Annotated in this window: 62 protein-coding genes and 4 pseudogenes (2 of these 66 only partly in view); 36 read left to right on the top strand and 30 right to left on the bottom strand. The window is 48.5% G+C overall.

Annotation, left to right across the window (positions count from 1 at the left end; all coding sequences use genetic code 11):
- Both uvrC and uvrY read right to left on the bottom strand, forming a co-directional pair.
- On the bottom strand, nt 1-62 hold the beginning of the coding sequence (gene uvrC / locus FQZ95_RS19765) for an excinuclease ABC subunit UvrC (protein ID WP_001283421.1). The gene continues 1,771 nt to the left of window position 1, outside the view; only the first 62 of its 1,833 coding nucleotides appear in the window; it begins with the start codon at nt 60-62; its stop codon lies off the left edge, out of view.
- Entirely contained in the window at nt 59-715 is a 657-nt protein-coding gene (uvrY, locus tag FQZ95_RS19760) for a UvrY/SirA/GacA family response regulator transcription factor (RefSeq protein WP_000611328.1), read from the bottom strand. The genes uvrC and uvrY overlap by 4 nt, the downstream gene beginning before the upstream one ends.
- Nucleotides 716-1,010: 295 nt before the next feature.
- On the opposite strand from uvrY, the gene yecU reads away from it, so the two are divergent.
- Together yecU and yecF are read left to right on the top strand one after the other, a co-directional pair.
- Complete coding sequence (gene yecU / locus FQZ95_RS19755) at nt 1,011-1,187, top strand: protein YecU (protein ID WP_000590347.1); 177 nt, start codon at nt 1,011-1,013, stop codon at nt 1,185-1,187.
- Complete coding sequence (gene yecF, locus FQZ95_RS19750) at nt 1,174-1,398, top strand: DUF2594 family protein YecF (protein ID WP_000106474.1); 225 nt, start codon at nt 1,174-1,176, stop codon at nt 1,396-1,398. The genes yecU and yecF overlap by 14 nt, the downstream gene beginning before the upstream one ends.
- Nucleotides 1,399-1,464: 66 nt before the next feature.
- On the opposite strand, the gene sdiA is transcribed toward yecF, so the two are convergent.
- The 8 genes from sdiA to FQZ95_RS19710 form a co-directional block, all read right to left on the bottom strand.
- Complete coding sequence (gene sdiA / locus FQZ95_RS19745) at nt 1,465-2,187, bottom strand: transcriptional regulator SdiA (protein ID WP_001154267.1); 723 nt, start codon at nt 2,185-2,187, stop codon at nt 1,465-1,467.
- Nucleotides 2,188-2,416: 229 nt separating this feature from the next.
- Complete coding sequence (gene tcyN / locus FQZ95_RS19740) at nt 2,417-3,169, bottom strand: L-cystine ABC transporter ATP-binding protein TcyN (protein ID WP_001272993.1); 753 nt, start codon at nt 3,167-3,169, stop codon at nt 2,417-2,419.
- On the bottom strand, nt 3,166-3,834 hold the full coding sequence (tcyL, locus tag FQZ95_RS19735; protein WP_001158220.1) for a cystine ABC transporter permease: 669 nt from the start codon (nt 3,832-3,834) through the stop codon (nt 3,166-3,168). The genes tcyN and tcyL overlap by 4 nt, the downstream gene beginning before the upstream one ends.
- 14 nt (nt 3,835-3,848) lie before the next feature.
- Complete coding sequence (gene dcyD / locus FQZ95_RS19730) at nt 3,849-4,835, bottom strand: D-cysteine desulfhydrase (protein WP_001128215.1); 987 nt, start codon at nt 4,833-4,835, stop codon at nt 3,849-3,851.
- A 104-nt stretch (nt 4,836-4,939) separates the two neighbouring features.
- Nucleotides 4,940-5,740 (bottom strand): cystine ABC transporter substrate-binding protein, encoded by an 801-nt coding sequence (tcyJ, locus tag FQZ95_RS19725; protein ID WP_001353139.1) that lies wholly within the window; start codon nt 5,738-5,740, stop codon nt 4,940-4,942.
- An 87-nt stretch (nt 5,741-5,827) separates the two neighbouring features.
- Nucleotides 5,828-6,379, bottom strand: coding sequence for a flagella biosynthesis regulatory protein FliZ (gene fliZ, locus FQZ95_RS19720; protein ID WP_001354737.1), 552 nt, complete (start codon nt 6,377-6,379; stop codon nt 5,828-5,830).
- Nucleotides 6,380-6,424: 45 nt separating this feature from the next.
- Nucleotides 6,425-7,144 (bottom strand): RNA polymerase sigma factor FliA, encoded by a 720-nt coding sequence (gene fliA, locus FQZ95_RS19715; protein WP_001087467.1) that lies wholly within the window; start codon nt 7,142-7,144, stop codon nt 6,425-6,427.
- Nucleotides 7,145-7,462: 318 nt separating this feature from the next.
- Nucleotides 7,463-9,250 carry a FliC/FljB family flagellin gene (locus FQZ95_RS19710; protein WP_160530564.1) on the bottom strand — a complete coding sequence of 596 codons (1,788 nt, stop codon included), beginning with the start codon at nt 9,248-9,250 and terminating at the stop codon, nt 7,463-7,465.
- Nucleotides 9,251-9,515: 265 nt separating this feature from the next.
- Between FQZ95_RS19710 and fliD the strand changes: the two genes are divergently transcribed.
- From fliD to amyA, 4 genes are all read left to right on the top strand, one after another.
- Nucleotides 9,516-10,922, top strand: a complete 1,407-nt coding sequence (fliD, locus tag FQZ95_RS19705) for a flagellar filament capping protein FliD (RefSeq protein ID WP_000146781.1) — start codon at nt 9,516-9,518, stop codon at nt 10,920-10,922.
- A 24-nt stretch (nt 10,923-10,946) separates the two neighbouring features.
- Nucleotides 10,947-11,357, top strand: coding sequence for a flagellar export chaperone FliS (fliS, locus tag FQZ95_RS19700; RefSeq protein WP_160530563.1), 411 nt, complete (start codon nt 10,947-10,949; stop codon nt 11,355-11,357).
- A complete protein-coding gene (gene fliT, locus FQZ95_RS19695; protein WP_001755085.1) occupies nt 11,357-11,722 on the top strand; it encodes a flagella biosynthesis regulatory protein FliT in 366 nt (121 codons plus the stop codon). The genes fliS and fliT overlap by 1 nt, the downstream gene beginning before the upstream one ends.
- Before the next feature lie 77 nt (nt 11,723-11,799).
- The gene (gene amyA / locus FQZ95_RS19690; RefSeq protein WP_160530562.1) at nt 11,800-13,287 is read left to right on the top strand and encodes an alpha-amylase; all 1,488 of its coding nucleotides are present in this window, start codon (nt 11,800-11,802) and stop codon (nt 13,285-13,287) included.
- 33 nt (nt 13,288-13,320) lie between these two features.
- Here the strand turns inward: amyA and yedD are convergent, their stop codons facing one another.
- Entirely contained in the window at nt 13,321-13,734 is a 414-nt protein-coding gene (yedD, locus tag FQZ95_RS19685; protein WP_001353137.1) for a lipoprotein YedD, read from the bottom strand.
- Between the two features lie 186 nt (nt 13,735-13,920).
- Here yedD and yedE point away from each other — a divergent pair, with 186 nt between their 5' ends.
- The 3 genes from yedE (at nt 13,921) to FQZ95_RS19670 (ending at nt 16,136) form a co-directional block, all read left to right on the top strand.
- Nucleotides 13,921-15,126: a selenium metabolism membrane protein YedE/FdhT gene (gene yedE, locus FQZ95_RS19680; protein WP_160530561.1), complete on the top strand. Its 1,206-nt coding sequence runs from the start codon at nt 13,921-13,923 to the stop codon at nt 15,124-15,126.
- Nucleotides 15,123-15,356 (top strand): sulfurtransferase-like selenium metabolism protein YedF, encoded by a 234-nt coding sequence (yedF, locus tag FQZ95_RS19675; RefSeq protein WP_000790504.1) that lies wholly within the window; start codon nt 15,123-15,125, stop codon nt 15,354-15,356. The genes yedE and yedF overlap by 4 nt, the downstream gene beginning before the upstream one ends.
- Nucleotides 15,357-15,464: 108 nt before the next feature.
- Nucleotides 15,465-16,136 (top strand): SOS response-associated peptidase, encoded by a 672-nt coding sequence (locus FQZ95_RS19670; protein WP_160530560.1) that lies wholly within the window; start codon nt 15,465-15,467, stop codon nt 16,134-16,136.
- A 39-nt stretch (nt 16,137-16,175) separates the two neighbouring features.
- On the opposite strand, the gene FQZ95_RS19665 is transcribed toward FQZ95_RS19670, so the two are convergent.
- The gene (locus FQZ95_RS19665) at nt 16,176-17,384 is read right to left on the bottom strand and encodes an RNA-guided endonuclease TnpB family protein (protein WP_160530559.1); all 1,209 of its coding nucleotides are present in this window, start codon (nt 17,382-17,384) and stop codon (nt 16,176-16,178) included.
- A gap of 7 nt (nt 17,385-17,391) precedes the next feature.
- On the opposite strand from FQZ95_RS19665, the pseudogene tnpA reads away from it, so the two are divergent.
- Together tnpA and ompC (FQZ95_RS19655) are read left to right on the top strand one after the other, a co-directional pair.
- Nucleotides 17,392-17,817 (top strand): annotated as a pseudogene (tnpA, locus tag FQZ95_RS26530) (IS200/IS605 family transposase); the annotation flags it as partial.
- Nucleotides 17,818-18,393: 576 nt separating this feature from the next.
- Complete coding sequence (gene ompC, locus FQZ95_RS19655) at nt 18,394-19,476, top strand: porin OmpC (protein WP_000737290.1); 1,083 nt, start codon at nt 18,394-18,396, stop codon at nt 19,474-19,476.
- Between the two features lie 501 nt (nt 19,477-19,977).
- On the opposite strand, the gene FQZ95_RS19650 is transcribed toward ompC (FQZ95_RS19655), so the two are convergent.
- The 4 genes from FQZ95_RS19650 to fliE all read right to left on the bottom strand — a co-directional run bounded on the left by FQZ95_RS19650 (nt 19,978) and on the right by fliE (nt 22,485).
- Entirely contained in the window at nt 19,978-20,775 is a 798-nt protein-coding gene (locus FQZ95_RS19650) for a helix-turn-helix transcriptional regulator (protein ID WP_160530557.1), read from the bottom strand.
- Nucleotides 20,776-20,784: 9 nt separating this feature from the next.
- Entirely contained in the window at nt 20,785-21,336 is a 552-nt protein-coding gene (ybcL, locus tag FQZ95_RS19645) for a Raf kinase inhibitor-like protein YbcL (protein ID WP_001353134.1), read from the bottom strand.
- Between the two features lie 168 nt (nt 21,337-21,504).
- Nucleotides 21,505-21,837, bottom strand: a complete 333-nt coding sequence (gene emrE / locus FQZ95_RS19640; RefSeq protein WP_001070440.1) for a multidrug efflux SMR transporter EmrE — start codon at nt 21,835-21,837, stop codon at nt 21,505-21,507.
- Between the two features lie 333 nt (nt 21,838-22,170).
- Complete coding sequence (gene fliE, locus FQZ95_RS19635; protein ID WP_001274299.1) at nt 22,171-22,485, bottom strand: flagellar hook-basal body complex protein FliE; 315 nt, start codon at nt 22,483-22,485, stop codon at nt 22,171-22,173.
- A gap of 214 nt (nt 22,486-22,699) precedes the next feature.
- Between fliE and fliF the strand changes: the two genes are divergently transcribed.
- The 14 genes from fliF (at nt 22,700) to rcsA (ending at nt 34,063) form a co-directional block, all read left to right on the top strand.
- On the top strand, nt 22,700-24,358 hold the full coding sequence (gene fliF / locus FQZ95_RS19630) for a flagellar basal-body MS-ring/collar protein FliF (protein ID WP_072645582.1): 1,659 nt from the start codon (nt 22,700-22,702) through the stop codon (nt 24,356-24,358).
- Nucleotides 24,351-25,346 (top strand): flagellar motor switch protein FliG, encoded by a 996-nt coding sequence (gene fliG / locus FQZ95_RS19625; protein WP_000067950.1) that lies wholly within the window; start codon nt 24,351-24,353, stop codon nt 25,344-25,346. Before fliF ends, fliG begins: the two co-directional genes overlap by 8 nt.
- The gene (fliH, locus tag FQZ95_RS19620) at nt 25,339-26,025 is read left to right on the top strand and encodes a flagellar assembly protein FliH (protein WP_001282688.1); all 687 of its coding nucleotides are present in this window, start codon (nt 25,339-25,341) and stop codon (nt 26,023-26,025) included. The genes fliG and fliH overlap by 8 nt, the downstream gene beginning before the upstream one ends.
- On the top strand, nt 26,025-27,395 hold the full coding sequence (fliI, locus tag FQZ95_RS19615; protein ID WP_160530556.1) for a flagellar protein export ATPase FliI: 1,371 nt from the start codon (nt 26,025-26,027) through the stop codon (nt 27,393-27,395). The genes fliH and fliI overlap by 1 nt, the downstream gene beginning before the upstream one ends.
- Nucleotides 27,396-27,416: 21 nt before the next feature.
- On the top strand, nt 27,417-27,860 hold the full coding sequence (gene fliJ / locus FQZ95_RS19610; RefSeq protein ID WP_000807585.1) for a flagellar export protein FliJ: 444 nt from the start codon (nt 27,417-27,419) through the stop codon (nt 27,858-27,860).
- Nucleotides 27,857-28,984 (top strand): flagellar hook-length control protein FliK, encoded by a 1,128-nt coding sequence (locus FQZ95_RS19605; RefSeq protein WP_160530555.1) that lies wholly within the window; start codon nt 27,857-27,859, stop codon nt 28,982-28,984. Before fliJ ends, FQZ95_RS19605 begins: the two co-directional genes overlap by 4 nt.
- Nucleotides 28,985-29,088: 104 nt before the next feature.
- Complete coding sequence (gene fliL / locus FQZ95_RS19600; RefSeq protein WP_000133109.1) at nt 29,089-29,553, top strand: flagellar basal body-associated protein FliL; 465 nt, start codon at nt 29,089-29,091, stop codon at nt 29,551-29,553.
- Between the two features lie 4 nt (nt 29,554-29,557).
- Nucleotides 29,558-30,562: a flagellar motor switch protein FliM gene (fliM, locus tag FQZ95_RS19595; RefSeq protein ID WP_001353133.1), complete on the top strand. Its 1,005-nt coding sequence runs from the start codon at nt 29,558-29,560 to the stop codon at nt 30,560-30,562.
- A complete protein-coding gene (gene fliN, locus FQZ95_RS19590) occupies nt 30,559-30,972 on the top strand; it encodes a flagellar motor switch protein FliN (protein ID WP_001281692.1) in 414 nt (137 codons plus the stop codon). The genes fliM and fliN overlap by 4 nt, the downstream gene beginning before the upstream one ends.
- 2 nt (nt 30,973-30,974) lie before the next feature.
- Nucleotides 30,975-31,340 (top strand): flagellar biosynthetic protein FliO, encoded by a 366-nt coding sequence (gene fliO / locus FQZ95_RS19585; RefSeq protein WP_001059107.1) that lies wholly within the window; start codon nt 30,975-30,977, stop codon nt 31,338-31,340.
- Entirely contained in the window at nt 31,340-32,077 is a 738-nt protein-coding gene (gene fliP / locus FQZ95_RS19580; protein ID WP_001253450.1) for a flagellar type III secretion system pore protein FliP, read from the top strand. Before fliO ends, fliP begins: the two co-directional genes overlap by 1 nt.
- Before the next feature lie 9 nt (nt 32,078-32,086).
- Nucleotides 32,087-32,356 carry a flagellar biosynthesis protein FliQ gene (fliQ, locus tag FQZ95_RS19575; RefSeq protein WP_000187358.1) on the top strand — a complete coding sequence of 90 codons (270 nt, stop codon included), beginning with the start codon at nt 32,087-32,089 and terminating at the stop codon, nt 32,354-32,356.
- Nucleotides 32,357-32,364: 8 nt separating this feature from the next.
- Entirely contained in the window at nt 32,365-33,150 is a 786-nt protein-coding gene (fliR, locus tag FQZ95_RS19570; RefSeq protein WP_000942317.1) for a flagellar biosynthetic protein FliR, read from the top strand.
- 289 nt (nt 33,151-33,439) lie between these two features.
- The gene (rcsA, locus tag FQZ95_RS19565; protein WP_000104001.1) at nt 33,440-34,063 is read left to right on the top strand and encodes a transcriptional regulator RcsA; all 624 of its coding nucleotides are present in this window, start codon (nt 33,440-33,442) and stop codon (nt 34,061-34,063) included.
- A 43-nt stretch (nt 34,064-34,106) separates the two neighbouring features.
- Here the strand turns inward: rcsA and dsrB are convergent, their stop codons facing one another.
- Complete coding sequence (gene dsrB, locus FQZ95_RS19560) at nt 34,107-34,295, bottom strand: protein DsrB (RefSeq protein ID WP_000867217.1); 189 nt, start codon at nt 34,293-34,295, stop codon at nt 34,107-34,109.
- 161 nt (nt 34,296-34,456) lie between these two features.
- Between dsrB and yodD the strand changes: the two genes are divergently transcribed.
- Together yodD and FQZ95_RS19550 are read left to right on the top strand one after the other, a co-directional pair.
- The gene (gene yodD, locus FQZ95_RS19555) at nt 34,457-34,684 is read left to right on the top strand and encodes a peroxide/acid resistance protein YodD (protein ID WP_001353131.1); all 228 of its coding nucleotides are present in this window, start codon (nt 34,457-34,459) and stop codon (nt 34,682-34,684) included.
- 297 nt (nt 34,685-34,981) lie between these two features.
- On the top strand, nt 34,982-35,797 hold the full coding sequence (locus FQZ95_RS19550) for a mannosyl-3-phosphoglycerate phosphatase-related protein (RefSeq protein ID WP_160530554.1): 816 nt from the start codon (nt 34,982-34,984) through the stop codon (nt 35,795-35,797).
- Here FQZ95_RS19550 and dgcQ read toward each other — a convergent pair.
- The 3 genes from dgcQ to FQZ95_RS19535 all read right to left on the bottom strand — a co-directional run bounded on the left by dgcQ (nt 35,794) and on the right by FQZ95_RS19535 (nt 38,837).
- Entirely contained in the window at nt 35,794-37,488 is a 1,695-nt protein-coding gene (dgcQ, locus tag FQZ95_RS19545) for a cellulose biosynthesis regulator diguanylate cyclase DgcQ (protein WP_160530553.1), read from the bottom strand. The genes FQZ95_RS19550 and dgcQ overlap by 4 nt on opposite strands.
- A gap of 170 nt (nt 37,489-37,658) precedes the next feature.
- Nucleotides 37,659-37,841 carry a YodC family protein gene (locus FQZ95_RS19540; RefSeq protein WP_000009244.1) on the bottom strand — a complete coding sequence of 61 codons (183 nt, stop codon included), beginning with the start codon at nt 37,839-37,841 and terminating at the stop codon, nt 37,659-37,661.
- Between the two features lie 78 nt (nt 37,842-37,919).
- Nucleotides 37,920-38,837, bottom strand: a complete 918-nt coding sequence (locus FQZ95_RS19535; protein ID WP_000922683.1) for a DUF808 domain-containing protein — start codon at nt 38,835-38,837, stop codon at nt 37,920-37,922.
- Between the two features lie 172 nt (nt 38,838-39,009).
- Between FQZ95_RS19535 and yedA the strand changes: the two genes are divergently transcribed.
- Entirely contained in the window at nt 39,010-39,930 is a 921-nt protein-coding gene (gene yedA / locus FQZ95_RS19530; RefSeq protein ID WP_160530552.1) for a drug/metabolite exporter YedA, read from the top strand.
- Here yedA and vsr read toward each other — a convergent pair.
- The 4 genes and pseudogenes from vsr to drpB form a co-directional block, all read right to left on the bottom strand.
- On the bottom strand, nt 39,919-40,389 hold the full coding sequence (gene vsr, locus FQZ95_RS19525; protein WP_000785992.1) for a VSPR family DNA mismatch endonuclease: 471 nt from the start codon (nt 40,387-40,389) through the stop codon (nt 39,919-39,921). The genes yedA and vsr overlap by 12 nt on opposite strands.
- A complete protein-coding gene (gene dcm, locus FQZ95_RS19520; protein ID WP_160530551.1) occupies nt 40,370-41,788 on the bottom strand; it encodes a DNA-cytosine methyltransferase in 1,419 nt (472 codons plus the stop codon). The genes vsr and dcm overlap by 20 nt, the downstream gene beginning before the upstream one ends.
- 74 nt (nt 41,789-41,862) lie before the next feature.
- Nucleotides 41,863-42,549: pseudogene (locus FQZ95_RS19515) on the bottom strand (phosphohydrolase); the annotation flags it as partial.
- A gap of 39 nt (nt 42,550-42,588) precedes the next feature.
- Nucleotides 42,589-42,870: a cell division protein DrpB gene (gene drpB, locus FQZ95_RS19510; protein WP_243040254.1), complete on the bottom strand. Its 282-nt coding sequence runs from the start codon at nt 42,868-42,870 to the stop codon at nt 42,589-42,591.
- Nucleotides 42,871-43,518: 648 nt separating this feature from the next.
- Here drpB and ompC (FQZ95_RS19505) point away from each other — a divergent pair.
- A complete protein-coding gene (ompC, locus tag FQZ95_RS19505) occupies nt 43,519-44,712 on the top strand; it encodes a porin OmpC (protein ID WP_160530550.1) in 1,194 nt (397 codons plus the stop codon).
- A 54-nt stretch (nt 44,713-44,766) separates the two neighbouring features.
- Here ompC (FQZ95_RS19505) and FQZ95_RS19500 read toward each other — a convergent pair.
- Nucleotides 44,767-45,610 (bottom strand): annotated as a pseudogene (locus FQZ95_RS19500) (IS5 family transposase).
- Between the two features lie 13 nt (nt 45,611-45,623).
- On the opposite strand from FQZ95_RS19500, the gene FQZ95_RS19495 reads away from it, so the two are divergent.
- Nucleotides 45,624-45,935, top strand: coding sequence for a hypothetical protein (locus FQZ95_RS19495; protein ID WP_157945120.1), 312 nt, complete (start codon nt 45,624-45,626; stop codon nt 45,933-45,935).
- A gap of 686 nt (nt 45,936-46,621) precedes the next feature.
- Entirely contained in the window at nt 46,622-46,900 is a 279-nt protein-coding gene (locus tag FQZ95_RS27060; RefSeq protein WP_105268767.1) for an IS4 family transposase, read from the top strand.
- 184 nt (nt 46,901-47,084) lie between these two features.
- Here the strand turns inward: FQZ95_RS27060 and FQZ95_RS19485 are convergent, their stop codons facing one another.
- The 3 genes and pseudogenes from FQZ95_RS19485 to FQZ95_RS19475 all read right to left on the bottom strand — a co-directional run.
- Nucleotides 47,085-48,461, bottom strand: a complete 1,377-nt coding sequence (locus tag FQZ95_RS19485; protein ID WP_160530549.1) for a hypothetical protein — start codon at nt 48,459-48,461, stop codon at nt 47,085-47,087.
- Between the two features lie 286 nt (nt 48,462-48,747).
- On the bottom strand, nt 48,748-49,050 hold the full coding sequence (locus tag FQZ95_RS19480) for a hypothetical protein (RefSeq protein WP_170876768.1): 303 nt from the start codon (nt 49,048-49,050) through the stop codon (nt 48,748-48,750).
- A gap of 77 nt (nt 49,051-49,127) precedes the next feature.
- Nucleotides 49,128-49,560: pseudogene (locus FQZ95_RS19475) on the bottom strand (transposase); the annotation flags it as partial.
- Between the two features lie 567 nt (nt 49,561-50,127).
- Between FQZ95_RS19475 and hchA the strand changes: the two are divergent.
- Nucleotides 50,128-50,979 carry a glyoxalase III HchA gene (gene hchA / locus FQZ95_RS19470; RefSeq protein ID WP_160530547.1) on the top strand — a complete coding sequence of 284 codons (852 nt, stop codon included), beginning with the start codon at nt 50,128-50,130 and terminating at the stop codon, nt 50,977-50,979.
- A 107-nt stretch (nt 50,980-51,086) separates the two neighbouring features.
- On the opposite strand, the gene hprS is transcribed toward hchA, so the two are convergent.
- Complete coding sequence (gene hprS, locus FQZ95_RS19465) at nt 51,087-52,445, bottom strand: two-component system sensor histidine kinase HprS (RefSeq protein ID WP_160530546.1); 1,359 nt, start codon at nt 52,443-52,445, stop codon at nt 51,087-51,089.
- Nucleotides 52,445-53,116 (bottom strand): response regulator transcription factor HprR, encoded by a 672-nt coding sequence (gene hprR, locus FQZ95_RS19460; protein ID WP_032303405.1) that lies wholly within the window; start codon nt 53,114-53,116, stop codon nt 52,445-52,447. Before hprR ends, hprS begins: the two co-directional genes overlap by 1 nt.
- 132 nt (nt 53,117-53,248) lie before the next feature.
- On the opposite strand from hprR, the gene hiuH reads away from it, so the two are divergent.
- From hiuH to zinT, 4 genes are all read left to right on the top strand, one after another.
- Nucleotides 53,249-53,662, top strand: a complete 414-nt coding sequence (hiuH, locus tag FQZ95_RS19455) for a hydroxyisourate hydrolase (RefSeq protein WP_000920116.1) — start codon at nt 53,249-53,251, stop codon at nt 53,660-53,662.
- Between the two features lie 102 nt (nt 53,663-53,764).
- Complete coding sequence (msrP, locus tag FQZ95_RS19450) at nt 53,765-54,769, top strand: protein-methionine-sulfoxide reductase catalytic subunit MsrP (protein WP_160530545.1); 1,005 nt, start codon at nt 53,765-53,767, stop codon at nt 54,767-54,769.
- Entirely contained in the window at nt 54,770-55,405 is a 636-nt protein-coding gene (msrQ, locus tag FQZ95_RS19445; RefSeq protein WP_160530544.1) for a protein-methionine-sulfoxide reductase heme-binding subunit MsrQ, read from the top strand.
- 255 nt (nt 55,406-55,660) lie between these two features.
- Nucleotides 55,661-55,861: the beginning of a metal-binding protein ZinT gene (zinT, locus tag FQZ95_RS19440; protein WP_160530543.1), read on the top strand. Its footprint extends 450 nt past the window's final position; only the first 201 of its 651 coding nucleotides appear in the window; the start codon lies at nt 55,661-55,663; its stop codon lies off the right edge, out of view.

Genomic DNA, 55,861 nt, shown 5'->3' with positions numbered 1-55,861 from the left:
TAAACGCCTGGCTGGCTGGTTACGGTTTTTAAAAACGCTTTTGCGTCAAACTGATCACTCACTGACTTGATAATGTCTCCGCATTACACAGACCATGGCGAATTGCCAGGTGAGTCAGCTCAACATCGCCATGAATGTTTAGTTTACTGAACATTCGATAGCGGTAGCTGTTCACCGTTTTCGGACTGAGATTGAGCTGTTCTGAGATCTCATTGACCTTCTGGCCCTTGGTGATCATCAGCATAATCTGCAATTCACGTTCAGACAAACTGGCAAATGGGCTTTCTGTTTTTTCTGGTTCGATCTGGCTTAACGCCATTTGTTGAGCGATGTCAGAAGCAATGTAACGCTGCCCTGAATAGACAGAACGGATCGCACTCACGACTTCCTGCGGAGCCGCGCCTTTGCTGAGGTAGCCCGCAGCACCGGCCTGCATGACTTTCGCTGGTAAAGGGTTTTCTGTATGGACAGTAAGCATGATGATTTTGACATCAGCTGTGGAACGCGCGATTTTACGCGTCGCCTCAAGACCGCCAATGCCCGGCATACTCATGTCCATTAGCACCACGTCAACGGCATTTGCCCGGCACCACTTAACGGCGTCTTCACCGCACGATGCCTCACCGACGACTTTTATACCCTTTATATCTTCCAGAATGCGTCGTATCCCTGCGCGCACCAGTTCGTGGTCATCAACAAGTAGAACGTTGATCAAAGGAATATCTCCAGAAATAGGGATAACGCTACTGATAGTTAGTCATTCGTATATTAGCGGTTTTTATTGCAACTTTGAAACGTTAAAAATGGTGGGTATTCGATTTTTCTCTCGTTTTTGTAAATTCGATTGTCCACAGTTATGGTCACGCCCGTCACCAACGGCTTCCGGGATCGTTTCACAGTAAGCCCTGCGATGAAATGTGACAAAAATTGACTTTATTCAGCAAAAATGAAAATCAGCCCGCTGAATATGTAACATTAATTAACCCGAACAATACGGGCAAAAAACATTCATGATAAAAATATTTATTGGTCATTATATTAACGTATTTTATAGCACTGCCGATATCACGCTCAAAAAACAACCACTGCTATTTTTAGCAAAGCTTATGGTATACTCCGCCGCCTTAACATTTTTCACCGCAAATTTTCATTGCAACATGACGAGGAAAATAAATGAGTACGCCTGATTTTTCTACTGCCGAGAATAATCAAGAACTGGCAAATGAAGTCTCCTGCCTGAAAGCGATGCTGACGCTGATGCTGCAGGCGATGGGACAAGCTGACGCGGGCCGCGTGATGTTAAAGATGGAAAAACAGCTTGCGCTGATCGAAGACGAAACCCAGGCTGCAGTATTTTCCAAAACGGTTAAGCAAATTAAACAAGCCTACCGTCAGTAATATAAAACCGGCTGAGAGCGTGCCTTTCAGCCGGTTTTTGCATCTGGCACGCAGAAAGAAAAGCGATCAAATTAAGCCTGTAGCGGCCGCGTAACAGGCCACCTGGGTCTTATTCGGTGCATTGATTTTTTTCTGCATGTTTTTCTGATGGAAATTGACCGTATTCTCAGAGATTGACAAAATCATCGCTATCTCTGCTGATGTCTTCCCTTCCGCCGTCCATTTCAGAATTTCTTTTTCGCGCTTGCTGAAATTCATCTCTGGCGTCATCACTATTTCATCATTTAAACGCATCAGAGCCATCAGACTTTCGCGCACCAGTAACTGCATTTTTAATTGCAGTTCATCACTAAGAATGGGTATTTCGCGCGCGCTGCAACGGGAAAAGGACAAAAAGCCCAGCGCCCGGTTTGGCAGCATTAAATACTGGGTGACACCACGGCGTAAACCATGTGCGCGCGCGGCTTCCCATAATGGCTGTGCTTCGCTGAATAAGTCATCATTCCACATTAAATGGCCCTGACTAAAGTTTTCAGGGTTCAGCACAGGATCAATTGCGAGAAAGTTTTTTGCCTGATAATAACTCACCCACGCCTCAGGGTAATTGGTGTAGAAAGCTACTTTAGGTCGCGTGAATGGTACCGGGTGGCGAACACATAACGAATAGTAATCGTACTCCAGCTGCTGAGCCTGAAGCTCTATTTCATGGTAGACCTCTTCTGCGGCCTCCATCCTCTGAAAACGCAACAGCATCGTGCGACGCCAGCTGAAAAAATCCGTATCCTGCATAGTAAACCGCAACGCCCCTGAGAGTGAGTATCATTTATAATGATAATTCAAACTATCACATAAATAAGATTTATATATAATTTATATTATTCAGGCAATGAATTACTTTTGCAAGCCATCGCATTCTCTTATGTTATTAATGAGTTATGCTGATTTGTTAAGCAGTTTTATCACGTTTGAAGTGGCGTCCCGCCCCGACTGGTAAATCGTCGGGGCTGATTTTTTCTTATTATTGCAGCAGAAACTTCTCGAGGAACTGGCGAGTGCGAGGCAGCTGAGGATCGGCAAATAACGCTTTTGCGGCCCCCTGCTCGACTATCCGCCCCTGGTCCATAAAGATCGCCCTGTCCGCAACATCCCGGGCAAAGCTCATTTCGTGCGTCACAATCACCATCGTGCGCTTTTCCTGCGCCAGCTGGCGGATGGTGTTCAGGACTTCGCCCACCAGCTCTGGATCCAGCGCTGACGTTGGCTCGTCAAACAAAATCACTTCAGGACGCATTGCCAGCGCACGCGCAATTGCGACACGCTGCTGTTGACCGCCAGACAAACGACGTGGATAGCTGGTTTCTTTGCCTGCCAGCCCAACTTTCGCCAACAGCTCGCGAGCGCGCGCCGTGGCCTCTTCTTTCGGTTCGCCTTTGACGATCACCGGCCCTTCAATAATGTTTTCCAGTACCGTGCGATGCGGAAACAAATTAAAGTTCTGGAAGACAAACCCGACGTGCTGACGCAACTGGCGAATCAGCGATTTTTGCTGACTTAATGAACGTGCAGTATCAATGGTGATATCGCCAACGGTAATGGTTCCCGCTTCCGGTTGCTCCAGCAGATTTATGCTGCGGAGCAACGTGGTTTTACCGGAACCGCTCGGACCGATAATCGCTACTACTTCGCCAGGCTTCACCTCAAGGTCGATACCGTGCAGCACCGTCTGACCGTGGAATTTTTTCACCAGGTTCTTAACTTCAATGGCACTCATTTTGGTTCTCTCTCCTGGCGATTAAGTTGATTCTCAAAATGGTTCTGCAACGTCGATAACACTGTCGCCATGATCCAGTAGATGAGCGAAGCCGCCAGATACATGGTGAACACCTCCAGCGTACGCGAGGTAATCAACTGCGCCTGACGGAACAGCTCCGGCACCTGGATTGTCGCGGCCAGCGACGTATCTTTTACCAGGCTGATAAAGCTGTTCGACAGCGGCGGCAACGCCACCCGCGCCGCCTGTGGCAAAATCGCGCGACGCATGGTCTGCCACGGCGTCATACCAATACTGGCAGCAGCTTCCCACTGACCTTTATCAATAGAAGAAATGGCGGCGCGCAGCGTTTCGGCAGCATAGGCGGCAGTGTTTAGCGACAGACCAATCATTGCTGACGGAATGGGATCTAGTTCGATGCCAAACTGCGGCAAGCCGTAATAGATCATAAACAGTTGTGCGATGAGTGGCGTACCACGAAAAATAGAGATATAAAAACGCGCCAGCCAGCGCACGGGCCAGATTGGCGAAAGGCGCATCAGCGCGAGAATAAACCCTAGCAGTAAGCCAAAAAACATGCCGCCGATACTGAGTTGCAGCGTATACCCAGCCCCTTTCAGCAGGAACGGCAAGGAATCAATAACCAGTTGTATACTTTCTTGCATGAGCGTTTCCGGAGCTAAACGTGGGGATGATAGGCGAACAGCGCAGGCGCGCCGCCGGTATGAATAAACAGAATCGGCCCTTCATCTTTGAAACGTTTCTGACTGATACCGTCAATCAGCCCCGCCATCGCTTTTCCGGTATACACAGGATCAAGCAGAATGCCTTCCAGCCGCGCAAGCAATTTCACTGCTTCCATGCCTTCGTCGTTCGGCACGCCATAGCCAGGTGCAAAATAGTCATCCCAGAGTAAAATTTCCGCTGATGCGGTCAGTTCCAGTTCTTTCGCAATCGCCTGTTGGAGGTTAACCACTTTCGGCAATTGATCGGCAACGGAACGCGACACGGTCACGCCAATCAGTTCGCTTTCAGGCATCAGGTGTTCCAGCCCAACAGCCAGTCCGGCGTGAGTTCCGGCACTGCCCGATGCGACCACCACCGACGAAATATTAACCGCCCCTTCACACTGTTGCGCGATCTCCAGCGCACTCTCCACATAACCCAGCGCACCCAAAGCATTAGAACCGCCAACCGGAATGACATACGGGCGAAAGCCTTGTGCTTCGACTCGCGTCGCCAGCTCTTCCAGTTGGGCATTGGGATCGGTCAGTGCGTCGCACATTTCAATCTGGGTATTGAACAGATCCAGCAACAAACGATTGCCGTTGGTTAAATAGTTTTCTGCGGTTGTGCCAATAGGATTTTCCAGCAGCGCCACGCAGTGCAGACCGAGTTTCGCAGCGACTGCGGCAGTCTGGCGCACATGGTTAGACTGGATCGCCCCGGCAGTAATCAGCGTATCGGCACCTTCACGCAGAGCATCTGCCGCGAGAAATTCCAGCTTACGTAATTTATTGCCGCCCATTGCCATGGGAGTGACGTCATCCCGTTTGATGAAAATTTCCCGTCCAAGATAATCAGAAAAGCGCGGCAGATATTCGAGCGGCGTTGGCGCGCCGATAAATTCCAGCCGTGGAAAACGGGTTAAATTATGCAGTGGCATAACAGCCTCCGATGTGTGTTGTTGTGATTTTCTTATTATGCACGCTGAAAACGCGTAAATAAAAAAGGCGCTAGTGAAAGCGCCCTTTTTTGTCATTATGCTGATTATTTGGTCACATCAGCACCAAACCATTTTTCGGAAAGGGCTTGCAGAGTGCCATCTTTTTGCATTTCCGCAATTGCATCATTCACCGCTTTCAGCAGGTCTTCATTTCCTTTACGCAGCGCCACACCAGACTCCTGACGGGAGAATGCTTCACCGGTTACTGCCAGCGTATCGTTGGTTTTCTTCACCAGATCCAGCGCAGCCAGACGGTCAACGAGGATCGCATCAATACGGCCTACGCGCAGATCCTGATATTTGGTCGGGTCATCATCATAGGTACGCACATCGACGCCCTGAACATTTTGGCGCAGCCACTCTTCATAGTTGGTGCCCAGACCGACACCCACTTTTTTGCCTTTCAGATCATCAGCCGTTTTAATGCTGCCTTCGTTACCTTTTTTCACCAGCGCCTGAATACCGGAAATGGTGTACGGGGTAGAGAAATCGTATTTTTTCTTGCGCTCGTCAGAAATGGTGACCTGGTTAATCACCACATCAATGCGTTTAGAGTCCAGCGACGCCAGCATACCGTCCCATTTGGTCGGTTTTAGTGACGCCTCAACGCCAAGATGTTTTGCCAGCTGTTGGGCGAATTCCACTTCAAAACCGGTTAATTTGCCGTCATCCCCCTGAAAACTGAACGGCGGATAAGTTCCTTCCAGCCCTACGAGCAGCGTACCGCGCTCTTTAACTTTATTAAGCAGACCTTCATCTGCAAAACTTTTAACGCTCATGCCCGCAACCAGCGCCACGGCCATCACACCCATCAATGCCTGACGTCCCAGATGTGCTAATTTCATATTCACCCCGAATGTTGTTATGTCTGTTTGCAGTGTAGAGCCATTGTTTGTAAACACAAAAACAACTCTGCTACATCTTATTCTTATTTAATATATATCAGAAGCAGGCAGACTGGTGGATTTCTGCACAAGTCCGGTACACGTTTGACGCTGATAGTGTTGATACTTCCGTAACGCGATGCGGTAATTGTTGGTGCTGGTAGTGGGCAGCCACGGGGCGAGGATTTCATCAAGGAAACCGTCCTGCAGCTGATCGAGGGAAATATTTTGCTCGTGAAGATGATTACCCAAACGGCGCAGACGAACGACATATTCACGCACCGTACCTGGGCTCATTTCAGTTTGCTCAAAAAGAAATTGCTTAAAGCCGATAATATCGAAAAAATCACTCTGCGTTTTGCAATGTAAATCACCGCAGAATCGGCACAATGCCGCCCATGATTTTTGTTCCACTTGCCAGCCATTTTCATCAAGCAGCGTGTCCAGGCGGGAAATCTCGATTTTATTCACTATTTTGCCGTCGCGAACGAGGGTAATGCGATCGAGTAATTTACGGCAATGCGCGCAATGGGTCTGGCTGTGTTTAAAGTCTTTAAGATAGCGGCTTAATGGCCGTCTTTTCAGGTGCTGCACCATCATTAAGAACTCCTGGTAGTCAAAATTAAAGTGCGGCATTTACTGACGTTATAACTTACCCAGTTTAGTGCGTAACCGTTTAATGGCCTGGCTGTGTAACTGACTGACCCGCGATTCCCCGACCTCCAGCACTGCACCAATCTCTTTGAGATTCAGCTCTTCCTGGTAATAGAGGGTTAATACCAGTTTTTCGCGCTCCGGCAACGTTTCGATAGCTTCCATCACCCGCTGGCGCAGATTACTGTCCAGCAGTTGTTGTAGCGGGTTTTCTCGCTGATGATCATCAGTAACCAGTTCAATGCTATCGCCGTGCTCTTCGCGCCACTCATCGTAGGAGAAGAGCTGGCTGTTATTGGTGTCGAGCAACATTTGACGATAGTCGGCAATATCGATCCCTAAACGTTCCGCTACCTCAGTTTCCGTGGCGTTGCGGCCAAGTTCCTGCTCCAGTTGCCCTATTGCCTGTGCCACTTCACGCGCGTTGCGTCGCACGCTGCGCGGCACCCAGTCACGGCTGCGAAGTTCATCCAGCATAGCGCCACGGATACGCTGCACTGCGTAAGTTGTAAATGCCGTTCCTTGTAGGGCGTCATAGCGTTCGACGGCATTAAGTAACCCAATGCCGCCCGCCTGTAGCAGATCGTCAAGTTCCACGCTCGCGGGCAGTCGAACCTGCAGGCGCAATGCTTCGTGACGCACCAGCGGGACATAACGCTGCCACAGCGAGTGTTTATCCATTACACCTTCAGCGGTATAGAGTGAATTCACGATAAACAGCCCTGCGTTATATGAGTTATCGGCATGATTATCCGTTTCTGCAGGGTTTTTAATCGGACGAGTAGTGGGTGAAATGAGGGGTTATTTGGGGGTTACCGGTAAATTGCGGACAGAAAAAACCCCGCCGGTGGCGGGGAAGCACGTTGCTGACAAATTGCGCTTTATGTTGCCGGATGCGGCGTAAACGCCTTATCCGGCCTACAAAAATGTGCAAATTCAATAAATTCCAATTCACCTTGTAGGCCTGATAAGCGCAGCGCATCAGGCAATTTGGCGTTGCCGTCAGTCTCAGTTAATCAGGTACGACGATTAACCCTGCAGCAGAGACAGAACCTGCTGCGGTACCTGGTTGGCTTTTGCCAGCACGGAGTTACCTGCCTGCTGGATGATCTGCGCTTTCGACATGTTGGACACTTCGGTCGCATAGTCGGCGTCCTGAATACGGGACTGCGCTTCAGACAGGTTGGTAGTGGTGTTGTTCAGGTTGGTGACCGCGGAATCCAGACGGTTCTGGATAGCACCCAGGGATGAACGGAATTTGTCGATGGAGCTGATAGCTTCATCCAGAGCTTTCAGTGGATCTTTTGTTACTGTGCCTTCGCTAGTTACATCTGTTGTTAAAGTACCATTAGCACTAACATATACTTCAGCCCCTACTTTCGGCGCATATTTACCCGTACCAGTTCCAGAATCAACAGTTACCTTGCCGTTGTTAGCATCGATTGAATACTTCGTGGTGTATGAACCAATTGTAGTCATTTCACCATCAGCATCTGTGTATGTTGCTGTTGCATTAGAAACGTCAGCATTATCGGCATATTTTGCGCTAGCAGTACCGTCACCTGCGGCAAATACCGCCTGATACGTCTGAACGCCAGATTTATAGGTAATTGTTGCGGATGTATCACCGTTAGCTGCAGCTGCTGTGCCTTGTTTAGCTGTAGCCACTTTATTTAAAACGGTTTCTTTGCTAGCTGTATCAGTGAACGATACCCCTGCGTTAGCAGTTGCAGCACCAGCATCAGCACCCGTTTTAAAGTTATAAGTTGTTCCCCCCATCGTGACTGATGCAGTCTTATTAAACCCGATTGATTGACCGTCACCAGCTTTCTTGAATAAACCATCAAGCGTAGCCGCAGTCGCACCACCAGCATCGTTTGTAGTTAAGTTACCATCACTAGTTAAATAGGCTTCCTGTCCTCCGATTGTGATTTTACCATTCGCATCAACATCAAAGTTCACTTCACCGCTTGCTGCTTTATAAACACCACTAGCAGTTTGCCCAGCCGGCGGGAGAAGGCTAGCTGCTACATCACCTGCTTTTGCTGAAGTATTATTCGATACATTACTGAATGAGAAGTTACCAGCTGATGCATTGTATGTATAAACCGTGGCAGTTTGAGCAGCATCTGCTTTGATAGTAACAGTGTCACCATCTTTCAGTTGATCAAGCGCCTTTGATGCAGTCAGCGCATTATTTGTTGTAGTTATAGTATTAGTTGCAGCATCCATTTTCGCTGCTGTCAGGTCGCTAATGGTCGCCGCTTTATTGGCTATCGTACCGGAACCATTCACGTTAAAACCATTCAAACCCAGCGTATCTGAGTCAATTTTCTTCAGATCAATAGTGATAGTCTGGCCGTCATTCGCACCAACCTGAATTTTCATCGAACCGTCTTTTGCCAGTACGTTCACGCCGTTGAACTGGGTCTGGCCGGATACGCGGTCAATTTCGTCGAGACGGGATTTGATTTCGTCCTGAATGGAGTCCAGATCCGAATCAGAGTTAGTCCCGGTAGAAGCCTGAACCGTCAGTTCACGAATACGCTGTAAGTTGTTGTTAATTTCGGACAGCGCACCTTCGGTGGTCTGTGCAACAGAAATACCGTCGTTGGCGTTACGTGCAGCCTGAGTCAGGCCTTTAATGTTAGAAGTAAAACGGTTAGCAATCGCCTGACCCGCTGCGTCATCCTTCGCGCTGTTAATACGCAAGCCAGAAGACAGACGCTCGATAGAACTCGACAGCGCAGACTGGTTCTTGTTGATATTATTTTGAGTGATCAGCGAGAGGCTGTTGGTATTAATGACTTGTGCCATGATTCGTTATCCTATATTGCAAGTCGTTGATTACGTATTGGGTTTCCACCCGTCGGCTCAATCGCCGTCAACCCTGTTATCGTCTGTCGTAAAACAACCTTTAGAATTTTTTTCACAAACAGCCATTTTTTGTTAGTCGCCGAAATACTCTTTTCTCTGCCCCTTATTCCCGCTATTAAAAAAAACAATTAAACGTAAACTTTGCGCAATTCAGGCCGATAACTCCGGTATTCGTTTTACGTGTCGAAAGATAAAAGGAAATCGCATGGCAAGTATTTCATCGCTGGGAGTCGGGTCAGGTCTGGATTTAAGTTCAATCCTCGATAGCCTCACCGCCGCGCAAAAAGCGACGTTAACCCCTATTTCAAATCAGCAATCGTCGTTTACCGCTAAACTTAGCGCCTACGGTACGCTGAAAAGCGCGTTGACGACTTTCCAGACCGCCAATACTGCATTGTCTAAAGCCGATCTTTTTTCCGCCACCAGCACTACCAGCAGCACCACCGCGTTCAGTGCCACCACCGCGGGTAACGCCATCGCCGGGAAATACACCATCAGCGTCACCCATCTGGCGCAGGCGCAAACCCTGACCACGCGCACCACCAGAGATGATACGAAAACGGCGATCGCCACCAGCGACAGCAAACTCACCATTCAACAAGGCGGCGACAAAGATCCGATTACCATTGATATCAGCGCGGCTAACTCATCGTTAAGCGGGATCCGTGATGCCATCAACAACGCAAAAGCGGGTGTTAGCGCTAGCATCATTAACGTGGGTAACGGTGAATATCGTCTGTCAGTCACATCAAATGACACCGGCCTTGACAATGCGATGACGCTCTCGGTTAGCGGTGATGATGCGCTACAAAGTTTTATGGGCTATGACGCCAGTGCCAGCAGCAACGGCATGGAGGTCTCGGTCGCCGCCCAGAATGCGCAGCTGACGGTCAACAACGTCGCCATTGAGAACAGCAGCAACACCATCAGCGACGCGCTGGAAAACATCACCCTGAACCTGAACGATGTCACCACGGGCAACCAGACGCTAACCATCACTCAGGACACCTCCAAAGCGCAAACGGCGATTAAAGACTGGGTGAATGCCTATAACTCGCTAATAGATACCTTCAGCAGCCTGACCAAATACACCGCCGTAGATGCGGGGGCTGATAGCCAGAGTTCTAGCAATGGCGCACTGCTCGGCGACTCCACGTTGCGGACGATTCAGACGCAGTTGAAATCGATGCTGAGTAATACCGTTAGTTCTTCCAACTATAAAACGTTGGCGCAGATTGGTATCACGACCGATCCCAGCGATGGCAAACTGGAACTGGATGCCGACAAACTCACCGCTGCACTGAAAAAAGATGCCAGCGGCGTAGGTGCATTGATTGTTGGCGATGGTAAAAAAACCGGCATCACGACCACCATCGGCAGCAACCTGACCAGTTGGCTTTCGACAACGGGCATTATTAAAGCCGCTACCGATGGCGTTAGTAAGACCCTGAATAAGTTAACTAAAGACTACAACGCCGCCAGCGATCGCATTGATGCGCAGGTCGCTCGCTACAAAGAACAATTTACCCAACTGGACGTTTTAATGACCTCGTTAAACAGCACCAGCAGCTACTTAACGCAGCAGTTCGAAAACAACAGTAATTCCAAGTAATCAATATTCATCGGGAGACAGGTCATGTACGCGGCAAAAGGCACCCAGGCCTATGCACAAATTGGCGTCGAAAGCGCCGTAATGAGCGCCAGCCAGCAGCAGCTGGTCACCATGCTATTTGATGGAGTGCTGAGCGCACTGGTTAGAGCGCGCCTGTTTATGCAGGACAACAATCAGCAAGGCAAAGGCGTCTCTTTGTCAAAAGCGATCAACATCATTGAGAACGGGCTGCGGGTGAGTCTTGATGAAGAGAGCAAAGACGAATTAACCCAAAACTTGATTGCTCTTTATAGCTATATGGTCAGGCGTTTGCTGCACGCCAATTTACGCAACGATATCTCCGCAGTCGAAGAAGTGGAAGCATTAATGCGTAACATTGCCGATGCCTGGAAAGAGTCGTTACTCTCCCCTTCTTTGATTCAGGACCCAGTCTGATGAACAATGCACCGCATTTGTATTTCGCCTGGCAACAACTCGTCGAAAAAAGCCAGCTCATGTTACGCCTGGCGACAGAAGAACAATGGGACGAACTCATCGCCAGCGAAATGGCGTATGTGAATGCGGTGCAGGAGATTGCACATCTGACTGAAGAGATTGATCCGTCCACCACGATGCAGGAGCAACTCCGCCCGATGCTGCGCCTGATTCTCGATAACGAAAGCAAGGTGAAGCAGTTATTACAGATTCGGATGGATGAACTGGCGAAACTGGTCGGTCAGTCATCGGTACAAAAATCGGTGTTAAGTGCCTATGGCGATCAGGGCGGCTTTGTGCTGGCTCCGCAGGATAACCTCTTTTGAATCTTAACGAGCTGATGGCTCGCGAATAATCCGATTACGGCTACGCTTCTAATGTTCCCCTTGAATGGAGTCGAAGAATGCGTAATCCCACGCTGTTACAATGTTTTCACTGGTATTACCCGGAAGGCGGTAAGCTCTGGCCTGAACTGGCCGAGCGCGCCGACGGTTTTAATGATATTGGTATCAATATGGTCTGGTTGCCGCCCGCCTATAAAGGCGCATCGGGCGGGTATTCGGTCGGCTACGACTCCTATGATTTATTTGATTTAGGCGAGTTTGATCAGAAAGGCAGCATCCCTACTAAATATGGCGATAAAGCACAACTGCTGGCCGCCATTGACGCTCTGAAACGTAATGACATTGCGGTGCTGCTGGACGTGGTAGTCAACCACAAAATGGGCGCGGATGAAAAAGAAGCTATTCGCGTGCAGCGTGTAAATGCTGATGACCGTACGCAAATTGACGAAGAAATCACTGAATGCGAAGGCTGGACGCGTTACACCTTCCCCGCTCGTGCCGGGCAATACTCGCAGTTTATCTGGGATTTCAAATGTTTTAGCGGTATCGACCATATCGAAAACCCTGATGAAGATGGCATATTTAAAATTGTTAACGACTACACCGGCGAAGGCTGGAACGATCAGGTTGATGATGAATTAGGTAATTTCGATTATCTGATGGGCGAGAATATCGATTTCCGCAATCATGCCGTGACGGAAGAGATTAAATACTGGGCGCGCTGGGTGATGGAACAAACGCAATGCGACGGTTTTCGTCTTGATGCGGTCAAACATATTCCAGCCTGGTTTTATAAAGAGTGGATCGAACACGTACAGGAAGTTGCGCCAAAGCCGCTGTTTATTGTGGCGGAATACTGGTCGCATGAAGTTGATAAGCTGCAAACGTATATTGATCAGGTGGAAGGCAAAACCATGCTGTTCGATGCGCCGCTGCAGATGAAATTCCATGAAGCATCGCGCATGGGACGCGACTACGACATGACGCAGATTTTCACTGGGACGCTGGTGGAAGCCGATCCTTTTCACGCCGTAACCCTCGTTGCCAACCACGACACCCAACCGTTGCAAGCCCTCGAAGCGCCGGTCGAACCGTGGTTTAAACCGCTGGCGTACGCCCTAATTTTGTTGCGGGAAAATGGCGTTCCTTCGGTGTTCTATCCGGATCTCTACGGTGCACATTACGAAGATGTCGGTGGTGACGGGCAAACCTATCCGATAGATATGCCAATAATCGAACAACTTGATGAGTTAATTCTCGCCCGTCAGCGTTTCGCCCACGGTGTACAGACGTTATTTTTCGACCATCCGAACTGCATTGCCTTTAGCCGCAGTGGCACCGACGAATATCCCGGCTGCGTGGTGGTCATGTCGAACGGAGATGATGGCGAAAAAACCATTAATTTAGGAGAGAATTACGGCAATAAAACCTGGCGTGATTTTCTGGGGAATCGGCAAGAGAGCGTAGTGACCGACGAAAACGGCGAAGCGACCTTCTTTTGCAACGGCGGCAGCGTTAGCGTGTGGGTTATCGAAGAGGTGATTTAAATTCATCCCCGGCGGCAAGCCGGGGAGATTTCATTACGGCAGTGGCGTCGGTAACGGCGCTTTATCCAGCGCGGCGGCACACTCTGCCGTCGGGCGATCCACACGCTCCATCGTCATACCATCGTACTCAATGGTGTTACCGTCACGCTCAACCTCGTACAGCTCACGTTTTACGGTAACGTTAGTGAGATCGTCAGACATCAATGTCAACTTACCCGGCACAGCAATCACCCGCTGCCACTGACGGCAATCCAGGGTATCGCCCTCTTTAGTGACAATCAGGCTGCCTATCGCTTCCGGACTGACCAGCGCACTTTGCGGCCCTTTGGTCTGCCAGTAGCCCGCCAGCCAGTCCGGCGCGGGGGTTTTAACGACATTGTTATAGTTTTCGACTTCGGCACAGCCCGCCAGCAACATGAGCGCGCCTGCAATTGCGAGTTTTTTCATCATTCGTCCTGCATGAGAAGAAAAGAGGATTGTGGCATTAAAGCCCTGATGTCGCCAGCCTTTCCAGGTTCAGAGAGAAATTTGATCTAACTATTATTTTTGTGAATTATTACCCCGAAAATAAATTTGCTTGATGTATGATTCGCGACTCTTGTTTCAAACCTTCTGAGTTCAGAGGCTACATACATGTCATGGCAGCAATTCAAACACGCCTGGTTGATTAAATTCTGGGCACCCATCCCTGCGGTCATCGCGGCGGGTATTCTCTCCACTTACTACTTTGGCATCACTGGCACCTTTTGGGCTGTCACGGGTGAATTTACCCGTTGGGGCGGTCAGCTCCTGCAGCTGTTCGGCGTCCATGCTGAAGAGTGGGGTTATTTTAAAATTATCCATCTGGAAGGATCGCCATTAACCCGCATCGACGGCATGATGATCCTCGGTATGTTTGGCGGCTGCTTTGCTGCAGCGCTGTGGGCCAACAATGTCAAACTACGCATGCCGCGCAGCCGTATCCGCATTATGCAGGCCATCATTGGCGGCATTATCGCCGGTTTTGGCGCGCGTCTGGCAATGGGCTGTAACCTGGCGGCGTTCTTTACCGGCATTCCTCAGTTCTCGCTGCATGCCTGGTTCTTTGCCATCGCCACTGCCATTGGTTCATGGTTTGGCGCGCGCTTTACCCTGCTGCCCATCTTCCGTATTCCCGTGAAAATGCAGAAAGTTTCTGCCGCCTCACCGCTGACGCAAAAACCGGATCAGGCGCGGCGTCGTTTTCGTCTCGGGATGCTAGTCTTTTTCGGCATGCTGGGCTGGGCGCTGCTGACGGCGATGAACCAACCAAAACTGGGGCTGGCAATGCTGTTTGGCGTCGGCTTTGGTTTACTGATTGAACGTGCGCAAATCTGCTTTACTTCGGCGTTCCGCGATATGTGGATCACCGGACGTACCCACATGGCGAAAGCAATCATTATCGGTATGGCGGTAAGTGCCATCGGGATCTTCAGTTACGTACAGTTAGGCGTTGAACCCAAAATCATGTGGGCAGGACCAAACGCGGTAATTGGTGGTTTGCTGTTTGGATTTGGCATCGTGCTGGCAGGCGGCTGCGAAACCGGCTGGATGTACCGCGCGGTAGAAGGCCAGGTGCACTACTGGTGGGTCGGTCTGGGCAACGTGATCGGCTCAACGATTCTGGCGTATTACTGGGATGATTTCGCTCCGGCGCTGGCCACCGACTGGGACAAAATCAACCTCCTGAAAACCTTTGGCCCGATGGGTGGCCTGCTGGTGACATATTTGCTGCTGTTTGCTGCGCTGATGTTGATTATCGGCTGGGAAAAACGCTTCTTCCGCCGTGCGGCACCGCAGGCTGCTAAGGAGATCGCATGAAAAATATCGTTCCTGATTACCGCCTTGATATGGTGGGTGAACCCTGCCCTTATCCGGCAGTTGCAACCCTTGAGGCGATGCCGCAGTTAAAAAAAGGTGAGATCCTGGAAGTGGTGAGCGACTGTCCGCAGTCGATCAATAATATTCCACTGGATGCGCGTAATCACGGCTATACGGTGCTGGATATTCAGCAAGACGGGCCGACCATTCGTTATTTAATTCAGAAATAATCCCTCCTTCCCGCTGTGTCCCACAGCGGGAACATCGTTGTCTCTGTATCACATAGATTTTACCCGCCTCCTCTCCTATTCTTTTCCGGGTGATCTCAGGAGGTTGCTATGTGTGGACGCTTTGCCCAATCCCAAACGCGTGAAGATTACCTTGCACTTCTCGCGGAAGATATTGAACGCGATATTCCCTACGATCCCGAACCCATTGGCAGATACAACGTCGCGCCGGGAACCAAAGTTCTTCTGCTCAGTGAACGTGATGAACACCTTCATCTGGATCCGGTTTTCTGGGGATATGCTCCCGGATGGTGGGATAAACCGCCGCTGATTAACGCCCGCGTAGAAACTGCGGCAACCAGTCGTATGTTTAAACCGCTCTGGCAACATGGTCGGGCAATCTGTTTTGCCGATGGCTGGTTTGAGTGGAAAAAAGAAGGCGACAAAAAACAGCCTTATTTTATCTATCGCGCTGATGGACAACCTGTTTTTATAGCCGCGATAGGTAGCACACCGTTTGAGCGTGGTGACGAAGCCGAAGGATTTTTAATTGTCACTGCAGCAGCAGACCAGGGTCTGGTCGACATTCATGACCGCCGCCCGCTGGTACTGTCGCCAGAAGCTGCGCGGGAATGGATGCGGCAAGAGATTAGCGGTAAAGAAGCCTCTGAAATTGCTGCCAGTGGCTGTGTGCCAGCAAACCAGTTCACCTGGCACCCTGTGTCGCGCGCGGTGGGTAATGTCAAAAACCAGAGCGCGGAGTTAATTCAACCTGTTTGTTGACATCCTCCACGCCCTGAAGGACGTGGATCCCTGCTACGTTCAGGCTGTCGCCTGAATCATTTCGGTGGGTTCCTGCTTCAACGAGCGGCCTGACGGCACCATCTCTCCACAGGCAAGAACGGCGTGCCCCGCCGCTAAAATGTTACGAGCGCCATTTACATCGGCGTTCGCTGTATATCCACATACCTGGCATCTGAATTTACTTTGTGACAGGCGATTTTCTTTCGCTGTATGACCACAGCACGCGCAACGCTGGCTTGTGTACGCTGGCGGAACAGCAAGCACCTGACCGCCACTCCAGAGCTGCTTGTACTCAAGCTGACGGCGCATTTCATACCAGCCCTGATCCAGTATCGAACGGTTTAAACCTGATTTTGCCCGGACATTGCGCCCCGGCTGGCTGACCGTACCCGCTGCTGACTTTGACATGTTGCTGACCTTCAAATCCTCAATGACTATCATTGCGTGGTTTTTGCTGACGGTCGTTGTGACTTTGTGAAGGTAGTCCCTGTGGATATTTGCGATACGGGAATGCAGTCGCTGTATTTTGCGTTTCTGCTTCTGCCAGTTATTGCTGAATTTGACCTTGCGGCTTAACTGTCGCTGAAGTCTCGCCAGCGTCTTCTGGTTTTTCTGAAAACTGTTTACAGGCTCAAAGACTGTGCCATCTGACAGCGTGGCGAGTTTAGCCACGCCAGCATCCAGCCCGATCATTGATGCTGAAGGGTGAACCGGAGTGGATACTTCACTTTCTGTCTGAATACTGATGTACCACTTACCGCAGGACTGGCTGACCGTGACATTTTTCACAACACCCGTGACCTGGCGGCTATTCCGGTAGCGCATCCAGCCCAGTTTCGGCAGAAAAATACGGCTGTTTTCCTGATCGAGCTTAACGCCCTGCGAGTAGTGGAATGCATCATTCTGTCCACGCTTTTTGAATCGGGGAAAAGCAGCCCGCTTCTGGAAGAAGTTTTTGTAAGCCCGCTCAAGGTCTTTCAGTGACTGTTGCAATGGCTGTGAGGGCGAATCTTTAAGCCATTGCGTTTCAGTGGCGTTTTTCCACTCAACCAACCAGGAAGCCATTTTCCCGTAAGGGATGTATTTATTACCGGCCTCATGATTCTCATTCTGAAGCGCCAGAGCACGATTGAAAACGAAACGACATGCGCCTGCGAAGCGCCTCATTTCACGCTCCTGTTGACCACCTGGTCTTAACTGGAATTTAAATGCTTGTAGTCGTTTCACAGGCCAAATGATACTTTGGTCTGTGAAAAAAGAAACCGATATCCGGCGTGGAAGGCACTGTGTTTTTCTGATGCATGTTCACCGGGTCTTTGTCACCAGATACCGACGTCAGATTTTTGACCATGACGCGACAGAAAAACTACGCACTTACTTTTCAAATGTATGTGCTGATTTTGAAGCTGAACTGGTTGAAATGGATGGCGAACCAGATCACGTCCATTTGTTAATTAACTATCCTCCCAAACTGGCGATATCCAGTCTGGTAAACAGCCACAAAGGCGTATCGGGTAGATTACTGCGACGAGATCGACCAGATATTGCAGTCAGGTATTACTACAAAGGCGTTTTGTGGAGTCCCGGCTATTTTGCCAGTAGCTGCGGAGGTGCGCCAATATCCGTCATCCGCCAATACATTGAACAACAGCAAACACCTGGTCAGGTGGAAAACCGCGCCTTATATCCCCGCCCTGAAGGACGGGGTTTTACGGCGCACCGGATAAGCCTGGAGATTATCCACACCGGCATGGACATCATTGTACTATGCACGTACATGCCCCATCACATCCTCAACATCAAAGTATTAGAGCCTTGCAAACCATTATGCGTCTCAGTTTGTCTCATCTATCTTACGCAAAAAAAAATAGAACTAATATCAAGCGGCGCTACATTGCGTATTAAATAAAATCACCTCAATTACATTAACAAATCTAAACAAATATCATGCAAATAATCTCCATGGTTATTTTTAGGCTATTTAAATTAAAAAAATAAATTATGAGTCAATCATAAATAACAACCTTTAATATAATTTGACTACCAAACTTATATTCGTTCACAAAATAGTCATGCATTGTGTGCAATAGAAACAGTTCAGATAAAAATAGGGATCTACTTCACAATTTAAATGAGAAACTAAAACTTACATCTTGAAATAATCTCATTGATTAGATGAATATTTGTGGTGCAGTGACATCATTTTTAAATAATAGTTCAAATAAAAGGGCTCACGATGAAAAAATTAACAGTGGCAATTTCTGCTGTAGCTGCATCAGTACTGATGGCGATGTCTGCTCAGGCAGCAGAGATTTACAATAAAGACAGTAACAAGCTGGATCTGTACGGAAAAGTTAATGCTAAGCACTACTTCTCTTCTAACGATGCAGATGATGGCGACACAACTTATGTTCGTCTGGGCTTCAAAGGCGAAACCCAAATCAACGATCAACTGACTGGTTTCGGTCAGTGGGAATATGAATTCAAAGGCAACCGTGCTGAATCTCAAGGTTCTTCCAAAGATAAAACCCGTCTTGCCTTCGCTGGCCTGAAATTCGGTGACTACGGCTCCATCGATTATGGCCGTAACTACGGTGTAGCATACGATATCGGTGCATGGACCGACGTTCTGCCAGAATTCGGTGGCGATACCTGGACCCAAACAGATGTGTTCATGACTGGTCGCACCACAGGTGTTGCAACTTATCGTAACAACGACTTCTTTGGTCTGGTTGATGGTCTGAACTTTGCTGCTCAGTATCAGGGTAAAAATGACCGCACTGACGTAACTGAAGCTAACGGTGATGGTTTCGGTTTCTCCACTACTTATGAGTATGAAGGATTCGGTGTAGGTGCAACCTATGCTAAATCTGACCGCACTAATGATCAGGTTATCTACGGTAACAACAGCCTGAATGCATCTGGTCAAAATGCTGAAGTATGGGCAGCTGGTCTGAAATATGATGCGAACAACATCTATCTGGCTACCACCTATTCTGAAACCCAGAACATGACTGTTTTTGGTAATAACCATATTGCCAACAAAGCACAAAACTTCGAAGTAGTTGCACAATATCAGTTCGACTTCGGTCTGCGTCCGTCCGTTGCTTACCTGCAATCTAAAGGAAAAGACTTGGGTGCGTGGGGTGATCAGGACCTGGTTGAATATATTGATGTAGGTGCAACCTATTACTTCAACAAAAATATGTCCACTTTTGTTGATTACAAAATCAACCTGATTGATAAGAGCGATTTCACGAAAGCATCTGGCGTTGCTACCGATGATATCGTTGCTGTAGGATTGGTTTACCAGTTCTAATCTGATTACTCAAAGATATGTTGTGGGAGGCTTTGCCTCCCCAACATATAAGTGGCCCCCTCAAGCCACTTTCCTTAGAAGCGCTATCTTGCTTCTGACTATATAAACCTTCTGTTATATATTACCCTTTATTTTCTGGGGCGTTTCAACGCCCCATTTTTAATAATACTCAGTGAACAATTAACGTATCAATTAGATTTAATAACAACGATATCCGTACCTAACCGGATATCTAATGTCATAAGCATCCCTTAAATTATCCCCTCAACCTCTTGTAACTTTCCCACTCTTGAACTCCACATAGTCCAAACGCCGGATGCAAAAAAATCACACGTGCATTTCTGAAATTGTGATGGAGGAAGATAGTATCAATTATATGTGCTTATAAACGTCCCCGATTAGCGCAGAAGTCACCGGATTGTTCAGGCTCCAATAGGTTGAGTATGCCGTATTGATTTTCCAAAATAAAAAACGATGCAGCTGCTTCTTCATAAAATAGTTTTACTCTCTGGACGCTTTTCTTAGCTCTCTTGGTGTTATCTTAAAACGATTATGGAACCTTTCAGTAAAACGAGAAGGACACTTGTAACCATTTTCCCTGGCAATCTCGCTGATAGGTTTTACTGTCGTTTGTATAGCAGACAACGCATTATTTAACCTCACGTCGTCCAATATACTTTGAAAACTTACTCCCTCGCTTGCCAGACGGCGATGCAATGTGGAAACAGAAATGTAGAGATATCTCGCTACCTTGTTTGCTGTCCATTTTGTTCCAGGTTCGGATAGCATTAGGTTATAACAACGACTTATTAATGATTGTTTACTATCTGATAAAAGCAAATAATTAACATGATGTGCTCCTAATGAAAGTAGAACGCCCATTGCTAAGTGTTCCTGAATTTGCGTTGAGAAGCCTCGGGAAATAGATGTTTTTAGTTGCTCCCAACAATATATTAACTCGGGATTCTGAGGTAAGCAGAAACCTGTCGTGTTACGAATTTGATCGGTTATCGCATAAAGATTTTGGAACCTTTCAATTAGATCAATGGGATAATAAAGCATTTCTGCAAGATAAAGACCTGCTTCTGGGTAATTCGCAATATAAAATTCATATCCACAGGGAAATAAAATTATCTGATTATTATCAACAGTTAGACTATGCGTTTCCCAATTGATAACTTTTTTTCCCTGACGGATACGGCATAAAGCTGGCATAAGAGGCTTAACCCTGTGAATCTCATGATGTTTATGCATCCGTATTTCTTCAATCTTTAGGTTAGTCCTATCTTTTGCCAGCATACTCTTACCCTACTTTACCTCATAAACTGGTGTTATCTCAGCGGTTGCAATTTTATTGGCATTAAGCATATAACCAACTAACGCTCCGCTGGAATTAGAATCTACAGGAATCTTATCAGTTTTTAGAGCCCATACTTTAAACTGGTAATGATGGGGTTTATCTCCTTTGGGAGGACATGCTCCACCAAATCCCGCATAGCCAAAATCATTTCGGCCTTGGACAGCACCAGTCGGAAGTTTTGTACCATCACGTCTTCCTGCATCAGCGGGCAAATATGTTACCGTTGCTGGAATATTAGCAACAGTCCAGTGCCACCATCCACTGCCTGTAGGCGCATCTGGATCATACACAGTTACGGCAAAGCTTTTGGTGCCTTCTGGAGCACCAGACCAGGTTAATGAGGGCGATGTATTACCCCCCTCACACCCAAATCCAGAAAATACATGAGACGTTGTAAGTTGCTCTCCTGTTTTTATTTCATTACTAGTGACCTGAAATGCTGCGGCCTGCGCAGAAAATGTTATGAATGCCAATACACTTGAAACGATAAGCTTTTTCATAAAAACCTCTTTGTTGTGACCTATCGTTATTTTATTTGATATGCCTTGCTCTCATTATGCATAAAGGCGCAATGATCGTGCAAATGCAATCATAATTATAAAGTTGCCCTCAGCATTAGCCATAATATGCACAAATTACATTCCTGTTGTCTCAAGGATAATTATTTTTTAATGCGGTGCACTTCGTGACAACAAGTTAATGACTAACACACCGGCACAAATTAACATCATGCCTATGATGGCTGGCAGGTCCAGTCGTTGGCCAAAAAATCCCCAGGAAAGCAAACTAATCAGAACGATACCGACTCCTGACCAGATAGCATAAGCAATCCCTGTAGGTATATAAGCCAGCGTCTGAGCTAATAACCAGAATGATGCACAATAACAAATAATTGTGCCAACAGAGGGCCATAACCGTGTAAACCCCTCTGAAAACTTCATTAAGGTTGTACCAATGACCTCTGCAAGTATTGCGCCACCAAGATAAATATAAGGGTTCATAGCATATTCTTTCCTGTTCATACTGGAGAGAATTGTACTACAGTTTGAACACAACTCACCGTTTTCATCCTGGTGTATGTGTATCCAGGGGGCTCTGGCGTGGCAAGAGATAAAGGCAGGAACAATAATGATCAGAAGGAACCCAGGGCTAACGAAAGAGTTCACTCTTCCTATGAGCAAAGCGAAGACAAAACATGTTATCGCGTTTACAGATCGTGGATGGCAGAAAACTTTCAGAATCAGGTTTCCATTTTAAACCAGAAATTGAGTGAGTTTGCCCCATCCATGCCCCACGCGGTGAGATCGGATGTAATCAACAACAGGTTACACAACTTACACCTGCATGCTCATCACTTCCTGATACGCCGCCACCAGCTTATTACGCACCTGAATCCCCATTTGCATTGAAACTGAGGCTTTTTGCATATCGGTCATCACATCGTTTAACGCCACGCCGGGTTCGCCGAGGGTGAATTTTTCTGCCTGCGTGCGGGCGGCGGTTTGTGTATCGCTTATGCGATCGAGCGCGGCATGCAGCTGCCCGGCAAAACTAATGGTCGGTTGCGGTAGTGATTCCTGCGCACGCGCACTCATCGCCGTAGCCTGTAACTGGCTGATAACCCCTTCAATCCCCTGTATCGCTGACATTTTCATCTCCCGGATAATTTCTGGTAGCAAAGCCTACCAGTAAGTCAATAAGACAAAGGCGCTAAATAGCAACAAAAAAACGGGTTTATTGGCGGATAGAAAAAAACGAAAGCACAAATAATGGGAGCGTCAATTTTTCGAGTTTGCTGACCCGGGAGTGAGTCTTGTTCCACTTTGCCAATAACGCCGTCCATAATCAGCCACGAGGTGCGCGATGAATGCGACTGCAGCCCAGACAAAATCTCTTGAGTGGCTTAATCGCCTGCGTGCGAATCCGAAAATTCCATTGATTGTTGCCGGTTCCGCGGCAGTGGCGGTCATGGTCGCACTGATCCTGTGGGCGAAAGCCCCCGACTACCGCACATTATTCAGCAATCTGTCCGATCAGGATGGTGGCGCAATTGTCAGCCAACTGACGCAAATGAATATTCCTTACCGCTTCAGCGAAGCCAGCGGCGCTATTGAAGTTCCGGCAGATAAAGTTCACGAACTGCGCCTGCGCCTGGCGCAACAAGGTTTGCCCAAAGGCGGCGCGGTCGGTTTCGAACTGCTCGATCAGGAAAAGTTTGGCATTAGCCAGTTCAGCGAACAGGTGAATTATCAGCGGGCGCTGGAAGGCGAGCTTTCTCGTACCATCGAAACTATCGGCCCGGTAAAAGGGGCGCGTGTCCATTTGGCATTGCCGAAACCCTCTTTATTTGTCCGTGAGCAAAAATCCCCTTCTGCATCGGTGACGGTAAATCTGTTACCCGGCCGCGCACTCGATGAAGGGCAAATTAGCGCCATTGTGCATCTGGTTTCCAGTGCAGTTGCTGGTCTGCCGCCGGGGAACGTCACGTTGGTGGATCAGGGCGGACATCTGTTAACCCAATCCAACACCAGCGGGCGCGATCTTAATGATGCTCAGTTGAAATATGCCAGTGATGTCGAAGGCCGAATTCAGCGGCGTATTGAAGCGATCCTGTCGCCTATTGTCGGCAATGGCAATATTCACGCCCAGGTTACGGCGCAACTGGACTTCGCCAGTAAGGAGCAAACCGAAGAGCAGTATCGCCCTAACGGTGATAAATCTCAGGCGGCGCTCCGCTCACGCCAGCTTAATGAGAGCGAGCAAAGCGGTTCCGGTTATCCAGGCGGCGTACCGGGTGCGTTGTCGAATCAACCAGCACCCGCAAATAACGCGCCGATCAGCACGCCTCCGGCAAATCAAAATAATCGCCAGCAGCAGGCAAGCACCACCAGCAATAATGGGCCGCGTAGCACACAACGTAATGAAACCAGTAACTACGAGGTCGATCGCACCATTCGTCATACCAAAATGAACGTGGGCGATGTGCAACGTCTGTCAGTCGCGGTAGTGGTGAATTACAAAACCTTGCCAGATGGCAAACCGTTGCCTCTCAGCAACGAACAGATGAAGCAAATTGAAGATCTGACCCGCGAGGCGATGGGCTTTTCTGAAAAACGCGGTGACTCACTCAATGTCGTTAACTCGCCGTTCAATAGCAGCGACGAAAGCGGTGGAGAACTGCCGTTCTGGCAACAACAGGTATTTATCGATCAGTTGCTGAGCGCCGGACGCTGGTTGCTGGTACTGCTGGTGGCGTGGCTACTGTGGCGTAAAGCGGTACGTCCACAGCTAACTCGTCGCGCTGAGGCGATGAAAGCTGTGCAGCAACAGGCGCAGGCCCGCGAGGAAGTGGAAGATGCGGTGGAAGTCCGCCTGAGCAAAGATGAACAACTCCAACAACGACGCGCGAACCAACGTCTGGGGGCAGAGGTCATGAGCCAGCGTATCCGTGAAATGTCTGATAACGATCCGCGCGTGGTGGCGCTGGTCATTCGCCAGTGGATAAATAACGATCATGAGTAACCTGACAGGCACCGATAAAAGCGTCATCCTGCTGATGACCATTGGCGAAGACCGGGCGGCAGAGGTGTTCAAGCACCTCTCCCAGCGCGAAGTGCAAACCCTGAGTGCAGCAATGGCGAACGTCACGCAGATCTCCAACAAGCAGCTAACCGATGTGCTGGCGGAGTTTGAGCAAGAAGCTGAACAGTTTGCCGCACTGAATATCAACGCCAACGATTATCTGCGTTCGGTGCTGGTTAAAGCCCTCGGTGAAGAACGTGCCGCCAGCCTACTGGAAGATATTCTCGAAACCCGCGATACTGCCAGCGGTATTGAAACGCTCAACTTTATGGAGCCGCAGAGCGCCGCCGATCTGATTCGCGATGAGCATCCGCAGATTATCGCCACCATTCTGGTGCATCTGAAGCGTGCGCAAGCCGCCGATATTCTGGCGTTGTTCGATGAACGTCTGCGCCACGACGTGATGTTGCGTATCGCCACCTTTGGCGGCGTGCAGCCAGCCGCGCTGGCGGAACTGACCGAAGTATTGAATGGCTTGCTCGACGGTCAGAATCTCAAGCGCAGCAAAATGGGCGGCGTGAGAACGGCAGCCGAAATTATCAACCTGATGAAAACGCAGCAGGAAGAAGCCGTTATTACCGCCGTGCGTGAATTCGACGGCGAGCTGGCACAAAAAATTATCGACGAGATGTTCCTGTTCGAAAATCTGGTGGATGTCGACGATCGCAGCATCCAGCGTCTGTTGCAGGAAGTGGATTCCGAATCGCTGTTGATCGCGCTGAAAGGGGCCGAGCAACCACTGCGCGAGAAGTTCCTGCGCAATATGTCGCAGCGTGCCGCCGATATTCTGCGCGACGATCTCGCCAACCGCGGTCCGGTGCGTCTGTCGCAGGTGGAAAACGAACAGAAAGCGATTCTGCTGATTGTGCGCCGCCTTGCCGAAACTGGCGAGATGGTGATTGGTAGCGGCGAGGATACCTATGTCTGATAATTTGCCGTGGAAAACCTGGACGCCAGACGATCTCGCGCCACCACAGGCAGAGTTTGTGCCAATGGACGAGCCAGAAGAAACCATCATTGAAGAGACTGAACCCAGCCTTGAGCAGCAACTGGCACAACTGCAAATGCAGGCCCATGAGCAAGGTTATCAGGCGGGGATTGCCGAAGGTCGCCAGCAAGGCCATGAGCAAGGCTATCAGGAAGGTCTGGCCCAGGGGCTGGAACAAGGGCTGGCACAGGCAAAATCCCAGCAAGCGCCGATTCATGCCCGGATGCAGCAACTGGTCAGCGAATTTCAAACTACCCTTGATGCACTTGATAGTGTGATTGCTTCGCGCCTGATGCAGATGGCGCTGGAGGCGGCGCGCCAGGTCATCGGTCAAACGCCAACGGTGGACAACTCGGCGCTGATCAAACAGATCCAACAGTTATTGCAGCAAGAACCGTTATTCAGTGGCAAACCGCAACTGCGCGTGCACCCGGATGATCTGCAACGTGTTGATGATATGCTGGGCGCAACCTTAAGTTTGCATGGCTGGCGCTTACGGGGCGATCCCACGCTCCATCCAGGCGGCTGCAAAGTCTCCGCCGATGAAGGCGATCTCGATGCCAGTGTCGCCACTCGCTGGCAAGAGCTCTGCCGTCTGGCAGCGCCAGGAGTGGTGTAATGACCACGCGCCTGACTCGCTGGCTAACCACGCTGGATAACTTCGAAGCCAAAATGGCGCAGTTGCCTGCGGTACGTCGCTACGGGCGATTAACTCGCGCTACCGGGCTGGTGCTGGAGGCTACCGGATTACAATTGCCGCTCGGCTCAACCTGTGTGATTGAGCGCCAGAACGGGTCGGAAACGCATGAAGTAGAAAGCGAAGTGGTTGGTTTTAACGGTCAACGGCTGTTTTTAATGCCGCTGGAAGAAGTGGAAGGTGTCCTGCCCGGCGCGCGCGTTTATGCCAAACACATTTCGGCTGAAGGGCTGCAAAGCGGCAAGCAGTTGCCACTCGGTCCGGCGTTATTAGGTCGCGTTCTGGATGGCAGCGGTAAACCGCTTGATGGCCTTCCCTCCCCCGATACGACCGAAACAGGTGCGCTGATCACCCCGCCTTTTAACCCTTTGCAACGTACACCGATTGAACATGTGCTGGACACGGGCGTGCGCCCAATCAATGCCCTGCTTACCGTTGGGCGCGGGCAGCGTATGGGGCTGTTTGCTGGCTCTGGTGTCGGTAAAAGTGTGCTGCTGGGGATGATGGCACGTTACACCCGCGCCGATGTCATTGTCGTGGGTTTGATTGGTGAACGTGGGCGCGAAGTAAAAGATTTTATTGAGAATATCCTCGGTGCCGAAGGGCGTGCACGCTCCGTGGTGATTGCCGCTCCAGCGGATGTTTCTCCGCTCCTGCGAATGCAAGGTGCCGCCTATGCCACGCGCATTGCCGAAGATTTTCGCGATCGTGGTCAGCATGTGTTGCTGATTATGGACTCCCTCACCCGCTACGCGATGGCCCAACGTGAGATTGCGCTGGCAATTGGCGAACCGCCTGCCACCAAAGGTTATCCACCGTCGGTATTCGCCAAATTACCGGCGCTGGTCGAGCGTGCCGGTAACGGTATCAGCGGCGGCGGCTCAATTACGGCGTTTTATACCGTGCTCACCGAAGGCGATGACCAGCAGGACCCGATTGCCGACTCCGCACGGGCGATCCTCGACGGTCACATTGTACTTTCTCGTCGTCTGGCGGAAGCCGGACACTATCCGGCGATTGATATTGAAGCGTCGATCAGCCGTGCAATGACGGCGTTGATCAGCGAGCAACATTACGCGCGAGTGCGCACCTTCAAACAGCTGTTGTCGAGTTTTCAGCGTAACCGCGATCTGGTTAGCGTCGGCGCGTATGCCAAAGGCAGCGATCCAATGCTCGATAAAGCCATCGCTCTGTGGCCGCAGCTGGAGGGCTATTTGCAACAAGGCATTTTTGAACGCGCGGACTGGGAAGAGTCTCTCCAGGGGCTGGAGCGCATATTCCCGACAGTGTGAAAACGCAGGAGATAACGGCAGATGGCAGAACATGGCGCGCTGGCGACCCTGAAAGATCTGGCAGAAAAAGAGGTAGAAGATGCCGCGCGCCTGCTGGGTGAAATGCGTCGCGGATGCCAGCAGGCAGAGGAACAACTCAAAATGCTGATCGATTATCAGAATGAATATCGCAATAACCTCAACAGCGATATGAGTGCCGGGATGACCAGTAACCGCTGGATCAACTATCAGCAGTTTATCCAGACGCTGGAAAAAGCCATTACTCAGCATCGCCAGCAACTTAATCAGTGGACGCAGAAAGTTGACATTGCCCTGAACAGCTGGCGAGAAAAGAAACAACGTTTGCAAGCCTGGCAGACACTGCAGGAACGGCAATCCACGGCGGCACTGCTTGCAGAAAACCGTCTCGATCAGAAAAAGATGGATGAGTTCGCCCAACGTGCCACCATGAGGAAACCCGAATGATTCGCTTAGCGCCCGTGATTACCGCTGACGTTGACACCGCCATATTGCCCGGCGGTAAAGCCAGCGATGTTACACAAGATTTTCTCGCATTGTTGAGCGGAGCATTAGCAGGTGAAACAACAACCGACAAAGCGGCTCCCCAGTTGCTGGTGGCAACAGAGAAGCCCACAACAAAAGGCGAGCCGCTGGTTAGCGATATTCTTTCCGATGTGCAACAAGCGGATTTACTGATCCCTGAGGATGGAATACCGCCTGTCATCAACGACGAACAATCCACATCAACACCGTTAACCACCGCTCAGACGATGACGTTGGCTGCGGTGGCTGACAAAAATACGACAAAAGACGAAAAAGCGGATGAGCTTAATGAAGACGTCACCGCAAGCCTGAGCGCCCTTTTTGCGATGTTGCCGGGTTTTGACAATACGCCCAAAGTGGCTGATGCGCCGTCAACCGTGTTACCGACAGAGAAACCAACTCTCTACACAAAACTGACTACGGCGCAATTCACAACCGCACAGCCCGATGACGCCCCTGACGCGCAAGCTCAGCCAGTAACACCGCTGGTAGCAGAAGCCCAGAGTAAAGCGGAAGTCATCAGCACACCTTCGCCGGTGACCGCTGCCGTCAGCCCGCTCATCACTCCGCACCAGACACAGCCGCTGCCCACCGTCGCAGCACCTGTTTTGAGTGCGCCGCTGGGTTCTCACGAATGGCAACAATCATTAAGCCAGCATATTTCGCTGTTTACCCGCCAGGGGCAACAAAGTGCAGAGTTGCGTCTGCACCCGCAGGATTTAGGTGAAGTACAAATCTCCCTCAAAGTGGATGATAGCCAGGCGCAAATCCAGATGGTGTCACCGCATCAGCACGTACGCGCCGCGCTGGAAGCTGCGCTACCGGTACTGCGTACGCAGCTGGCAGAAAGTGGCATTCAGTTAGGGCAGAGCAACATCAGTGGCGAAAGCTTTAGTGGTCAGCAACAGGCCGCTTCACAGCAACAGCAAAGCCAGCGCACAGCAAATCATGAACCTCTGGCGGGTGAAGACGACGATGCGCTACCCGTTCCCGTCTCTTTACAAGGGCGCGTAACAGACAACAGTGGCGTTGATATTTTCGCCTAACGTCAGAGGTAGCACCGTAATCCGCGTCTTTTCCCCGCTTTGTTGTGTTCAAGACGCAGGATAATTAGCCGATAAGCAGTAGCGACACAGGAAGACCGCAACACATGACTGATTACGCGATAAGCAAGAAAAGCAAGCGATCGCTTTGGATCCCGATTCTGGTATTCATTACCCTCGCGGCCTGTGCCAGCGCAGGTTACAGCTACTGGCATTCGCATCAGGTTGCTGCTGACGACAAAGCGCAGCAACGCGTCGTGCCCTCACCGGTCTTCTATGCGCTGGATACCTTTACGGTCAATTTGGGTGATGCGGATCGCGTGCTTTATATCGGCATAACTCTGCGGCTAAAAGATGAAGCTACCCGCTCGCGGCTAAGTGAGTATTTGCCGGAAGTCCGTAGCCGCTTGCTGTTACTGTTTTCGCGTCAGGATGCTGCCGTACTGGCGACAGAAGAAGGCAAGAAAAGCCTGATTGCTGAGATTAAAGCCACACTTTCCACCCCGCTTGTTGCCGGGCAACCGAAACAGGATGTCACCGACGTGCTGTATACCGCTTTTATTCTGCGATAACGACATGGGCGATAGTATTCTTTCTCAAGCTGAAATTGATGCGCTGTTGAATGGTGACAGCGAAGTCAAAGACGAACCGACGGCCAGTGTTAGCGGCGATAGTGACATTCGTCCGTACGATCCGAATACCCAACGACGGGTTGTACGCGAACGTTTGCAGGCGCTGGAAATCATTAATGAGCGTTTTGCCCGCCATTTCCGTATGGGGCTGTTCAACCTATTGCGCCGTAGCCCGGACATTACCGTCGGGGCCATCCGCATTCAGCCGTACCATGAATTTGCCCGCAACCTGCCGGTGCCGACCAACCTGAACCTAATCCACCTGAAACCGCTACGCGGCACAGGGCTGGTGGTGTTCTCGCCGAGTCTGGTGTTTATCGCCGTGGATAACCTGTTTGGCGGCGATGGACGCTTCCCAACCAAAGTGGAAGGTCGCGAGTTTACCCATACTGAACAGCGCGTCATCAACCGTATGTTGAAGCTGGCGCTGGAAGGCTATAGCGACGCCTGGAAAGCAATTAATCCGCTGGATGTAGAGTACGTGCGTTCGGAAATGCAGGTGAAATTTACCAATATCACCACCTCGCCGAACGACATCGTGGTTAACACACCGTTCCATGTGGAGATTGGCAACCTGACCGGCGAATTTAATATCTGCCTGCCATTCAGCATGATCGAGCCGCTACGGGAATTGTTGGTTAACCCGCCGCTGGAAAACTCACGAAATGAAGATCAGAACTGGCGCGATAACCTGGTGCGTCAGGTGCAGCACTCACAGCTGGAGCTGGTCGCTAACTTTGCCGATATATCGCTGCGTCTGTCGCAGATTTTAAAACTGAAACCCGGCGACGTCCTGCCGATAGAAAAACCCGATCGCATCATCGCCCATGTTGACGGCGTTCCGGTGCTGACCAGCCAGTACGGCACCCTCAACGGCCAGTATGCGTTACGGATTGAACATTTGATTAACCCGATTTTGAATTCTCTGAACGAGGAACAGCCCAAATGAGTGACTTGAATAATCCGGCCGATGATAACAACGGCGCAATGGACGATCTGTGGGCTGAAGCGTTGAGCGAACAAAAATCAACCAGCAGTAAAAGCGCTGCAGACGCGGTATTCCAGCAATTTGGCGGCGGTGATGTCAGCGGAACGTTGCAGGATATCGACCTGATTATGGATATTCCGGTTAAGCTGACCGTCGAACTGGGCCGCACTCGGATGACCATTAAAGAGCTGTTGCGCCTGACACAAGGGTCAGTCGTAGCGCTGGACGGCCTGGCAGGCGAACCGCTGGATATTCTGATCAACGGTTATTTAATCGCCCAGGGCGAAGTGGTAGTCGTTGCCGATAAATATGGCGTGCGGATCACCGATATCATTACTCCGTCTGAGCGAATGCGCCGCCTGAGCCGTTAGCGATGAATAACCACGCTACTGTGCAACCGTCCGCGCCGGTTTCTGCTGCGCCGCTGCTGCAGGTGAGCGGCGCACTGATCGCCATTATTGCCCTGATCCTCGCTGCTGCCTGGCTGGTAAAACGGCTGGGATTTGCCCCCAAACGAACTGGCGTTAACGGTCTGAAAATTAGCGCCAGTGCTTCGCTGGGCGCGCGTGAAAGGGTCGTGGTGGTCGATGTGGAAGATGCACGCCTGGTGCTCGGCGTTACCGCAGGGCAAATCAATCTGCTGCATAAACTTCCCCCTTCTGCGCCAACGGAAGAGATACCGCAGACCGATTTTCAGTCGGTCATGAAAAACTTGCTTAAGCGTAGCGGGAGATCCTGATGCGTCGTTTGTTGTCTGTCGCACCTGTTCTTCTCTGGCTGGTTACCCCTCTCGCCTTCGCACAACTGCCGGGTATCACCAGTCAGCCGCTGCCTGGCGGTGGACAAAGTTGGTCCCTCCCGGTGCAGACGCTGGTGTTCATTACCTCGTTGACGTTTATTCCAGCGATTTTACTGATGATGACCAGTTTCACCCGCATCATCATTGTTTTTGGTTTATTGCGTAACGCGCTGGGAACGCCCTCCGCGCCACCTAACCAGGTATTGCTGGGGCTGGCACTGTTTTTGACCTTTTTTATTATGTCACCGGTGATCGACAAAATTTATGTCGATGCGTACCAGCCGTTCAGCGAAGAGAAAATCTCAATGCAGGAGGCGCTGGAAAAAGGGGCGCAGCCGCTGCGTGAGTTTATGCTGCGTCAGACCCGCGAGGCAGATTTAGGGTTGTTTGCCAGACTGGCGAATACCGGCCCGTTGCAGGGACCTGAAGCCGTGCCAATGCGCATTTTGCTCCCGGCCTACGTGACCAGCGAGCTGAAAACCGCATTTCAGATAGGCTTCACGATTTTCATTCCTTTTTTGATTATCGACCTCGTGATTGCCAGCGTACTGATGGCATTGGGGATGATGATGGTGCCCCCGGCCACCATTGCTCTGCCCTTTAAACTGATGCTGTTTGTACTGGTGGATGGCTGGCAATTGCTGGTCGGTTCGCTGGCGCAGAGCTTTTACAGCTAGAGAGGCAAAATGACACCTGAATCGGTCATGATGATGGGGACTGAAGCGATGAAAGTTGCGCTGGCGCTGGCTGCCCCGCTATTGCTGGTAGCGTTGGTCACGGGCCTTATCATCAGTATTTTGCAGGCCGCCACGCAGATTAACGAAATGACGCTGTCGTTTATTCCGAAAATCATCGCCGTATTTATCGCCATTATTATTGCTGGACCGTGGATGCTCAATCTGTTGCTGGATTACGTCCGCACCTTGTTCACTAACCTGCCGTATATCATCGGGTAGCCCGTACAATGTTGCAGGTGACAAGCGATCAATGGCTTTCCTGGCTAAGTCTGTACTTCTGGCCGTTACTGCGCGTGCTGGCGCTCATTTCTACCGCGCCAATTCTGAGCGAACGCAGCGTGCCGAAACGGGTAAAACTGGGTCTGGCAATGATGATCACGTTCGCCATTGCCCCATCATTACCTGCCAACGATGTTCCTGTTTTTTCGTTCTTTGCTCTGTGGCTGGCCGTGCAGCAGATCCTGATCGGCATTGCGCTTGGTTTTACCATGCAGTTTGCCTTTGCCGCTGTACGAACGGCTGGCGAAATTATCGGTCTGCAAATGGGGCTGTCATTTGCGACGTTTGTCGATCCGGGCAGCCATCTCAATATGCCCGTTTTAGCACGCATCATGGATATGCTGGCGTTACTGCTGTTCCTGACATTTAACGGTCATTTATGGCTGATTTCACTGCTGGTGGATACCTTTCACACCCTGCCTATTGGTGGCGAGCCGCTAAATAGCAATGCGTTTCTGGCACTCACCAAAGCAGGGAGTTTGATTTTCCTCAATGGACTGATGCTGGCGTTACCGCTCATTACTCTGCTGCTGACACTGAATCTGGCATTAGGTTTACTGAATCGTATGGCCCCGCAATTATCCATTTTTGTTATTGGATTTCCATTAACTCTGACTGTCGGTATCTCATTAATGGCGGCATTAATGCCGTTAATTGCTCCTTTTTGCGAACATTTATTTAGTGAAATTTTTAATTTGCTGGCAGATATTATCAGCGAATTACCTGTAATATGATTCCCTAATGTTTATCTTGTTATCCTAAGGATTATCTGAAAAATAATACCCACGAACATCTTCCAGGATACTCCTGTGGCGAAATATTTGTTTTAACCTCACTCACATATCGCAACATTTACTTTACTTTAAGACAATTCCAGGCAAATTATACAACACTTTACGGGATAGTAAGTCCGCCTGAAAAATCGCGAGAGTGGCGCATTAGGTGACCCATGTTGTTCCGTTTAGTCATGATGAAATATTCAGGTAAGGGGAATTATCGTTACGCATTGAGTGAGGGTATGCCATGTCAACGATTATTATGGATTTATGTAGTTACACCCGACTAGGTTTAACCGGGTATCTGTTGAGCAGAGGGGTTAAAAAAAGAGAAATCAACGACATTGAAACCGTTGATGACCTTGCCATAGCTTGTGATTCACAGCGCCCTTCAGTGGTGTTTATTAATGAGGACTGTTTCATCCACGATGCTTCTAACAGTCAGCGTATCAAGCTCATCATTAATCAACATCCCAATACGTTATTTATCGTTTTTATGGCAATTGCCAATGTTCATTTTGATGAATATCTATTGGTCAGAAAAAATTTATTGATCAGTTCTAAATCGATTAAACCGGAATCTCTCGACGATATCCTTGGCGATATTCTGAAAAAAGAGACAACGATAACCTCGTTTTTAAATATGCCGACGTTATCATTGAGCCGAACCGAATCGAGTATGTTGCGAATGTGGATGGCAGGTCAGGGAACCATTCAAATCTCCGACCAAATGAATATCAAAGCCAAGACCGTTTCATCGCATAAAGGTAATATTAAACGTAAGATCAAAACGCATAATAAACAGGTTATCTACCATGTCGTCCGACTGACGGATAATGTGACTAATGGTATTTTTGTCAACATGCGCTAACACATTCTGACTGGTGGTTTCCCACCAGTCAGGCTGAATTAGATTACTCTGCTTTCTCCACAAAGATACCGTCCTGATGCCCTGCTTCATTAAAGAACCAGATGCCGAGCGGGTAGTCTTCCAGCGAAACCAGGTACATTGTGCCTTCACTAAACTCCTCAACTGCCAGTACCACGCCAGGACGACGCGGACCGCCATCCGTTTTGACTGTTACCCGATCATTCACCTTCATCGTTTTCCTCCTGTGGCTTTGTGCCAGTGTAGAACAATTTCGTTTTTCTGGCAGCGCCAGGCGCGCGCGAGTGCTGATTTTCTCGACGGTCTATACTTAAGAGATGCCAGCGGACTTAACGACTGGCGGCAACAACAGAGTAACGGTTGCGAGGAAAGATGATGAAAACCGCAAAAGAGTACAGCGATACCGCAAAACGTGAGGTCAGTGTCGATGTCGATGCCCTGCTGGCGGCGATCAATGAAATTAGCGAAAGCGAAGTTCATCGCAGCCAGCACGATCCTGAACACGTTAGTGTCGATGGACGTGAATATCATACATGGCGTGAATTGGCGGATGCCTTCGAACTGGATATTCATGACTTCAGCGTCTCTGAAGTGAATCGTTGAATGCACAATAAAAAAATCCCGACCCTGAGGGGGTCGGGATTAAACTTGCTTAAGCAAGAAGCACTTAAAAAATTCGTTACACCAGGAAATCTGATGTGTTCATCACCTTATCCGCAATTTTTTTCGCTGACAAGAAAATATTCGTGATATGAATGATTAACGCTACTTATGAATAGAAATGTGACGCGCGTCACCCCTTGGTGGCTCTGGCGTCAACGGGATCGCTCCCGAAAAAATCATCTTTGATAATTTGTGCTGTTTTGAGAATCATCCTGGTAAGGGGAGTACTGAGCAACCATGCTTTCAATTCAACAACCACTACTGGTTTTTAGCGATCTTGATGGCACCCTGCTGGACAGTCATAGTTATGACTGGCAACCAGCTGCCCCCTGGCTCAGCCGTTTACGCGAAGCGAATGTTCCCGTCATTCTCTGTAGCAGTAAGACATCAGCGGAAATGCTGTACTTGCAAAAAACGTTGGGGCTACAAGGTTTACCGCTGATTGCCGAAAATGGCGCAGTGATCCAGCTTGCTGAGCAATGGCAGGATATAGACGGTTTTCCACGCATCATCTCAGGTATTAGCCATGGCGAAATCAGCCAGGTTTTAAATACGCTACGCGAGAAAGAACATTTTAAATTCACAACTTTTGATGATGTCGACGATGAAACCATCGCCGAATGGACGGGATTAAGCCGTAGCCAGGCGGCGCTGACGCAGCTACATGAGGCGTCGGTAACGCTAATCTGGCGCGACAGTGACGAGCGTATGGCACAATTTACCGCTCGTCTGAATGAACTGGGCTTGCAGTTTATGCAGGGTGCGCGCTTCTGGCACGTCCTGGATGCCTCTGCCGGAAAAGATCAGGCTGCCAACTGGATTATCGCGACTTATCAACAATTGTCAGGCAAACGCCCAACCACACTTGGCCTGGGCGATGGGCCAAACGATGCGCCCTTACTGAAGGTAATGGATTACGCGGTGATTGTGAAAGGGCTAAACCGTGAAGGGGTGCATCTGCATGATGAGGATCCGGCCCGCGTCTGGCGAACGCAGCGAGAAGGACCGGAAGGCTGGCGTGAAGGCCTGGACCATTTTCTCTCTGCCCGTTAAGCGTTGTCGCTCGCGAACACCCGATTGCGCCCTGCCTGTTTAGCGAGATAAAGCCGACGGTCAGCCAGTGACTGGAGTTGTTCAAAATCATAATCACCTGTTTCCTCGCTGCTGCTTACCCCCAGCGAGGCACTAATGCGTATCGTCGTACTCTTGGCGATCAACATCTCTTTTTCATTTAACTTCAGGCGAATATGTTCTGCAACTTCCGCGGCCTGCGCCAGATTCGCCCCTGGCAGAATCACACAAAACTCCTCGCCACCGACCCGCCCGGCAACGTCCTGCGCACGCAAGGAACTGCTAATTAATCCAGCAGCATGAGAAAGAACACGGTCGCCCGCCTGATGACCAAAGCGGTCATTAATCGCTTTAAAATGGTCAAGGTCGACCTGAATGACAGAAAAAGGATGTTGGTGCGTCTGACACAATTTAGCGAGCGGACGGGCTTTTTCGAACAGTGCGCCACGGTTATATAAACGCGTTAAGGTGTCGTGCCACGCCTGCCACTGCAACGAGCTTTGCAAAACATACATGTTGCTGACCATCCGGCGAATCACATACCAGGAGATGAGTAACATGGTGGTAAAGAGCGCCCACAGCAGGGTTAATGCAATGCTGATACTGCCGAAATCACCACGCACGCCTTCGCTTAGCGTATGGACGCGCACCAGCACACCGTCGAAATGGTCCAGACGTTCCCAGCTAACATAACGACTGTTCATACGAATGCCGCCCCGCGTGTCATGTTCCATTGCCTGCGCCAGCAAGGCCAGTTCACGAGGATCAAAAATATTCCCTGTTGAATGGTCAGGATTGGAAGAGGTCAATAATCTCAGCTTACTGTCATAGAGCTGATACTCACCGTCGAGGTTTTTATCGATGGCGTTTTGTAGAAATTGTTGCATGGTACGTACAGGAATATTCATCCCCAGCACGCCATACCAGTAGTTATTACTGTCTACCGGAACACTGACGGTAACCTGAGGTTCAGTATTGCTGGCGTGTTCTGACTGCGAGGTGAACCAACGTACCGCGCGTTGACGATTTTCTCGTTGAGAATGACCGATAAACCAGGGTTGGGTGACATAGCCGTAATAACGCGTTGGTACATTGCGCGTAAACAAGGTCGGCTGCGTCGAAACGTAAAATCCGGCACGCGAGACATACATAGCTTGTTCGACCATCGACGAGGAATTGTGCGCCAGTCGTAGCAAGTAACCAACCTCCAACGCAGCAGTAACTTCATTGTCGAGGCTTTCATTTTCGCGAGACAGGAGATTTCCCTCGCTGACTAATGCATCCGAAACGCCATTGACTGGCAGGGTGCGTCGTCGGTTGAGTTCGATTTGCCAGGCGTGATCGTCGCGATGCTGTTCGAACTCCGTTACGGCATTACGCAAAGAGGTAAAATCCAGTGGCGCTACGAGAGCTTCGCGCATGCCATTACGCAAAAAGATCAGTTTGTCGACGTTATACTGCAGATGCTTATCGAGCGCGTTAGCTACGTTTTCCAGATGATTACGCTGGCTGGAGATATAGGCATCTTCCAGAACCACCACTTCACGCCAGGTGAGCAAGGTGGAAAAAAGCAGCACTACGATAAAGCAGAGATTAACGACATGACCAGGCCCCAGGCGGCGCGCAAGTTTTTTCAACCAGCTCTGGTTTTCCATTTTTGTCTCGTGCTGCACCCTGACGACTCCCAACCTGCTTTTTTATGATTCTGGCATAACCTGGCGATAGCGTACCGCAAAACAGTCATAATTTTATAATGGTGACATAACAAGACGCGACAATCATTCATTGCAGGCATTGGCACATCAGGCCGGATGTGATCCGGCCTGATGTTAATGATACTCTTTCAAACTTCTTCCGCAGGACGACTCCCCTCCCCCGGAACAAGCTCGGTTTCATGAAAAGCTTCCCGCTTGACCCCATAACCGTCATACCAACGACACTCAACCATACCGCTGGAATAGCCGGTGACAATCATCCGCGGGCCGCCCTCTTTAACCGTTACTTCCTCACTAATCATAAAGCTCATACTCGCCTCCTTTTTTCGAGTGAAACTTGTTCACCTTAGTTGAAGATGGCGAATTTTGCATAATAGCCAGTGCGAGTATTAATGTGCCTGACCGCGCATTTTCGCTACCGCTTTCACTCCAAGTACCACAATGCCGCCGATGATAAAACCAAGTATCAGATTTAAAACAGTCGGTAATATCATCGCCACCACTGCACTTTGCTGCCCGGCGAAATGTTCAATGGCGTGATGCAGCGGCGCAATACCATGAACCACAATCCCGCCACCGACGAGGAACATCGCCAACGTGCCGACAATCGATAACGCTTTCATCAGCCAGGGCGCGATAATCAATAACCCTTTACCCAATGCCTGCATCAGCGCGCTGGATTTTTCCGCCAGCCAATACCCCAGGTCATCAATCTTAACAATAACCCCTACCAGCCCGTAGACGCCCACGGTCACTACCAGTGCGATGCCTGAAAGCACCAGCACCTGATTAAGCAACGGCGCTTCTGCCACAATCCCCAGCGTGATGGCGACGATTTCCGCAGACAAAATAAAATCAGTACGAATCGCCCCTTTTATTTTGTCCTTTTCAAACTTCAGCGGATCCTGCGCCGCCAGCTTCTCCAGACGCTGCTGACTCTGCGCCGGATCTTCTTTGTGTTTACGCGCCTCCAGCATATGCAGCACTTTCTCTACCCCTTCAAAGCAGAGAAACGCGCCGCCAATCATCAACAAAGGCGTAATCGCCCACGGGATAAATGCACTGATGATCAGCGCCAGCGGCACCAGAATCACTTTATTGATCAGCGATCCTTTCGCCACTCCCCAGACCACGGGAAGTTCCCGGTTGGCACGCACACCTGAAACTTGTTGTGCATTGAGCGATAAATCATCCCCTAGTACACCGGCGGTTTTCTTCGCCGCCAGTTTGCCCATCACGGAGATATCGTCCAGCAGTGTGGCGATATCATCGAGCAACGTCAGTAAACTACTCCCGGCCAAAAGCATTCCCTCTCATTTTTATTGTTGAAGGGAGTAAGTATGAAGCAAAAACGGCAGCTCTGATACTTGCTTCATAGGTCAACATTTTTTTAACAATCAAGTGCAATTATATCTCTCGCCAGCAGAATGATTTTCACGTTTACTATGAACCACCTTTTTATTTCCACCGTGAGGGATTATGCGTTTCCGCCAGTTATTACCGCTTTTTGGCGCGCTGTTTGCATTGTATATCATTTGGGGTTCAACCTATTTTGTCATTCGGATTGGCGTGGAAAGCTGGCCTCCGTTAATGATGGCGGGCGTTCGATTCCTGGCAGCCGGTATTTTATTGATGGCATTTTTGCTACTGCGCGGACACAAACTCCCCCCGCTACGTCCGCTGCTCAATGCCGCGCTGATTGGCCTGTTATTGCTGGCTGTCGGTAATGGCATGGTGACAGTTGCCGAACATCAAAATGTTCCATCCGGCATCGCCGCCGTAGTGGTTGCAACCGTCCCCCTCTTTACCCTGTGCTTCAGCCGCCTGTTTGGCATTAAAACGCGCAAACTGGAATGGGTGGGTATCGCCATTGGGCTTGCCGGAATCATCATGCTCAATAGCGGTGGAAATTTAAGCGGCAATCCGTGGGGTGCGATTCTGATTTTAATCGGCTCGATTAGCTGGGCGCTTGGCTCGGTTTATGGCTCGCGCATTACCTTACCTGTAGGGATGATGGCGGGTGCGATTGAGATGCTGGCGGCTGGCGTGGTGTTAATGATTGCGTCGATGATTGCGGGTGAAAAACTGACGGCGCTCCCTTCCCTTTCAGGCTTCCTTGCGGTCGGCTATCTGGCGCTGTTTGGTTCGATTATCGCCATCAACGCTTATATGTATTTAATCCGTAATGTCAGTCCAGCTCTCGCCACCAGCTACGCCTACGTTAACCCGGTGGTCGCGGTCTTGCTGGGTACAGGACTGGGCGGCGAAACGCTGTCGAAGATTGAATGGCTGGCGCTCGGCGTGATTGTCTTCGCGGTGGTACTGGTCACGTTGGGAAAATATCTCTTCCCGGCAAAACCCGTTATTGCGCCAGTTATTCAGGACGCATCAAGCGAGTAAATGAATCCCCTGCGTGTCGATCTGCGCGCTGGCACCTTCGCCGCAGATCCACTCTTCCAGACGCTCGCTAAGCGCTTCATCCGTCAGCTTCTCGCGCCCACGTAACGCACACTCCCAGACAATCAGTACGCGCCAGCCAAGCTCCTGCAAGCGACTAATGTCGCGGCGATCGCGCTCAACATTTTTACCTATCTTCTCCAGCCAGAACTCGGTTCGAGTCGCAGGCACTTTAAACAGATAGCAGTGATGATGGTGCCAGAAGCAGCCGTGGGTAAATATCACGCAGCGATATTCATCAAGAACAAAATCCGGGCGTCCGGGCAAACTGGCGTCCTGAACGCGAAACGCCAGTCCCTGCCCGGTTAACAAACTGGCGAGGCGCTTCTCAATCGCCGTATCGCGCGTGGCAATTGCGCGCATATTTTTGCTGCGTGTAGCCTTATCGTGAACGTCGGCCATGTTTTGCTTCTTGCTGACGCAACGCCACTGCCTGTTTGATTTTTGGTTCAAGCAGTTTTGCCACCGCGGCAAAGACCGGCACGACCACCGAGTTACCGAACTGGCGATAGGCCTGAGTGTCCGAAACCGGAATGCGAAATTTCGCTTCTCCTGGTGCTTCAAAGCCCATTAAGCGCGCACATTCACGAGGCGTTAACCGACGTGGGCGGTGTTGCTGGTTCTGCGGATCGTCAAAGTCTTTCTCACCCGTGGCTATATCCCAGCCGCGATCAATTAAAATTTCCGCGCCATCTTTGTAATAACGAGCAGAAAGCGTACGCGTGACGCTTTGCGGATTGTTCGGATAAACCATTCCATAACCGAAGCCGTTACCGCGCGCCTGATGTTTTTTCGCATAACGATAGAGGTACTTCCACAGCACCGGCGTCAGGATATATTTCGCCTCAACCATCGGGTCCAGCAACTGCGCCAGTGTCACTCGCTGTGCAGGGAAACATTCGCTGATCTCACGCAGGGTAAAATCGGCTTTCAGATTCAGGTCGCGACGAAAACCCACCAGCACGATGCGTTCACGGTGCTGCGGAAGGAAATGTTTACCGTCAATGATTTTCGGATCGTCCGGGCCATTATCTTCTGCATCTGCCACGTCATAGCCCAGTTCATCCAACGTCTGCATGATGATACGGAACGTTTTCCCCTGGTCGTGGCTTTTCAGGTTTTTGACGTTTTCGAGCACAAAAATCGCCGGGCGACGCGCGTCGATAATACGCACCACATCGAAGAACAGCGTGCCCTGGGTATCACAGGCAAAACCGTGCGCTCGTCCGAGTGAGTTCTTTTTCGATACGCCAGCCAGAGAAAACGGCTGACAAGGAAAACCGGCCAGTAAAACATCGTGCTCAGGAATATGTTGACGGATATGTTCCGCCGCCGCGTCATCACCTACCCCCTCTTTGTGGCTGAGAGTGATGTCGCGAATATCTTCATTAAAGTGATGCGCCGCCGGGTCGCAATAATAGTTGGCTTTATAAGTGCGTACAGCATGTTTGTTCCATTCGCTGGTAAACACGCACTGCCCACCAATCGATTCAAAACCGCGACGAATACCACCAATCCCGGCAAATAGATCGATAAAGCGAAACGCATAATGCGGATGATGTGCCGGTGGAATGGGTAACAACGTTTGCAGATGGGCGAACTCTTTCTCACTTAAACGGTGCCATGCTGAGTCATTCGCCAGCGCACGTTTTAAAATTGCCGCGCTCCAGTGATTCTCACCCACACCATTAAGATGCGCCACCAGCGTTTTGACATCATAAATTTGCAGCAGTTGCTCCAGCATTGCCTGTGCGGCATTCCCGGTGCTGTATGAATCGGTTACTGATATATTTTCCTGCATAGATTTAACCGGCCATCTGAGATGGTCGACAGGTTAACATAATTACCATCATTTAGGGCCACGCGCTCAGCCAACGGTGAAAACGTATCAATCACCTTGTGATCGATACCTTCATTCTCCCCCGCCAGCTCAGCACTGAGCTTCGCCATAAACTCGACTAAAAATTGCGCGTTGTACTGCGCCAGTTGTTTGCCTTTTGTGGTTTGCATGGTGTGCGGTAGCTTCAGCAACTTAGTCTGAAAATGATCCAGTGCGTAACGTTTATCATCAAGTGGGCGATGCCGCGCGAACGGATCTTGGCCATCAAACAATGCCACGCCCAACGCCCCCGAAACGGCAAACACACGCGCCAGGCCAATCGCCCCCAGAGCTTCCAGCCGATCCGCATCCTGAACGATTTTAGCTTCCGCCGTTAAAGGGGCGATTTGCGCGCTGAAACTGTGTGCGGCAATGGCATGGCAAACAGCCTCGATTTTTTCCGCTGGAAATTGCGCGAATTCTTCACGCAGCAGGCGACGCGTCTCTTCTGCTGCCAGTATTGAAGAACGCTGCCGTTGCGGATGATTTTTCGCCAGGCTCACGATATCGTGAAAATAACAGGCGGTTAAAATCACCAGCATATCAACGTCGTCATCTGCCGCTAGTTTCTGTGCCGTAGCCCAGACGCGGCGAAAATGACACAGGTCATGTGCCGCGTCCTGATGTTGATGATGGTTTTTCAACCAGTTTTCGAACTGTGCCTGCCAGTGTTGTAAATCCATACGCGCTCCGTTGCCAAAGAGTCGCAACCTTAGCAGTTTTTATTCATAGCGTCTGCTACGTGCGGGACGAGGTCGGGTGTACCAGGCAATGCCGCCTAGCAAGGCACCAACCAGGGCCATAAACAGAAATCCGACCAATGCTCCTAACCACTTCCCCGCAGTAGATCCTAAATCACTTTCAAATCCCGACACGGGGGCATCGGGGATCCGGCTCATCACCCAGATGTATCGCGCCATTGCCCAGACGAAATAGCCACACCATGTATAGAAAGCCCACAAAGCCAATTTGCCGCCAGGGCTGCGAGAGAGTCTCTCTTCCATCTTTGTCGAACCGTACTCCATTTTGAGATAACCCGGAAAATTCAGACTTAGTACTATTATGTGATAAAAGTCACATTTTTCCACATTGGATGAGTCAGTCAAGACTCAATCATTTTTTGAGCAAATAGATAGTTTTTGCGCAACGGCAATAATTACCGGAAAAACAGCAATAAAGATTTATTTTTATCTTGGATAATGGTTTTATTAATTCACCCAAACAATACATTAGCACTGAATACAATTATACCTTTTTAGATTTCTGTGTCATGATAACCCCGTTATTAGCCTTTTATCGTCTTGTTTATATTTTTGGGCCGGCATGAAGCCGGCTTTTTTTATGCTTTCATTAATGTGCGCGCGATCACATAGGCCGTTTAGCGCAACAATCATTGACACTTCCTATCTTTCCAATCAAATCATAACATATTGATATATATTCATAATTTTCATGAATGTATATATCTATAATTCATAATCCTGAATTATATTAAATAGATTGGAAACATTTTGAAATCTTTTAAATACATTTGTTACATGTAATCCTTAAAATAAAATGAACTTCATAGAATAGTATCCAAATGTGCTTTTTTTTGGATAACGGCACTTATTGATATATTCATGAAGATTATAATCACAAGGGAATACATAATGAAAAGAAAAGTTCTGGCAATGCTGGTCCCGGCGTTATTAGTTGCTGGCGCAGCAAATGCGGCTGAAATTTATAATAAAGATGGCAATAAACTGGATTTATACGGAAAAGTAGTAGGTCTGCACTACTTCTCTGACAACTCGGGCGCTGATGGCGATATGTCATATGCCCGTATCGGTTTCAAAGGCGAAACACAAATCGCTGACCAGTTCACTGGCTATGGTCAGTGGGAATACAACCTTCAAGCAAATGGCACAGAAGGCGATGGAGATAACTCAGCTACCCGTCTGGCATTCGCAGGTTTAGGTTTTGGTCAGAATGGTACTTTCGATTATGGTCGTAACTACGGTGTCGTATATGATATCGAAGCATGGACCGATATGCTGCCAGAATTTGGTGGTGATACCTATGCTGGTGCCGACAATTTCATGAACGGTCGTACCAACGGCGTTGCAACCTACCGTAACAATGGCTTCTTTGGTCAGGTTGATGGTCTGAACTTTGCTCTGCAATATCAGGGTAATAATGAAAGTGGTGGCCCCTTCGGGCAGGAAGGTTCCGGTAGTGGTGATGGCCGTAGCCTTTCCAAAGAAAATGGTGATGGTTTCGGTATGTCTACATCCTACGACTTCGACTTCGGTTTAAGTCTGGGTGCTGCATATTCAAACTCTGATCGCTCAGATCGCCAGGTTGGAGTTGGTTTAAATGATCGTAACCATAGCAACAGAAATGCTGGTGGTGAAACCGCTGAAGCATGGACTGTTGGTGCAAAATATGATGCTAATAATGTGTATTTAGCAGCTATGTACGCTGAAACTCGCAATATGACCCCATATGGTGGTGGCGAGTTTGATAATGGTGAATCAAGATCAGCCATCGCTAACAAAACCCAAAACTTTGAAGTTGTTGCTCAGTATCAGTTCGACTTCGGCCTGCGCCCGTCCATCGCTTACCTGCAATCTAAAGGTAAGGATTTAGGCGGCTGGGCTCATGACGGCAACGGCGACCCGCGTTACACTAACAAAGATCTGGTTAAATACGTTGAAGTCGGTGCGACCTACTACTTCAACAAAAATATGTCCACCTATGTTGATTACAAAATTAACCTGCTGGACAACGATGATGACTTCTACGAAGCAAACGGCATCGCTACCGATGATATCGTTGCTGTGGGCTTAGTCTACCAGTTCTAATCAGCCAACACGCCTCGGCGTGTTACTGTAAAACATAACACTAGGCTGTGTCCCTTAATTACGCAACCGTTGATAAAAGAGTCGGATGCAGCCCAGTTTCACCATCGCCAGATAATTTCTCGCCGTTTTGTCGTAACGCGTAGCGATGCGGCGGTATTCTTTCAGGCGACCAAAGCACCGTTCAACGACGTTGCGATTGCGATATGCATCGCGATCAAGCCGTGCTCGTCCATCCGATGCCATTTTTTCATTTGATTTTCGGGGGATGACTGCCTTTATGCCTTTATTTTTCAGCTCGTTGCGCAATGTGAGTCCGGAGTACGCTTTGGCGGCCAGCACAACATGACCACGGCGTTTCATGCAACCGTTCTGACGATGAACGCCAATGCCGTCCAGAAGTCGTTGCGCGAACTGGCTTTCATGAGACTGCCCGGGGCTTAGCACGATATTTAACGGGAGGCCGCTTCCGTCTGTTGCCAGATGGATTTTGGTGCCCAAACCGCCTCGAGGGCGACCCAGCCCATTATCTCCGTCGATATCGGAATTTTTTTTGAGCTCCGGCGGCGCATTTTAGTGCCCGGATATTACTGCCATCCAGCGCTGTGGCAGACCAGTCAACAAAGCCGTTCGCATCAAGTAGTGAAAGCAATCTGTTGAAAATGATGTTAATCACGCCTGACTTTGACTACCTGTTAAAGCGGTTATAAACGGTTTTCCATGGCCCATATCGTTCGGGTAAATCGCGCCATGGTGCGCCGGAACACAATACCCAGAACATGCCGTTGATGATTTTACGATGCTCTGCACATGGGCGCCCGGCCCGTCGTGTGGCAGGTTCAGGGGGCAACAAGGGCTTGATGATGGCCCATGCTTCATCGGGGAGGTCGTAGCGAGCTATGGTTCAATATGTTGTGGAAACAGACCGTTACTATAGCTCAAACTATTACGGGACACAGCCTAATAAAATCATGGCTCCTCACAAAGAAAACATCATTGAAAGAGCTCAGCAGTTTAAAAGAGTTTTAGTTTTACAGGATACAATTGAACTTAATTATTCTGGTCTGAATGAAAAACAGGGAGTTGGTCCTAAAAAATATAAAGATGAAAGAAACTTATTTCTTCATCCTCAACTCGTCATCAGTGAGTCAGGTGTTTGCCTTGGGGTTTATGATGACTATCAGTGGTTCAGGGATGAATTAAAGACCAGTAAAAATACCCGATAAGAAATCTGCAATGATTTACTTCATAAAAACATGTCAGTGAAAAAGAAACCTGGCGTTGGGTTGAAGGATATAATAAAGCAACAGAACTGGCCCGCCAATGCCCTGCTACCCATGTATTGTCAATTTCTGAGCGCGAAGGCGATTTTTATGATCTGTTTGAACACGCAGAACAGACTCCCGGAATAAAAGCTGACTGGCTTGTCAGAATGAAATTTAATAACAGAGCCACGCTGAATATCAATGGAAAACGGGATCATAGGTTGTTGCACGAAAGAATCATGGAGATTACACCGCAGCAACTGGTTGAATTCGCTATACCAGATGGGCGGGGGCAACCAGCCAGAACAGTGACACAGGAATTGCGCCTGGCCAGACTGACACTGCATCCCCCCCACCGGACGTAGAGGAAAGCTTCGTTGTGTTCCGGTAACCGTAACAGTTTTGCTTGCAAAAGAAAGAAACCCACCGAAAGGGACCCAACCTCTTATCTGGTAGTTAATGAGTAGTATTCCTGTTGAAGATTTAACGGAACCAGCACAACTTATTCAGTGGTATTTACAACACTGGCAAATTGAAGTTTTTTTTAAGTATTAAAAAGTGGATGTCAGGTTGAGACATTACAGCTTGAAACGTTTGAAAGAACCCGGAACAGTCTCGCGCTATATTTAATAATAGACTGGCGAATCATGTATATAACCTCATTGTATAAAACTATGCCAGAAATATCTAGCAAATTTATTTCCCCCGGAGATGAGTGGAAATACCTCTGGCTTCTTGTTGAAAATACAGCACCTCCGAAAAATCCTCCTGATATAAAAACAGCAACAGTAATGTTGGCGAGACCTGGAGGATATCTGGCAAGAAAAAATGATTCGCCACCAGGCCCAAAAGCAATATGGTCAGGATTAACACGATTAATGTTGTCAATTAATGACATAGAAATATCCCAGAAAACTTGTGGGTAAGGGTATGTAAGGGCAACGGTGATCATGATTGGATTCTGGCGGATAAAAACGCGCATACCTTAACGATAAGCGCGATGTTGTTCAAGTAGATATGGGGTATGTATTGGCCTAATGATGTTGGGTTTATCGTCAAAACGCTTACCTGAGAGGTAAGCGTTTTGCGCGTATTACTGAAAAAAGCGAATTATTTGTAAGTTGCAATCGTAATATTGCCAGAGAAATTTCTCTTTATATTGCGGATATCATTATCCCTTGACCGATTATCATCTTCAGCGTTGTTATGGATGATACTTTCGCCTTTAGTGGTATAGATATAATTAGCAATATCAAAGTTGTTATTCTCGCTATTTACGACTGCTCTTAAAACGTAAAGGGTTTGTGTGAATCCGTTTGCTGAGAAATCGGCATGAAGATGGTTATGTCTACCATTCAAAGCAACAAAACTCGGACAATCAATTAATTTATCGCTAACAGCTAGAGCGGCGCTACGCACATCATGTGCAGCGTTATCATTAGCAACATGAAATGCTTGTGAACAAGCATAAAACAAATTTCCAATCCCGGTAGGACTGGATAAACAAGAAATAATTTCTTCTCTTTTTTCTGGCGTTATACGATCCTGCTCTAAAGACTCTCTCACCAGATGACATTCATCAGATTTGAAAATAAATTTCTTGAATATTTCCTCATAAACATCATGAGAAAGAGATCCAGAGCGAGTGAAAGATTCGTTGGCATGAAATTTTTCGCTAAGTAAGTCTCTTATAGTGCTGTTTATTTTTTCACCACAACATAAAACAAATGAACTTCCCTCCAGAACTTGTCTTTTTGCATCTGCAAGGAGTGAGCTAAATTCCGCCTCTCCAAGCGTAAGGTTTTCCATACCTGATTGATGTAAATACTGTTCTGGAATTAAATCTTTTTGTTCCTTTAGAAGCTCGATCATTCGGCATTCGGTTTGCTTATCAGTACAGGAAGACATGTTATAGTTATTTTTAGCAACTTCCAGCTTAAGAGCATTTGCAGCAACTGTTAATTCTGAGAGTTGATGTTTTTCAAATTGATCGTGATCTGATAATAACCTTATAAACTCTTTTACATTTCGACCACTAAAATCCTGTTCCCTACTCTTTCGATCAAAACATTTTTTTTTGTTATTGAGCTCACGATACATATCAGTGACTTTAAATTTATTACTTCCGGTCTGCTCAATTTTTGTATAACTATCCATGCCTGTAACGGCAATCCATGTCTTATAATTCGCATTCTCCGATTCAGGCGTAACATGAAAATAAGGAACCAATTTATCACTAATATCATGTCGATAGATATGAAAAGAATCTAAAATGTATAATAATAAACTGCGAAAAACTTCACGAAAACTGTCATCGTGAGACCTTGCCCTATAATTATCGAGCAGGCCACTTTGTTCCATCGCATTTAACTTAGAAATATTACTCTCGAGGCTTTTTTCGATACTCTCCCTTAGATTCTGATTTTGTAACTGGCTATTATCATTCTCTGTTTTATTTGGATATATATTACTCGTCACACTAACCATAGTAACCTCGCTATTCCTCACGATGAACTATTAATTTATACACAACAATCCGAATTTAACACCACCGCTGAATATCTTAGCCCTAACTGTCAACACCCAAGTTACCAGTGCAGCGACTTAAATTAACGTCCTGGGCTAATAAATTGTGCCTGAGATGATCTCTGGCACAATTACACCTTATATATCTGAACGGAACTATCAAAAATCGCTCATCAGTAATCCCCTGAGCTATTTAGTTGTTTGTTTAATTACCCTTGGCTTCTATGCCGCTGGGTTTAATACCTTGTTACACCCCTGGCACCCACAGGGACGGGCTGTTATACGAAAAACGATCTACTGGGGCATTTTCAAATCCATGGCTTGGTGAATCCGGTATTAGTACCAGTCCGTTGTGAGCTGCGTGAATATGCAGCAGTGAATCACTCCCTGTGTCGATATGCAGCGTCGGTACACCCCGGTCAATCTCAAGAATGAGGCCGAAACACGCCGTGCCGGATACATCCACAACTTCACACTGAAGGTTTTGATCTGCTGAAATATTTACCTGATAGGACTGACAGACTTCTTCTGGCTGCTCAACGTTACCCAATTCTCAGTCCTGTAACGTCATGGTCATCGTTCAAGGCTGGTCTGTGAGTATGACATTAGCAGCGCACACACCTGATGGCGGAACTGCTGACGCTTGCTTATCCTTGTACGCCGCTGACACCATGTATACCAGCCGCTGCGGGCCACCCGGAGCACACGGCACATTGCTTTGATGCTGAACTCCGCCTGATGTTTTTCAATAAAGACATACTTCATTTCAGGTGCTTCGCGAAGTATGTCGCGGCCTTTTGGAGGATGGCCAGCTCTTCATCTCGCTCTGCCAGCTGGCGTTTGAGACGTGCAACCCCGGTGGGCATCTCCAGCTCACGTTCAGAAGAAGTCTGCTGATGTTGCTGTTTACTGCGCCAGTTGTAGAGCTGTGATTCATACAGGCTGAGTTCACGGGCTGCGGCAGCACACCGATGCGTTCAGCAAGTTTCAGGGCTTCACTGCGTAATTCAGGCGAATGTTGTTTACGTGCTTTTTTGCTGGTTGATACAGATTTTGTCATGTGAGTCACCTCTGACTGAGAGTTTACTCACTTAGCCGAGTGTCCACTATTACTGGGTAAGATCATTTCATCTCCATCTACGGCACACGCAATTGCCAAACATATCGATACAGCACCTTACCCTGCCCCTCCTGGCACAATAACATCTACCAGTGACTCTTCCAGCCACCCCAAATGCATTTCTTTATGAATTAATCCGCAACAAAACCACCTCCCATATAAAAATATTTGCAAAAATAGTGCATGAAAAAAGCCTTTTCTACAGCAGTTCGGGATATAAATATTCAACAGAATAGCAATATTCCATAGCACTCAATCTCTCATCGTCGTCCCAGACCTCTGATAATGGTCTAAAATCATTGAAGTCACTTGTGACCACATGACTCAAAAAGGAAAATTTGGCGTGAGAAACATTCAACATCAGTGCAGCATCATCATTACATATTTTCCCTCGTCGCCTACCGCTTTCGATATATTGACTCAATTTTCCAGCCTGGTTAAAAATAGCGACCAGCTCAGTCGCAAATATAGTGACTAACCTAACTAAGCAACAACAAGGAATACACTATGACTGTTCAAAAAAGTAAAGATCCGCAGGTCGATACTGCTGAAGATAATGCATTCTTCCCTTCAGAATATTCGCTTAGCCAATATACCAGTCCTGTCTCTGATCTTGATGGCGTGGACTATCCAAAACCGTATCGCGGTAAACACAAAATTCTGGTGATCGCCGCGGACGAACGTTATTTGCCGACCGACAACGGCAAATTGTTCTCAACCGGTAACCATCCGATTGAAACGTTGCTACCGTTGTATCATCTCCATGCTGCAGGTTTCGAATTCGAAGTGGCGACCATTTCCGGCCTGATGACCAAGTTTGAATACTGGGCTATGCCACACAAAGATGAAAAGGTAATGCCGTTCTTTGAGCAGCATAAATCGTTGTTCCGCAATCCGAAGAAACTCGCGGATATTGTCGCCAGCCTCAATGCTGACAGCGAATATGCAGCAATCTTTGTTCCTGGTGGTCATGGCGCACTTATTGGTTTACCAGAAAGCCAGGACGTAGCTGCCGCTTTACAGTGGGCAATCAAAAATGACCGTTTTGTTATCTCCCTTTGCCACGGCCCAGCGGCATTTCTGGCGCTTCGCCACAGCGATAACCCACTGAACGGTTATTCCATTTGCGCATTCCCAGACGCCGCAGACAAACAAACGCCAGATATTGGCTATATGCCGGGTCATCTCACCTGGTACTTCGGCGAAGAGCTGAAGAAAATGGGCATGAACATTATTAATAACGACATCACCGGGCGAGTTCATAAAGACCGTAAACTGCTCACCGGCGACAGTCCTTTCGCAGCGAATGCGTTGGGTAAACTGGCAGCACAGGAAATGCTGGCAGCTTACGTGGGTTAATCCCTGTTACATTGTAATGTAAGCGCATAATCAATCGCAGCCACGTGACTACTCACGGCGTGGCTGCGTTTTTTCATGGTTAACCTGTGGCGTACTGAAGCCATAGGTTAATTTCTTTGCGGTAACGTAATACGGAACACATTATGCTTATTTAAATAGTGATACGTAGCACTTCCCCCATGCAATTCGGCAATTGCTTTGACTAAAGAAAGGCCAAGCCCCTGACCTGCAGAATGACGCGAATTATCTCCCCGCCAAAATCTACGGAAGAGTTTTTCCGGCTCATTAATTTTCGATCCAGGGCTGGCGATATCAATATTAAGAGAGCCGTTGGCATCAAGAAAACTGGTTATATGAATGCACGATTTTTCTGGTGAATATCGAATGGCGTTAACAATAAGATTCGATAACATTCGTTGAAGTAAAATTTCATCCGCAAAGATTTGCTGATTGCACTCGACCTGAAAACGAATCTGTTTCTCTTCTGAAAGGTATTCCAGATAGTCTAACAAATTCCCAATTTCCTTGTTAAGAGAGAGCGAATCCAGTTTCACCAAAACATTGCTTTTATCTGCTCTGGCAAGAAACAGTATATTCTCTGTTAACCGCGAAATATTTTCCAGCTCTTCAATATTTCCGGCAATTGTTTTTTGATATTCACTGATACTTCGGGTTTGACTGAGCGTCACCTGATTCTGACCCAGTAATGCATTAATTGGCGTTCTAAGTTCATGAGCGAGATCGTCAGCAAATTGGCTAAGGCGCTCAAAATCTTTTACTAAAGCATGGTGCATTTTATTCAACGCCTGACCAAGAGGTTTTAATTCACTCGGTAATGCGATAACCTCAACAGGCTCTCGGGTGTCGTTATAATTTAATGCTTCCGTTACCCCACTCAACTTTTTGATCTCTCGTAATCCCGTTCTGATTAACAGCGGACTTAATACTGAGCACAGTATAATGGCGACGATGCAAATTATAATGCTATTAATTTTATACTGTTCAAGCATGTTATGTCTGGCTGAAGCCAATTTAGCCACAGTAACCGTTAATGATGGCGAAATTTCATCAATGTTAATTCGTAAAGCATCTATCTCTGTGTCATTAATAATGCTTCTGTAAATGCCAGCTGCACTGATTGCCTCAGTCGTAGGTATGTTATTTAACATATCATCACTGACATTGGTTCGGTTAACAATTTTATTGATGCCATGACCATGAATGATCAAAATATCCTGACTAACATCCATCATCCGGTTAAAATAGACAGGTAAAGTATCTGGATTTACCCCATCAATTAGTAACTGCTTGATCTGTGCAGTCCGGTTAATGAGTGTTGTATCATCGCGCCATTTCAACTCACTTGCCAGGCCATTATAGAGAGTCCAGACAATTCCAGCGCCAGCGACAGACAGTAGCAATATAAAAAGCAAGGTTAAACGGACGGTTATAGATAATCTTTTCATTATTTTTTTACCGCTACAAATGAATACCCCATTCCCCGGATTGTAGCGATTAGCTTTTCAGGAAAAGGATCATCAACTTTTGCGCGGAGCCTGCGAATAGCGACATCCACCGTATTAGTATCACTATCGAAATTGATTCCCCAAATTTCACTCGCAATAACCGTTCTGGGTATAATTTCGCCAGCTCTGGAGGCCAGTAGCCAAAGTAACTGAAACTCCTTGCGCGTCAGTGTAATACTGATATTGTCCCTGCTCACACTTTGGCTGACAGAGTCCATTCTTAATCCGCTGATTTCTAATGTTGAATTCAGCGCATGATGTTGCCTTAATTGTGCCCGAACCCTCGCCAGCAACTCAGAAAATGAAAAAGGTTTTACCAGATAATCATTTGCCCCACTGTCCAGCCCTCTGACTCTGTCATCGACAGAATCCCTTGCTGTAAGGCAAATAACGGGGGTTTGCTTTGCCGTTCGTAACGTTTGTAAGATCTGCCAGCCATCCATACCCGGAAGCATAATATCCAGAATGATCAATGAATAATCATCCTTCAGCGCAAGATAAAGCCCATCTCTGCCATCAGAAACCGCATCAATGACATAACCTGCTTCTGAAAGCCCCTGCGTTACCCATTCCTGGGTCCTTTGATTATCTTCAATAAGTAGAATCTTCATGAAAATAATATGCCATAAATCATATGTTATAGAAACAGCTTGGTTCATTACAAAATTGTAATGCTTCTGTAAGGTTATCACAGACGTTTTTTCGCTATTCTCAAAACTCATTCACATGACAAGGATATAAACATGTTAAAGCGTTATTTACTACTCTCGGTTGCAACGGCTGCATTTTCATTACCTTCTTTGGTTTATGCCGCACAACAAAACATTCTTAGCGTGCACATTTTGAACCAGCAAACAGGAAAACCCGCTGCCGACGTGACAGTCACTCTGGAAAAGAAAGCGGATAACGGCTGGTTACAACTTAATACCGCCAAAACAGATAAGGATGGACGAATCAAGGCACTGTGGCCCGAGCAAACTGCAACCACGGGCGATTACCGTGTTGTATTTAAAACTGGAGAATATTTTAAGAAACAAAATCTTGAAAGTTTCTTCCCTGAGATCCCTGTTGAGTTTCAAATTAATAAAGTGAACGAGCATTATCATGTACCTTTGTTACTTAGCCAATATGGGTATTCAACCTATCGTGGCAGTTAATGCGTAAATATGTAAAAGCAGATCTCTGCTACTGTTAGGGAGGAGACTCCCTGACAGATTAACAATCTCTTACTGGTTAACGACAAAACAGTGTGATGGCTTATGAAAAAGAATCAATTTTTAAAAGAATCTGATATTACGGCCGAGTCGGTATTCTTTATGAAGCGTCGGCAGGTGTTAAAAGCACTGGGCATCAGCGCGGCTGCACTTTCTTTGCCTCACGCTGCGCATGCCGATCTGCTTAGCTGGTTTAAAGGGAACGATCGTCCACCCGCCCCCGCCGGAAAACCGCTGGAGTTCAGCAAGCCTGCCGCCTGGCAAAATAACCTACCGCTGACGCCAGAAGATAAAGTTTCCGGCTATAACAACTTCTATGAATTCGGGCTAGATAAAGCCGATCCCGCCGCTAATGCTGGTAGCCTGAAAACCGATCCATGGACACTGAAAATCAGTGGCGAAGTGGCAAAACCATTAACACTCGATCACGATGATTTAACTCGTCGCTTCCCGCTGGAAGAGCGTATATATCGTATGCGCTGCGTGGAAGCGTGGTCGATGGTGGTGCCGTGGATTGGTTTTCCGTTGCATAAATTGCTGGCGCTTGTAGAACCCACAAGCAATGCGAAGTATGTCGCTTTCGAAACGATTTATGCGCCGGAACAGATGCCAGGCCAGCAGGATCGCTTTATTGGCGGCGGGCTGAAATATCCTTATGTCGAGGGATTACGTCTCGACGAAGCAATGCATCCGCTCACACTGATGACCGTAGGTGTTTATGGCAAGGCGTTACCGCCACAAAATGGCGCGCCGGTGCGACTGATTGTGCCGTGGAAATATGGCTTTAAAGGGATTAAATCGATCGTCAGTATTAAGCTGACCCGCGAGCGTCCGCCAACCACCTGGAATCTGGCAGCGCCTGACGAATACGGTTTTTACGCCAACGTTAATCCGCATGTTGATCACCCGCGCTGGTCACAGGCTACCGAACGATTTATTGGTTCAGGCGGCATCCTCGATGTACAGCGCCAGCCAACGCTACTGTTTAATGGTTACGCCGAGCAGGTGGCATCGCTGTATCGTGGACTGGATTTGCGGGAGAATTTCTAAATGCGTCTGACAGCAAAACAGGTGACATGGCTGAAAGTTAGCCTGCATCTTGCTGGATTGTTGCCGTTTCTCTGGCTGGTCTGGGCGATTAATAACGGTGGATTGGGTGCCGATCCGGTGAAAGATATTCAGCATTTTACTGGTCGCACTGCACTGAAATTTTTGCTGGCGACCTTGTTAATCACACCTCTGGCACGTTACGCAAAACAGCCGTTATTGATACGCACTCGCCGCCTGTTAGGCTTATGGTGCTTTGCCTGGGCGACACTGCATTTAACCAGTTACGCATTGCTGGAGCTGGGCGTGAATAATCTGGCGTTATTAGGTAAGGAGTTAATTACCCGGCCTTATTTAACGTTAGGTATTATGAGCTGGGTAATTTTGCTTGCGTTAGCGTTCACTTCAACCCAGGCGATGCAGCGAAAACTCGGCAAACACTGGCAACAGCTGCATAACTTCGTCTATCTTGTCGCGATCCTGGCCCCAATACATTATCTGTGGTCAGTGAAGATTATTTCACCGCAGCCACTCATCTACGCTGGGCTGGCTGTACTGCTTTTAGTCTTACGGTATAAGAAGTTGCTTTCCCTTTTCAACCGGCTACGCAAGCAGGTTCACAACAAATTATCTCTATAACTTCTTAATGCTGACATAGTACGCCTTACCCCTGCCGGATGCGGCGCGAGCACCTTATCCGGCCTACACAGATCGCATCAGGTTATGTTTCGTTTGTCATCAACCTCAAATCATCGAAGTAATTTATTTTATTTCAATAAGATAGAGAGTACATCTGGGTACACTATGCACTCGTCTCCCAAGAGTTGTTGCATTTTGCTATGTGTTACAATATAACATAACACATCATGTACAATAACTCTGGAGGAAACTGTTTTGGCGATTCGTCTTCATAAAATGGCTATTGCTTTAGGTGTATTTATTGTTAGCGGTCCTGCCTTTTCGCATGGTCATCACTCACACGGCAAACCCTTAACAGAGATCGAACAAAAAGCGGCTAATGGTGTTTTTGATGATGCCAATGTACAAAATCGAACGCTCAGTGATTGGGATGGAGTGTGGCAATCCGTTTATCCC

Origin of the sequence: Escherichia sp. HH41S (assembly GCF_009820115.1) — a bacterium.
Lineage (GTDB): Bacteria > Pseudomonadota > Gammaproteobacteria > Enterobacterales > Enterobacteriaceae > Escherichia > Escherichia coli_F.
Note: the sequence above shows the minus strand (reverse complement) of the source record. Positions and strands in the feature narration are given on the sequence as shown.

Excerpts from the sequence above, each read along its gene's own strand:
- fliI (WP_160530556.1), top strand. The coding sequence starts at position 26,025 with ATGACCACGCGCCTGACTCGCTGGCTAACCACGCTGGATAACTTCGAA.
- fliQ (WP_000187358.1), top strand. The coding sequence starts at position 32,087 with ATGACACCTGAATCGGTCATGATGATGGGGACTGAAGCGATGAAAGTT.
- FQZ95_RS19710 (WP_160530564.1), bottom strand. The coding sequence starts at position 9,250 with ATGGCACAAGTCATTAATACCAACAGCCTCTCGCTGATCACTCAAAAT.
- FQZ95_RS19605 (WP_160530555.1), top strand. The coding sequence starts at position 27,857 with ATGATTCGCTTAGCGCCCGTGATTACCGCTGACGTTGACACCGCCATA.
- FQZ95_RS19650 (WP_160530557.1), bottom strand. The coding sequence starts at position 20,775 with ATGCTGGCAAAAGATAGGACTAACCTAAAGATTGAAGAAATACGGATG.
- hprS (WP_160530546.1), bottom strand. The coding sequence starts at position 52,445 with ATGAAAAGATTATCTATAACCGTCCGTTTAACCTTGCTTTTTATATTG.
- drpB (WP_243040254.1), bottom strand. The coding sequence starts at position 42,870 with ATGGAAGAGAGACTCTCTCGCAGCCCTGGCGGCAAATTGGCTTTGTGG.
- vsr (WP_000785992.1), bottom strand. The coding sequence starts at position 40,389 with ATGGCCGACGTTCACGATAAGGCTACACGCAGCAAAAATATGCGCGCA.
- fliL (WP_000133109.1), top strand. The coding sequence starts at position 29,089 with ATGACTGATTACGCGATAAGCAAGAAAAGCAAGCGATCGCTTTGGATC.
- ompC (WP_000737290.1), top strand. The coding sequence starts at position 18,394 with ATGAAAAAATTAACAGTGGCAATTTCTGCTGTAGCTGCATCAGTACTG.
- fliS (WP_160530563.1), top strand. The coding sequence starts at position 10,947 with ATGTACGCGGCAAAAGGCACCCAGGCCTATGCACAAATTGGCGTCGAA.
- rcsA (WP_000104001.1), top strand. The coding sequence starts at position 33,440 with ATGTCAACGATTATTATGGATTTATGTAGTTACACCCGACTAGGTTTA.
- hchA (WP_160530547.1), top strand. The coding sequence starts at position 50,128 with ATGACTGTTCAAAAAAGTAAAGATCCGCAGGTCGATACTGCTGAAGAT.
- fliP (WP_001253450.1), top strand. The coding sequence starts at position 31,340 with ATGCGTCGTTTGTTGTCTGTCGCACCTGTTCTTCTCTGGCTGGTTACC.
- FQZ95_RS19485 (WP_160530549.1), bottom strand. The coding sequence starts at position 48,461 with ATGGTTAGTGTGACGAGTAATATATATCCAAATAAAACAGAGAATGAT.
- tcyN (WP_001272993.1), bottom strand. The coding sequence starts at position 3,169 with ATGAGTGCCATTGAAGTTAAGAACCTGGTGAAAAAATTCCACGGTCAG.
- dcyD (WP_001128215.1), bottom strand. The coding sequence starts at position 4,835 with ATGCCACTGCATAATTTAACCCGTTTTCCACGGCTGGAATTTATCGGC.
- fliO (WP_001059107.1), top strand. The coding sequence starts at position 30,975 with ATGAATAACCACGCTACTGTGCAACCGTCCGCGCCGGTTTCTGCTGCG.
- FQZ95_RS27060 (WP_105268767.1), top strand. The coding sequence starts at position 46,622 with ATGTATATAACCTCATTGTATAAAACTATGCCAGAAATATCTAGCAAA.
- ybcL (WP_001353134.1), bottom strand. The coding sequence starts at position 21,336 with ATGAAAAAGCTTATCGTTTCAAGTGTATTGGCATTCATAACATTTTCT.
- fliZ (WP_001354737.1), bottom strand. The coding sequence starts at position 6,379 with ATGATGGTGCAGCACCTGAAAAGACGGCCATTAAGCCGCTATCTTAAA.
- fliR (WP_000942317.1), top strand. The coding sequence starts at position 32,365 with ATGTTGCAGGTGACAAGCGATCAATGGCTTTCCTGGCTAAGTCTGTAC.
- msrQ (WP_160530544.1), top strand. The coding sequence starts at position 54,770 with ATGCGTCTGACAGCAAAACAGGTGACATGGCTGAAAGTTAGCCTGCAT.
- yedA (WP_160530552.1), top strand. The coding sequence starts at position 39,010 with ATGCGTTTCCGCCAGTTATTACCGCTTTTTGGCGCGCTGTTTGCATTG.
- dsrB (WP_000867217.1), bottom strand. The coding sequence starts at position 34,295 with ATGAAGGTGAATGATCGGGTAACAGTCAAAACGGATGGCGGTCCGCGT.
- fliE (WP_001274299.1), bottom strand. The coding sequence starts at position 22,485 with ATGTCAGCGATACAGGGGATTGAAGGGGTTATCAGCCAGTTACAGGCT.
- fliF (WP_072645582.1), top strand. The coding sequence starts at position 22,700 with ATGAATGCGACTGCAGCCCAGACAAAATCTCTTGAGTGGCTTAATCGC.
- yodD (WP_001353131.1), top strand. The coding sequence starts at position 34,457 with ATGAAAACCGCAAAAGAGTACAGCGATACCGCAAAACGTGAGGTCAGT.
- yedD (WP_001353137.1), bottom strand. The coding sequence starts at position 13,734 with ATGAAAAAACTCGCAATTGCAGGCGCGCTCATGTTGCTGGCGGGCTGT.
- msrP (WP_160530545.1), top strand. The coding sequence starts at position 53,765 with ATGAAAAAGAATCAATTTTTAAAAGAATCTGATATTACGGCCGAGTCG.
- FQZ95_RS19550 (WP_160530554.1), top strand. The coding sequence starts at position 34,982 with ATGCTTTCAATTCAACAACCACTACTGGTTTTTAGCGATCTTGATGGC.
- emrE (WP_001070440.1), bottom strand. The coding sequence starts at position 21,837 with ATGAACCCTTATATTTATCTTGGTGGCGCAATACTTGCAGAGGTCATT.
- hprR (WP_032303405.1), bottom strand. The coding sequence starts at position 53,116 with ATGAAGATTCTACTTATTGAAGATAATCAAAGGACCCAGGAATGGGTA.
- fliH (WP_001282688.1), top strand. The coding sequence starts at position 25,339 with ATGTCTGATAATTTGCCGTGGAAAACCTGGACGCCAGACGATCTCGCG.
- yedF (WP_000790504.1), top strand. The coding sequence starts at position 15,123 with ATGAAAAATATCGTTCCTGATTACCGCCTTGATATGGTGGGTGAACCC.
- hiuH (WP_000920116.1), top strand. The coding sequence starts at position 53,249 with ATGTTAAAGCGTTATTTACTACTCTCGGTTGCAACGGCTGCATTTTCA.
- sdiA (WP_001154267.1), bottom strand. The coding sequence starts at position 2,187 with ATGCAGGATACGGATTTTTTCAGCTGGCGTCGCACGATGCTGTTGCGT.
- amyA (WP_160530562.1), top strand. The coding sequence starts at position 11,800 with ATGCGTAATCCCACGCTGTTACAATGTTTTCACTGGTATTACCCGGAA.
- fliG (WP_000067950.1), top strand. The coding sequence starts at position 24,351 with ATGAGTAACCTGACAGGCACCGATAAAAGCGTCATCCTGCTGATGACC.
- fliM (WP_001353133.1), top strand. The coding sequence starts at position 29,558 with ATGGGCGATAGTATTCTTTCTCAAGCTGAAATTGATGCGCTGTTGAAT.
- yecU (WP_000590347.1), top strand. The coding sequence starts at position 1,011 with ATGATAAAAATATTTATTGGTCATTATATTAACGTATTTTATAGCACT.
- fliN (WP_001281692.1), top strand. The coding sequence starts at position 30,559 with ATGAGTGACTTGAATAATCCGGCCGATGATAACAACGGCGCAATGGAC.
- tcyL (WP_001158220.1), bottom strand. The coding sequence starts at position 3,834 with ATGCAAGAAAGTATACAACTGGTTATTGATTCCTTGCCGTTCCTGCTG.
- yecF (WP_000106474.1), top strand. The coding sequence starts at position 1,174 with ATGAGTACGCCTGATTTTTCTACTGCCGAGAATAATCAAGAACTGGCA.
- yedE (WP_160530561.1), top strand. The coding sequence starts at position 13,921 with ATGTCATGGCAGCAATTCAAACACGCCTGGTTGATTAAATTCTGGGCA.
- fliD (WP_000146781.1), top strand. The coding sequence starts at position 9,516 with ATGGCAAGTATTTCATCGCTGGGAGTCGGGTCAGGTCTGGATTTAAGT.
- ompC (WP_160530550.1), top strand. The coding sequence starts at position 43,519 with ATGAAAAGAAAAGTTCTGGCAATGCTGGTCCCGGCGTTATTAGTTGCT.
- tcyJ (WP_001353139.1), bottom strand. The coding sequence starts at position 5,740 with ATGAAATTAGCACATCTGGGACGTCAGGCATTGATGGGTGTGATGGCC.
- fliJ (WP_000807585.1), top strand. The coding sequence starts at position 27,417 with ATGGCAGAACATGGCGCGCTGGCGACCCTGAAAGATCTGGCAGAAAAA.
- dcm (WP_160530551.1), bottom strand. The coding sequence starts at position 41,788 with ATGCAGGAAAATATATCAGTAACCGATTCATACAGCACCGGGAATGCC.
- fliT (WP_001755085.1), top strand. The coding sequence starts at position 11,357 with ATGAACAATGCACCGCATTTGTATTTCGCCTGGCAACAACTCGTCGAA.
- FQZ95_RS19535 (WP_000922683.1), bottom strand. The coding sequence starts at position 38,837 with ATGCTTTTGGCCGGGAGTAGTTTACTGACGTTGCTCGATGATATCGCC.
- FQZ95_RS19540 (WP_000009244.1), bottom strand. The coding sequence starts at position 37,841 with ATGAGCTTTATGATTAGTGAGGAAGTAACGGTTAAAGAGGGCGGCCCG.
- FQZ95_RS19670 (WP_160530560.1), top strand. The coding sequence starts at position 15,465 with ATGTGTGGACGCTTTGCCCAATCCCAAACGCGTGAAGATTACCTTGCA.